General features: G+C 71.7%; 56 protein-coding genes and 3 tRNA genes (1 of these 59 cut by a window edge). 31 read left to right on the top strand and 28 right to left on the bottom strand.

The annotated features are described in order from the left end of the window. The coding region (locus C569_RS33280) for a transposase (RefSeq protein ID WP_018786358.1) at positions 1–150 on the top strand (150 nt) is incomplete at its 5' end. Positions 151–309: 159 nt separating this feature from the next. On the opposite strand, the gene C569_RS0119155 is transcribed toward C569_RS33280, so the two are convergent. Further along, positions 310–987, bottom strand: a complete 678-nt coding sequence (locus C569_RS0119155) for an NADPH-dependent F420 reductase (RefSeq protein WP_196806747.1) — start codon at positions 985–987, stop codon at positions 310–312. 76 nt (positions 988–1,063) lie between these two features. Here C569_RS0119155 and C569_RS32460 point away from each other — a divergent pair, with 76 nt between their 5' ends. The 4 genes from C569_RS32460 to C569_RS0119170 all read left to right on the top strand — a co-directional run bounded on the left by C569_RS32460 (position 1,064) and on the right by C569_RS0119170 (position 3,789). Continuing rightward, on the top strand, positions 1,064–1,411 hold the full coding sequence (locus C569_RS32460) for a helix-turn-helix domain-containing protein (RefSeq protein ID WP_081635978.1): 348 nt from the start codon (positions 1,064–1,066) through the stop codon (positions 1,409–1,411). Positions 1,412–1,743: 332 nt separating this feature from the next. Further along, on the top strand, positions 1,744–2,049 hold the full coding sequence (locus tag C569_RS30595; protein WP_255327283.1) for a DNA cytosine methyltransferase: 306 nt from the start codon (positions 1,744–1,746) through the stop codon (positions 2,047–2,049). Between the two features lie 85 nt (positions 2,050–2,134). After that, entirely contained in the window at positions 2,135–2,761 is a 627-nt protein-coding gene (locus C569_RS0119165; RefSeq protein WP_231394836.1) for a hypothetical protein, read from the top strand. 506 nt (positions 2,762–3,267) lie between these two features. Continuing rightward, positions 3,268–3,789 (top strand): hypothetical protein, encoded by a 522-nt coding sequence (locus C569_RS0119170; RefSeq protein ID WP_018787389.1) that lies wholly within the window; start codon positions 3,268–3,270, stop codon positions 3,787–3,789. 343 nt (positions 3,790–4,132) lie between these two features. Here the strand turns inward: C569_RS0119170 and C569_RS0119175 are convergent. Together C569_RS0119175 and C569_RS0119180 are read right to left on the bottom strand one after the other, a co-directional pair. Further along, positions 4,133–4,205: transfer RNA gene (locus tag C569_RS0119175), tRNA-Arg, on the bottom strand. 36 nt (positions 4,206–4,241) lie between these two features. Then, a tRNA-Ser gene (locus C569_RS0119180) sits at positions 4,242–4,332 on the bottom strand. An 800-nt stretch (positions 4,333–5,132) separates the two neighbouring features. On the opposite strand from C569_RS0119180, the gene C569_RS0119185 reads away from it, so the two are divergent. Beyond that, positions 5,133–5,981 carry a hypothetical protein gene (locus tag C569_RS0119185; RefSeq protein ID WP_018787390.1) on the top strand — a complete coding sequence of 283 codons (849 nt, stop codon included), beginning with the start codon at positions 5,133–5,135 and terminating at the stop codon, positions 5,979–5,981. Between the two features lie 127 nt (positions 5,982–6,108). Here C569_RS0119185 and C569_RS0119190 read toward each other — a convergent pair whose 3' ends face one another. Next, a complete protein-coding gene (locus C569_RS0119190; protein WP_018787391.1) occupies positions 6,109–6,882 on the bottom strand; it encodes a CPBP family intramembrane glutamic endopeptidase in 774 nt (257 codons plus the stop codon). 123 nt (positions 6,883–7,005) lie between these two features. Between C569_RS0119190 and C569_RS0119195 the strand changes: the two genes are divergently transcribed. Beyond that, entirely contained in the window at positions 7,006–8,127 is a 1,122-nt protein-coding gene (locus C569_RS0119195) for a globin domain-containing protein (protein WP_018787392.1), read from the top strand. 68 nt (positions 8,128–8,195) lie between these two features. Here C569_RS0119195 and C569_RS0119200 read toward each other — a convergent pair whose 3' ends face one another. Beyond that, on the bottom strand, positions 8,196–9,728 hold the full coding sequence (locus tag C569_RS0119200) for a peptide deformylase (protein ID WP_018787393.1): 1,533 nt from the start codon (positions 9,726–9,728) through the stop codon (positions 8,196–8,198). A gap of 266 nt (positions 9,729–9,994) precedes the next feature. Here C569_RS0119200 and C569_RS0119205 point away from each other — a divergent pair, with 266 nt between their 5' ends. Further along, positions 9,995–10,777: a hypothetical protein gene (locus C569_RS0119205; RefSeq protein ID WP_018787394.1), complete on the top strand. Its 783-nt coding sequence runs from the start codon at positions 9,995–9,997 to the stop codon at positions 10,775–10,777. Positions 10,778–10,781: 4 nt separating this feature from the next. Here the strand turns inward: C569_RS0119205 and C569_RS0119210 are convergent, their stop codons facing one another. Next, complete coding sequence (locus tag C569_RS0119210; protein WP_026268360.1) at positions 10,782–12,560, bottom strand: hypothetical protein; 1,779 nt, start codon at positions 12,558–12,560, stop codon at positions 10,782–10,784. 206 nt (positions 12,561–12,766) lie between these two features. Here C569_RS0119210 and C569_RS0119215 point away from each other — a divergent pair, with 206 nt between their 5' ends. After that, positions 12,767–13,483 carry a bifunctional 2-polyprenyl-6-hydroxyphenol methylase/3-demethylubiquinol 3-O-methyltransferase UbiG gene (locus tag C569_RS0119215; RefSeq protein ID WP_026268361.1) on the top strand — a complete coding sequence of 239 codons (717 nt, stop codon included), beginning with the start codon at positions 12,767–12,769 and terminating at the stop codon, positions 13,481–13,483. A gap of 52 nt (positions 13,484–13,535) precedes the next feature. Here C569_RS0119215 and C569_RS0119220 read toward each other — a convergent pair whose 3' ends face one another. Both C569_RS0119220 and C569_RS0119225 read right to left on the bottom strand, forming a co-directional pair. Continuing rightward, positions 13,536–14,069, bottom strand: a complete 534-nt coding sequence (locus tag C569_RS0119220) for a YbhB/YbcL family Raf kinase inhibitor-like protein (RefSeq protein ID WP_018787397.1) — start codon at positions 14,067–14,069, stop codon at positions 13,536–13,538. A gap of 40 nt (positions 14,070–14,109) precedes the next feature. Beyond that, on the bottom strand, positions 14,110–14,799 hold the full coding sequence (locus C569_RS0119225) for a DNA alkylation repair protein (protein ID WP_026268362.1): 690 nt from the start codon (positions 14,797–14,799) through the stop codon (positions 14,110–14,112). A 592-nt stretch (positions 14,800–15,391) separates the two neighbouring features. On the opposite strand from C569_RS0119225, the gene C569_RS33285 reads away from it, so the two are divergent. Next, positions 15,392–16,798, top strand: coding sequence for a P-loop ATPase, Sll1717 family (locus C569_RS33285; protein WP_155945565.1), 1,407 nt, complete (start codon positions 15,392–15,394; stop codon positions 16,796–16,798). Between the two features lie 163 nt (positions 16,799–16,961). Continuing rightward, on the top strand, positions 16,962–17,513 hold the full coding sequence (locus C569_RS30600) for a tyrosine-type recombinase/integrase (RefSeq protein ID WP_081635979.1): 552 nt from the start codon (positions 16,962–16,964) through the stop codon (positions 17,511–17,513). Between the two features lie 134 nt (positions 17,514–17,647). On the opposite strand, the gene C569_RS0119235 is transcribed toward C569_RS30600, so the two are convergent. After that, positions 17,648–17,734: transfer RNA gene (locus C569_RS0119235), tRNA-Ser, on the bottom strand. Positions 17,735–18,041: 307 nt separating this feature from the next. Here C569_RS0119235 and C569_RS0119245 point away from each other — a divergent pair. Further along, a complete protein-coding gene (locus tag C569_RS0119245; RefSeq protein ID WP_018787401.1) occupies positions 18,042–19,016 on the top strand; it encodes an NAD(P)H-quinone oxidoreductase in 975 nt (324 codons plus the stop codon). Between the two features lie 3 nt (positions 19,017–19,019). Here the strand turns inward: C569_RS0119245 and soxR are convergent, their stop codons facing one another. Continuing rightward, positions 19,020–19,472, bottom strand: coding sequence for a redox-sensitive transcriptional activator SoxR (gene soxR / locus C569_RS0119250; protein ID WP_018787402.1), 453 nt, complete (start codon positions 19,470–19,472; stop codon positions 19,020–19,022). A gap of 46 nt (positions 19,473–19,518) precedes the next feature. Here soxR and C569_RS0119255 point away from each other — a divergent pair, with 46 nt between their 5' ends. Then, on the top strand, positions 19,519–20,202 hold the full coding sequence (locus C569_RS0119255) for a transketolase (RefSeq protein WP_018787403.1): 684 nt from the start codon (positions 19,519–19,521) through the stop codon (positions 20,200–20,202). Between the two features lie 14 nt (positions 20,203–20,216). Then, positions 20,217–20,948 (top strand): transketolase, encoded by a 732-nt coding sequence (locus C569_RS0119260; RefSeq protein ID WP_026268363.1) that lies wholly within the window; start codon positions 20,217–20,219, stop codon positions 20,946–20,948. Between the two features lie 69 nt (positions 20,949–21,017). Here C569_RS0119260 and C569_RS0119265 read toward each other — a convergent pair whose 3' ends face one another. The 6 genes from C569_RS0119265 to C569_RS0119290 all read right to left on the bottom strand — a co-directional run bounded on the left by C569_RS0119265 (position 21,018) and on the right by C569_RS0119290 (position 26,422). After that, a complete protein-coding gene (locus C569_RS0119265; RefSeq protein WP_018787405.1) occupies positions 21,018–21,728 on the bottom strand; it encodes a glycosyltransferase family 2 protein in 711 nt (236 codons plus the stop codon). A gap of 79 nt (positions 21,729–21,807) precedes the next feature. Beyond that, positions 21,808–22,395 (bottom strand): hypothetical protein, encoded by a 588-nt coding sequence (locus C569_RS0119270; RefSeq protein ID WP_018787406.1) that lies wholly within the window; start codon positions 22,393–22,395, stop codon positions 21,808–21,810. A gap of 58 nt (positions 22,396–22,453) precedes the next feature. Continuing rightward, positions 22,454–23,884 carry a HAMP domain-containing sensor histidine kinase gene (locus C569_RS0119275; protein ID WP_036346306.1) on the bottom strand — a complete coding sequence of 477 codons (1,431 nt, stop codon included), beginning with the start codon at positions 23,882–23,884 and terminating at the stop codon, positions 22,454–22,456. Beyond that, positions 23,877–24,560 carry a response regulator transcription factor gene (locus C569_RS0119280; protein ID WP_018787408.1) on the bottom strand — a complete coding sequence of 228 codons (684 nt, stop codon included), beginning with the start codon at positions 24,558–24,560 and terminating at the stop codon, positions 23,877–23,879. Before C569_RS0119280 ends, C569_RS0119275 begins: the two co-directional genes overlap by 8 nt. Positions 24,561–24,628: 68 nt before the next feature. Beyond that, positions 24,629–25,141, bottom strand: coding sequence for a hypothetical protein (locus C569_RS0119285; protein ID WP_018787409.1), 513 nt, complete (start codon positions 25,139–25,141; stop codon positions 24,629–24,631). A gap of 108 nt (positions 25,142–25,249) precedes the next feature. Continuing rightward, positions 25,250–26,422, bottom strand: a complete 1,173-nt coding sequence (locus C569_RS0119290) for an acetyl-CoA C-acyltransferase (protein ID WP_018787410.1) — start codon at positions 26,420–26,422, stop codon at positions 25,250–25,252. A gap of 99 nt (positions 26,423–26,521) precedes the next feature. Between C569_RS0119290 and C569_RS0119295 the strand changes: the two genes are divergently transcribed. Then, entirely contained in the window at positions 26,522–26,953 is a 432-nt protein-coding gene (locus C569_RS0119295) for a PH domain-containing protein (RefSeq protein ID WP_026268364.1), read from the top strand. Between the two features lie 16 nt (positions 26,954–26,969). Here the strand turns inward: C569_RS0119295 and C569_RS0119300 are convergent, their stop codons facing one another. Together C569_RS0119300 and C569_RS0119305 are read right to left on the bottom strand one after the other, a co-directional pair. Continuing rightward, positions 26,970–27,911 carry a rhomboid family intramembrane serine protease gene (locus tag C569_RS0119300; RefSeq protein WP_018787412.1) on the bottom strand — a complete coding sequence of 314 codons (942 nt, stop codon included), beginning with the start codon at positions 27,909–27,911 and terminating at the stop codon, positions 26,970–26,972. Between the two features lie 25 nt (positions 27,912–27,936). Next, a complete protein-coding gene (locus C569_RS0119305; RefSeq protein ID WP_018787413.1) occupies positions 27,937–28,467 on the bottom strand; it encodes a peptidylprolyl isomerase in 531 nt (176 codons plus the stop codon). Between the two features lie 84 nt (positions 28,468–28,551). Here C569_RS0119305 and C569_RS0119310 point away from each other — a divergent pair, with 84 nt between their 5' ends. Beyond that, positions 28,552–29,373, top strand: a complete 822-nt coding sequence (locus C569_RS0119310; protein ID WP_026268366.1) for a hypothetical protein — start codon at positions 28,552–28,554, stop codon at positions 29,371–29,373. Between the two features lie 72 nt (positions 29,374–29,445). On the opposite strand, the gene corA is transcribed toward C569_RS0119310, so the two are convergent. Further along, positions 29,446–30,594 (bottom strand): magnesium/cobalt transporter CorA, encoded by a 1,149-nt coding sequence (gene corA / locus C569_RS0119315; protein ID WP_018787415.1) that lies wholly within the window; start codon positions 30,592–30,594, stop codon positions 29,446–29,448. Positions 30,595–30,928: 334 nt separating this feature from the next. Continuing rightward, the gene (locus C569_RS0119320; protein ID WP_018787416.1) at positions 30,929–32,023 is read right to left on the bottom strand and encodes a PLP-dependent aminotransferase family protein; all 1,095 of its coding nucleotides are present in this window, start codon (positions 32,021–32,023) and stop codon (positions 30,929–30,931) included. 198 nt (positions 32,024–32,221) lie between these two features. On the opposite strand from C569_RS0119320, the gene C569_RS0119325 reads away from it, so the two are divergent. Beyond that, a complete protein-coding gene (locus C569_RS0119325) occupies positions 32,222–33,100 on the top strand; it encodes a 3'(2'),5'-bisphosphate nucleotidase CysQ (RefSeq protein WP_018787417.1) in 879 nt (292 codons plus the stop codon). Between the two features lie 101 nt (positions 33,101–33,201). Beyond that, positions 33,202–34,830: a hypothetical protein gene (locus C569_RS0119330; RefSeq protein ID WP_026268367.1), complete on the top strand. Its 1,629-nt coding sequence runs from the start codon at positions 33,202–33,204 to the stop codon at positions 34,828–34,830. Positions 34,831–34,888: 58 nt separating this feature from the next. On the opposite strand, the gene C569_RS0119335 is transcribed toward C569_RS0119330, so the two are convergent. From C569_RS0119335 to C569_RS0119350, 4 genes are read right to left on the bottom strand one after another with little or no spacing between them, the layout of a single operon-like run. Then, positions 34,889–35,803, bottom strand: a complete 915-nt coding sequence (locus C569_RS0119335; RefSeq protein ID WP_018787418.1) for a glycosyltransferase family 2 protein — start codon at positions 35,801–35,803, stop codon at positions 34,889–34,891. Continuing rightward, positions 35,800–36,801 (bottom strand): sulfotransferase, encoded by a 1,002-nt coding sequence (locus C569_RS0119340; RefSeq protein ID WP_018787419.1) that lies wholly within the window; start codon positions 36,799–36,801, stop codon positions 35,800–35,802. Before C569_RS0119340 ends, C569_RS0119335 begins: the two co-directional genes overlap by 4 nt. Then, positions 36,798–37,373 (bottom strand): glycosyltransferase, encoded by a 576-nt coding sequence (locus C569_RS0119345; protein ID WP_018787420.1) that lies wholly within the window; start codon positions 37,371–37,373, stop codon positions 36,798–36,800. Before C569_RS0119345 ends, C569_RS0119340 begins: the two co-directional genes overlap by 4 nt. Then, a complete protein-coding gene (locus tag C569_RS0119350; protein ID WP_018787421.1) occupies positions 37,370–37,846 on the bottom strand; it encodes a polysaccharide biosynthesis protein in 477 nt (158 codons plus the stop codon). The genes C569_RS0119345 and C569_RS0119350 overlap by 4 nt, the downstream gene beginning before the upstream one ends. 501 nt (positions 37,847–38,347) lie before the next feature. On the opposite strand from C569_RS0119350, the gene C569_RS0119355 reads away from it, so the two are divergent. The 9 genes from C569_RS0119355 to C569_RS0119395 all read left to right on the top strand — a co-directional run bounded on the left by C569_RS0119355 (position 38,348) and on the right by C569_RS0119395 (position 51,782). Beyond that, complete coding sequence (locus tag C569_RS0119355; protein ID WP_026268369.1) at positions 38,348–40,207, top strand: Wzz/FepE/Etk N-terminal domain-containing protein; 1,860 nt, start codon at positions 38,348–38,350, stop codon at positions 40,205–40,207. Next, positions 40,204–41,211: a DUF3048 domain-containing protein gene (locus C569_RS0119360; protein WP_018787423.1), complete on the top strand. Its 1,008-nt coding sequence runs from the start codon at positions 40,204–40,206 to the stop codon at positions 41,209–41,211. The genes C569_RS0119355 and C569_RS0119360 overlap by 4 nt, the downstream gene beginning before the upstream one ends. Next, the gene (locus C569_RS0119365; protein WP_018787424.1) at positions 41,208–42,692 is read left to right on the top strand and encodes an O-antigen ligase; all 1,485 of its coding nucleotides are present in this window, start codon (positions 41,208–41,210) and stop codon (positions 42,690–42,692) included. Before C569_RS0119360 ends, C569_RS0119365 begins: the two co-directional genes overlap by 4 nt. After that, positions 42,692–43,897 (top strand): hypothetical protein, encoded by a 1,206-nt coding sequence (locus C569_RS0119370; RefSeq protein WP_018787425.1) that lies wholly within the window; start codon positions 42,692–42,694, stop codon positions 43,895–43,897. Before C569_RS0119365 ends, C569_RS0119370 begins: the two co-directional genes overlap by 1 nt. Positions 43,898–43,914: 17 nt before the next feature. After that, complete coding sequence (locus C569_RS0119375) at positions 43,915–44,778, top strand: sulfotransferase (protein WP_018787426.1); 864 nt, start codon at positions 43,915–43,917, stop codon at positions 44,776–44,778. Further along, positions 44,745–46,358 (top strand): polysaccharide biosynthesis C-terminal domain-containing protein, encoded by a 1,614-nt coding sequence (locus C569_RS0119380; protein WP_018787427.1) that lies wholly within the window; start codon positions 44,745–44,747, stop codon positions 46,356–46,358. Before C569_RS0119375 ends, C569_RS0119380 begins: the two co-directional genes overlap by 34 nt. 28 nt (positions 46,359–46,386) lie before the next feature. Further along, the gene (locus C569_RS0119385; protein ID WP_018787428.1) at positions 46,387–47,319 is read left to right on the top strand and encodes a sulfotransferase; all 933 of its coding nucleotides are present in this window, start codon (positions 46,387–46,389) and stop codon (positions 47,317–47,319) included. 144 nt (positions 47,320–47,463) lie between these two features. Beyond that, the gene (locus C569_RS0119390) at positions 47,464–48,507 is read left to right on the top strand and encodes a glycoside hydrolase family 26 protein (RefSeq protein WP_026268370.1); all 1,044 of its coding nucleotides are present in this window, start codon (positions 47,464–47,466) and stop codon (positions 48,505–48,507) included. Between the two features lie 188 nt (positions 48,508–48,695). Beyond that, the gene (locus tag C569_RS0119395) at positions 48,696–51,782 is read left to right on the top strand and encodes a malectin domain-containing carbohydrate-binding protein (protein WP_026268371.1); all 3,087 of its coding nucleotides are present in this window, start codon (positions 48,696–48,698) and stop codon (positions 51,780–51,782) included. A 98-nt stretch (positions 51,783–51,880) separates the two neighbouring features. Here the strand turns inward: C569_RS0119395 and C569_RS0119400 are convergent, their stop codons facing one another. Continuing rightward, positions 51,881–52,273 (bottom strand): cyclic nucleotide-binding/CBS domain-containing protein, encoded by a 393-nt coding sequence (locus C569_RS0119400; protein WP_018787431.1) that lies wholly within the window; start codon positions 52,271–52,273, stop codon positions 51,881–51,883. A gap of 112 nt (positions 52,274–52,385) precedes the next feature. Between C569_RS0119400 and C569_RS0119405 the strand changes: the two genes are divergently transcribed. The 4 genes from C569_RS0119405 (at position 52,386) to C569_RS0119420 (ending at position 55,395) form a co-directional block, all read left to right on the top strand. After that, positions 52,386–52,841 (top strand): NUDIX domain-containing protein, encoded by a 456-nt coding sequence (locus tag C569_RS0119405; protein WP_018787432.1) that lies wholly within the window; start codon positions 52,386–52,388, stop codon positions 52,839–52,841. A gap of 70 nt (positions 52,842–52,911) precedes the next feature. Beyond that, positions 52,912–53,643, top strand: a complete 732-nt coding sequence (locus C569_RS0119410; RefSeq protein WP_018787433.1) for a sugar phosphate nucleotidyltransferase — start codon at positions 52,912–52,914, stop codon at positions 53,641–53,643. Continuing rightward, positions 53,631–54,698 (top strand): iron-containing alcohol dehydrogenase family protein, encoded by a 1,068-nt coding sequence (locus C569_RS0119415; protein ID WP_018787434.1) that lies wholly within the window; start codon positions 53,631–53,633, stop codon positions 54,696–54,698. Before C569_RS0119410 ends, C569_RS0119415 begins: the two co-directional genes overlap by 13 nt. After that, complete coding sequence (locus C569_RS0119420) at positions 54,673–55,395, top strand: CDP-alcohol phosphatidyltransferase family protein (protein WP_018787435.1); 723 nt, start codon at positions 54,673–54,675, stop codon at positions 55,393–55,395. Before C569_RS0119415 ends, C569_RS0119420 begins: the two co-directional genes overlap by 26 nt. Positions 55,396–55,407: 12 nt before the next feature. Here C569_RS0119420 and C569_RS0119425 read toward each other — a convergent pair whose 3' ends face one another. The 3 genes from C569_RS0119425 to C569_RS0119435 form a co-directional block, all read right to left on the bottom strand. Continuing rightward, positions 55,408–55,800: a type II toxin-antitoxin system VapC family toxin gene (locus C569_RS0119425; RefSeq protein WP_018787436.1), complete on the bottom strand. Its 393-nt coding sequence runs from the start codon at positions 55,798–55,800 to the stop codon at positions 55,408–55,410. Next, entirely contained in the window at positions 55,797–56,081 is a 285-nt protein-coding gene (locus tag C569_RS0119430) for a type II toxin-antitoxin system Phd/YefM family antitoxin (protein ID WP_026268372.1), read from the bottom strand. Before C569_RS0119430 ends, C569_RS0119425 begins: the two co-directional genes overlap by 4 nt. 65 nt (positions 56,082–56,146) lie before the next feature. Beyond that, positions 56,147–56,266: the 3' end of a glycosyltransferase family 4 protein gene (locus tag C569_RS0119435; protein WP_026268373.1), read on the bottom strand. 1,131 nt of this gene lie beyond the right edge of the window; the window shows 120 of its 1,251 coding nt (coding positions 1,132–1,251); the start codon falls outside the window, past its right edge; its stop codon occupies positions 56,147–56,149.

Here is a 56,266-nt window from a genome sequence, read left to right on the forward strand (position 1 = left end):
AAGCTGCGTTACCGGCTGCTACACGTCGCCGCCCGGATCACCCGCACCGCCCGCAGGACACGACTCGCCATCGCCGCCAACTGGCCCTGGGCCAACGCCCTGACCAGCGCATTCAACAAGCTCGCCGCACTACCCCGGCCCACCGGCTGACGTCAAGGCTCACGCTCCAACCCGCAACACGGAGGAACCCGGCCCAGCGCCGGGCCCTCAGCATGCCAACAAAGCGGCAAAACCAGCGCGAATCAACTTCATCGATAACAAGCTATGGATCCATGCTCAAGTGAAAGACCGAGGCTAAGCGTCGGTGGCTCAGTTGGTCGTCTGCGGGGCGCGCAGGAGTGCCGGATCCACGTTCGGGACGGCGAACCTGGGATTGTGACCGGACCCGACGATCCTCATGACGAATCCGGCTGCCTCCTCCAACTGCCGGGCGCTGGTCAGCCCACCGACCACCCCGGCGCGACCGCCGAGATCCCCGATCAGTGCCGTGGTGTGATCGAGGGCACTGGGCTCGTCGCCGCAGATGGCCACAACTGGAGCCTCGTCCTGCGGCCCTACGTATGGCCAGGAGCCTCCCGCGAACAGGTGCAGCGCCTTCACGACGTGCGCACCGGCAGCCGTGCGGGCCACAAGCTCAGCTGCCGAGCCAGACGCCGGCTTCAGCTCGCCGGTGGCGTAGTCGACCGGGTTCGTACAGTCGATGACGGTCTTGCCCGCCAACGCCCCCTCGCCGGCGCCGACGAGGGCCAGTGCCGCCTCCAGCCCGTCCCAGGCAACCGCTACCACCACCACGTCGACTTGAGATGTGAAGTCGGCGGGGTCGGCTGCGCCCGCGGCGCGACCGATCCGGTCAGCGGCCTCGATGGCACGCTGCGGGTTGCGCCCCGTTACCAACAGCGAGTGACCCGCGCTGGCCCAGGCTCGGCCCAACGTCTCGGCTAGGTTGCCGGTACCCACGATTCCTACATTCACAGCGGTCTCCTTCATCGCGAAGCGGTGGTGCCGGCAACGCTACGAAGACGGCTCCTACCAACTGGTAGGCGACCGATGCGACACTAGCTTCGTGATCGAGGAGAACTGCCAGACGTTCGTTTCGGACTGCCACGTGCGAGCGGCAGCCGAACTCATCAACCACGCTTGGGATCCTGTCGTGCTTTCCGCCCTGCGACTGGGACCGACGCGACGCAACGACCTGCTCGTACGGATCGGAGGCATCAGCGACAAGGTGCTGACTCAGTCACTGCGTCGCCTGCAAGCACGGGCCCTTCTCACGAGAGTTCCCGGTGCCGAGCCGCCGTCAGGGCGCGGGGGCGCGGTCTATCAGCTCTCCCCACTGGGCGAGTCGTTCGCGAACGGACCCATCGCGTACCTCGCTCAATGGGCTGCGGACCACCAAGCCGAGCTCACATAGCTGGACTCGACGAGGCCAGCTAAACGATCACGCTCCGTCGAGACCACGTACGCAGCAGGCATCCGCACCAGGTAGCCGCGATCCGGCACAGACCCTCTGCCGATAGCCCAGCTCCACGGAGGCCGCCGCCCCGGGCTTCCGTCTACCTGGAGCGCGTCCGGCTTCCTGATCTACGGGAAGGCTCTGCGTCGGAACCCGCGAACCGACACCGGCTCCGTTATCCCGACCTACACCGACCCCGACCCGAGGCAGTACGCACCCGGAGACCAAAGATCGGGATAACCGATCACTCGGGATAATCCTGATTACCCCGAGTTCGGGGTAATCAGGACATCTCGAATGCCGGCAAGCGCGCCGGCATCACCGGAGAGCACTCCAGCCTGTGGAGTGCTGTCGCCGACGCCGTTCGCGTCCTTCGACCGCCGCTCGTGTTCGTGGAGAACGTCGCCGCCCTCCTACGCCGGGAATTCGACGTCGTCGAAGCCGACCTGGCCGCGATCGGGTACGACACGAGCTGGACGTGCCTACGCGCGTCCGACATCGGCGCCGCCCACCGCCGCGACCGGCTGTTCCTGCTGGCCGCACCCGCCGAACGACTGGGAGGGGGTGCGGACGCTGCCGACCCCCTGCGCCCGTGACGGCAAAGGACCCGGCCACCAGCACGGGCTGCCCGACCTCATCGAACCGTCGGGCTCGACCCACGGCCTCCTATCCACCTCCACCGTGGGGCGCACCGTTGAGCACGGGCATACGCGGGCCAACAGCGCGCGGCTGCTGCCCACCCCCAGGGCGAGCGACACCGGCACGCCCGGACGACGTGCGGGGGCCGGGTTCCGGCCTCCGCTGTCGCAGGTGCTGCTGCCCACCCCACGGGCCACCGACGGCGAGAAAGGTTGCCCTGGGCAGCGCGGCTCGCACGGCGACCTGACTCTCCCTTCCGCGGCGGTGCGGGTCCCGGCCCGGATCCTGCCCACCCCGCGCGCGTCCGACGGGCGCGGTCCCGGGCGGCACGGCGACGGCGGCGCGGACCTGCGCACCACCATCGCCGGACTCGGGCAGCCCGACGAACAGCGGTGGGGCGGCTACGCCGACGCGGTGGCCCGCTGGGAGCTGCTGCTCGGCCGGCCCGCACCGGAACCCACGCAGACCGGCCGGCACGGCAAGCCCGTCCTCGCGCCGCCGTTCGTGGAGTGGCTCATGGGTCTCGCCCCAGGCCATGTCACCGGCGCTGACCTGGGGCTGCCGCGCACGCTCGCGCTGCGGGTCCTCGGCAACGGCGTCGTCCCCCAGCAGGCTGCCGCAGCGTTGCGGCTCCTGCTGTGCCCGCTTCGGTGGGAGGCGTCCGCATGACCAGCGGTCGCCGCAGGTGGAACAAGCTACGAAGGGTTCTCCGTCTTGCCTACCTGCTCGGAGCTGTTGTCAGATGGTGCGCCCAGCCAGGTGTGGACCGTCGCGATCTGTCCCCGGTGCCAGGGGTACGCCGGTGCTGGATAGCACCGCGGCACAGCGCAGATAAGGACCGCTGGTGTTCCTCCCAGGTTTCGATGTGGTCTCCACCAAACCCGGTGGCGGGACATCACCCCTCATCGACCCGAACACGGCACGACCGGCACGACGACGTGGTCGGCCCTCATCCTCCACGATGCCGTGCTCCTGAGCTGACCGGCCACCCAAGCCCAGCCGCTCAACCAGCCCACAGGTCAACGAGCCGTACAGCCGACACAACACCCCTACGGGCGCGTCTCACGTCGTGTGTCCGGGCTTGCTCTACGTACACTCTGTCCTGCGAGGAGCCGGATCACCTAGCCCGCGCATTGCTGTGGAATCGGTGCTGTCTGTCAGATCGGGGGAGCTGCGTGGGCGACGAGGGCGAAGAGGAAGTCGAGGTGGCCATCCCCGGTCCCGGCGCGGACACGTACGAGGGGAACGAACTGCTGCACATCGCGTCCACGATGCCTCACACGGACATCGACGTGGTGCGCCGACGCATCGGAAAGATGGACAATTTCCGGGAACTTGCCACTGACGCCCTCGACGTCCTAGAACGGCACCACCACGCCACGCTCGGCGCCAACAGCCAAAGTCAGGAGTGGTTCCACCGCGCCTGCCAGGACACCCGGGACATCTTCCGGGTCGTGCTCGCGCAAGACCTGGAATGGGAGCAGCAGCGGTACGTGCTCGACCTGCTGATGCGGCTTCTGCAGATGGAAGGTGCGAAGGACACCGAGAGCAGGAACCTTCTCAGCTCGCTCTCCGACAAGCTATCCAACAAGATGATGGTGATCGGCGGTGTCGCCATCACCGCGGCTGCTGTGGTCGTGACGGTCGGTGCTCCCAAGGCGGCACGGCAGATCGCACAGGCCCTACGCAGAGACTGACCTCGAACACGATCGGGTCAGCCAGCGGGCCGCGCCACATAACGAAACGTGCCCAGCCGTAGGTCCCCCTTTCCAACCCACGCTCGCCACGCGGACAACTCGGAAGGGTCGACCCCGCACCGCACGCCCGCCCACGGCCCCCAACCGAACAGCTCGCCCGGACCCGCCGCACACCAGCAGGCCGTTACTGACAGTTGTGGCATAGAACGGGAAACATCCCCGCCGAAACAGAGGAGCACCAGCGGAGCACCAGACGTCCACATCGCGGACGATCACGACACATGCTGAGAAGCGATCAAGGCCGCAACCAGCGTTTCCGCTGGTAACGGCCTTGATCGTGAAGTGCGCCCGAAGGGACTCGAACCCCTAACCTTCTGATCCGTAGTCAGATGCTCTATCCGTTGAGCTACGGGCGCTTGGTGCTCGGCCAGTCTACACAACCGGCTTTCGCGCGGAGACTCCGGGATTCGAACCCGGGAGGGGCTTTAAGACCCCAACCGCATTAGCAGTGCGGCGCCATAGACCAGACTAGGCGAAGTCTCCCTGGTGACCTCGAGGTCACCGCGCCCGAGGATACAGGCCCGCACCCGCCCGGGGCAAAGCGGATACCGGGACCCACCGCCCCGACCGCGTTTTCGTCGTGTGCCGGATCACGCCCACGGCTACGCTCCATCGATATGCAGGAGCAGCCGCCGAGCGATCCGCCCCGTCGCGAGCCCGCACCCAAGGCCCGGCGGAGCCGCTCCCCCCGTCCCACCTTCAGCCCACCGGCACCTGAGCCCGTCTCGGAGAAAGCGACGAGCGACACACCGCGGCCTCGGCGTCCGCGCCGGTCGGCGCCGACGGTCGTCTTCCAGCCGCCGACGCCGGACGCCGACGCACCGCCGGCGCCGCGCCCGCGTCCGGCCGCGGATTCCTCGGCAGCCGATTCCGGTACGCCGTCCGCAGAGCAAGCCACCCCGAGTTCCGCCACGACCGGTCCGGGTACGTCGGCCCCAGAGCGGAGCGCCGCTGCACGTGCCAGGCCCGGCACGCGGTCGGTCGGCCCGGGGACGGCTGAGCCGCTGCCGGCACCCGGAGCCGCACCGGAAGCCGGGGAGCCGCCGGTCACCGAGCGCTCGGCCGAGCCACAGGCACCACCGGCCGGCGAGGAGACCTCGAAGCGGACCCGCCGCGCGCCCGCGGCGAAGAACGCCGCCCCGGCCGTGAAGAACGCCGCTCCGGCGGTCAAGAGGACTGCTCGGAAGGCATCGGCCCCGAAGCCGGAGGCGCCAGCCGATTCCGAGCCCGTCGCGGCGGAGGAACGGGCCACCGCACCTCGAACCGGTCGGACCCGCCGGGCCGTGAAGGCCGCGCCTTCGGCGGGCGGGGCGAGTCCGGCGAAGCGCGCGGAACCGGCCGCCCCGCCGTCCTCCGAGACCACGACCGTGCCGGCGATCGGGCCGGCCGCGTCGAAGCGTGCCGCTTCCGGGTCCGAGCCCACCGCCGCCGGCCCGGCACCTCGGGAAGAGCCAGCCGTCGTCGAGCGGGCGCCCGCACGACCCGGCTTCGCGCGTACCCCCGCCGAGGGCTGGCGGGCGGTGGGGCCGCAGCTGCGCGACCACCCCGGGTTCGCGCCGGAGCTGCTGGCCCTGGCGGCGGTCGACGCGCTCGGGCCGCGGGCCGCGGCCTGGGTGGAGCAGGTGCGGCGGGCCTACCCGGAGGCGGACGCCGACGGGGTGGCCCGGCTGGCGACCCGGCGGTTCGTCCGGATGGCCGGTACGGGTGGGGCGCTCGCGGCGGGCGCCGGGCTGTTCGCGCCGGTCGCGGAGCTGGCCGCGGTGCTGTGGACGCAGGCGAACCTGGTGCTGCATCTGGCGGCGGTGTACGGGCGGGATCCGGCGCATCCGGATCGGGCGGCCGAGCTGCTGGTGCTCACCCTGGTGCACCCGGACGACGGCACCGCGCGGGCGGCGCTCGCGGCGGCTCGGGCGGCTGACGCTCCGGCGGACGGGCCGTGGGGGCGGGCGGCGGAGGCTGCCTGGCGGCTGGCCACGCCGGTGGCCGCGCAGGCGGGCGGCTGGCTCGGGCTGCGGTTGGCCGCCCGGTTGCTGCCGGGGGCGGCGGTGGTGGCGGCCGCGACCGGCGGTACGGCGACGGCCGAGCGGCTGGCCGCGCGGGCGGTCGCCCGGTACCGGCCCGGCCGCACCTGATCGACACGTGTTCGGCGAGGTGGCGGGATCCCTCGGGCCGCGATGCCGCCACCTCGCCGAACCGGGGCAAGCCGACGACCGTGCCGGGCCCACGGACCCACCAGGCCGGCAAAGCCGGCAGCCGCGGTCAGAGCCAGTCGAACCAGGACTTCGGCAGCATCGCGTAGCCGACGAACGCGACGATGTCGAGCAGTGTGTGGGCGACGATCAGCGGGGCCACCCGGCGGGTGCGCAGGTAGAACAGCCCGAAGATCACGCCCATCACGGCGTTGCCGACGAACGCGCCGAAGCCCTGGTAGAGGTGGTACGAGCCGCGCAGCAGCGCGCTCGTGGCGAGCACCGCGCCGATCCGCCAGTTGAGCTGCCGCAGCCGGGTGATCAGGTAGCCGACCACGATCACCTCCTCCAGGACAGCGTTCTGCACGGCGGCGAGGATCAGCACCGGCACCGTCCACCACAGGTCCGGCAGCGCGGCCGGGACCAGCGTGGCGTTGATGCCGAGCTGTGCCGCCGCCCAGAACAGCGCCAGCCCGGGCAGGCCGATGAGCGCGGTCAGGCCCGCACCGCGGGCCAGGTCGGAGGCGGGCCGGCGGAAGTCGACGCCGAGCGTCCGCGCCGGGTCGCCGGGGTCACGCGCCAGCAGGTGTACGGCGAGCAGCACCGGGAGCAGCGCGAAGACGATCCCGAGCAGCTGGTACGTGAGGTCGAGGTACGGCCGGGCCGACGCGGAGGTGTTCAGGGCGGCGGTCTGCTTGGACAGGCCACCGGTAGCGGTCAGTTTGGCTGTCAGCGACACGAGCGCGTACACGGCCGACTGGCCGAGGGACAGACCGAGCACGAGCAGCGTCTCGGTGCCCAGCATCCGGCGGGAGACCGGGCGGGCCAGCTCGTCAACCGTCACCGGACCATGAAAGCACTTCGGCGACCGGGCCGGACGATCGCACATTCTGTGCGACCGACGTACACGCTCCGTGGACATTCTATCGGGGCCGATCCGCCCGTCCGGAGAAGGAGCGTGCCCCCTGTGGAGAACTTCGCGCGGCTGCTGAAGGAGAGCTGGACCCTGGTCGAGGAGCACCGGGAGCGGCTCAGCGGTCACTTCTACGCCCGGTTGTTCCTCCTCGACCCGGAGTTGCGCAAGCTCTTCCCGGTGCAGATGAACGGGCAGGGTGACCGCATCCTGGAGGCCATCGTCACGGCCACCCAGGCGGTCGGCGACCCGGAGAGCTTCGACGAGTACCTGCGCGCGCTGGGCCGGGACCACCGCAAGTACCACGTGGCGGACGAGCACTACGCGACGATGGGTGTCGCGCTGCTCGACGCGCTGCGCAGCACCGCCGGGGACGGCTGGAACCTGGAGTACGACCAGGCGTGGCGGGAGGCGTACGCCGGCATCAGCGAGCGGATGCTGGCCGGCGCGGACGCGGACGAGAACCCGCCGTACTGGCACGCCGAGGTGCTGACGCACGAGCGGCACGGCCCGGACACGGCGGTGCTGACCGTACGCGCGCTCCAGGATCCGCTGCCGTGGCGGGCCGGTCAGTACGTGAGCGTCGAGGTGCCCCGCTACCACCCGCGGGTGTGGCGGACGTACTCGGTGGCGAACGCGCCGAACGAGGAGAACGTGCTGGAGTTCCACGTCCGGACGCCGCCCGGTGCGGCGGGCTGGGTGTCCGGCGCGCTGGTGCGCCGCACCAAGCCGGGTGACCTGCTGCGGGTGGCCGCACCGATGGGGTCGATGACCTTGGACCCGGAGTCCACCCGGGACGTGCTGTGCGTGGCCGGCGGCGTCGGCCTGGCGCCGATCAAGGCGCTGGTGGAGGAGCTGACCCGGGTCAACCGGACCCGCTGGGTGCACGTCTTCTACGGCGCCCGCCGCCCGGACGAGCTGTACGGGCTGCCCGGCCTGGAGGAACTCGTCGCGTCGCACCCGTGGTTGTCGGTGACCCCGGCGTGCAGTGCGGACCCGGACTTCGGCGGCGAACTCGGTGACGTCTCCGAGGTGGTCACCCGGTACGGCCCGTGGACCACGCACGACTGCTACGTCTCCGGCTCGGCCGCGATGGTCCGGGCCACGCTGCGGGCGCTCGCCGCCGACGACGTCCCACCCGATCACATCCGGTACGACACGTTCGGCAACCTCTGAACCTTGCTCCCCCCGAGCCGGGTCGCGTGCCCCCGCCCCCTGGGGCACGCGACCCGGCCCCCCGTCTCTCAGTAGCGCCAGGGAGTGCCGGTCTCGCGGTACTCCTCCACCGGGACCAGTGGCACGCCGGGTGCCATCCGGTCGAGGTAGAGCCGTCCCGCCAGGTGGTCGATCTCGTGCGCGACCAGCCGCGCCATCGCGTACTCGTAGGACGTGATCACCCGGCTGCCGTCCCACAGCGCGTGTTCCACGTCGATCCGCAGCGGCCGGGGCACCAGGCCGCGGTGGTCGAAGAAGGAGAGGCAGCCCTCGTACTGCTCGTCGGTCTCGGTCGCGGCGTCCACCACCCGAGGGTTGAGCAGCACCACCGGGTCCGCCGCCCGGTCGGCCGGACGCACGAGCGCCGCCGACCAGCCGATGCCGAGCTGGGGCGCGGCGAGGCCGACACCCTTGCTGAAAGGGTGCAGCTCGTCCAGCCGGACCAGCATCGCGGCGAGCCGGTCGATCACCTGCCGGGCGTGCTGTTCGTCTGCCGGCAGGTCGAACTGGCGGGCCCGCTGCCGCAGCAGGTCCTCGCCGCGCTGCACGATGCCCACGGCCCGCATCCGGTCGCTGGCCCGCAGCCGGGCGCCGCCGCTCGGCGCGCTGTCCGGTTCGGTGTCCGGCTCGGGGCTGCGGAACCGCCACTGCATCCGGTAACGGGCGTTCAGCGGCGGGTCGTCGGTCCCCCAGTCGAAGACGACCCGGCCGCCGTCCACCGAACGCTGGATCGGGGTACGCAGGGGCCCCTCCTCCGCCGACAGCGAGGTCTCCGCGCCCCACACCTTCGGGTCGAGGTCAGCGGGCAGGTCGAGCCGCACCGCGAGGTGCCGGGTGGGCAGGCGTACGGCCCGCTGGAACCAGGGGCCCCACTTGTCCCGGCCGACGCGGTACGCGTACTCGATGGTGACCCGGTCGCCGGGGTAGAGCGGGAAGCGTCCCTCGTCGTTCTCGAACAGCAGCCAGATCTCCTTGAACGCGTCCCGGTCGTGCTTGGCCCGCCAGTGCATCGGCTCGTGCCCGTTGCCGTCGTCCCGGTACGCGGTGAGTTGCAGCTCGGCGAAGGTGAGCGGGTGTTCCCGGTGGTGCCGGTTGGAGCGGCCCGGGTCGCTGGGGTAGCGGTCGACGGCGACCCGGACCAGGTAGCGGGTGACCGGTTCGGTGCCCGCGTTGTACAGCTCCCGCCGGATCGCGCAGTGGTAGCCGTCACCGGTGTGGGTGAGCGTGGCCATCTCCCGTTCCACCACCAGTCCGGTGCCGGGGGGCAGCCACTGGCCGGGCACGGGTGGGTCGCGGTGCGCCGTGCCGGTACGGCCGTGCCGCAGCTCGTCGTACTCCCGGAAGCGCTGCCAGATCGCGCCGCTGGCCTCCAGGACGGCCTCGGCCCGGCGGGCGAAGTCCTCGGTGGGCCGGTGCCGGCGCCCTTCGACGTGGCTGACGTAGGACGGGTCGAAGCCCATCAGTGTCGCCAGCTGCTTCTTGGACAGCCCTCGGCCGGTCCGGTGCCGGGCGAGTTCGGCCGCGAACGAGTCCGCGGCACGCTCGATCGGTGAGGTCGTCATCAGCTTCCTCGTACGCGGGAAGACCATTTTCACGTTGGGTGGCCGAACGTGTACGGAAACTGCCTCGTATTCGACACTCACCTTGACTTTTCAGCGGCTTACGTCGATCCTCGCGCCGTCCGCCGCCGGCTCGTCGGCGGCGTTTTCCGTCCCTGTCACACCACTTCCCTCCCGCCGAGCAGGTGGTTAGGCTAGCCTTAGCTTGGGTCGACGGCATGCGCCGACCGCACGGCGACAGGACAGGGGACGGCCAGGTGACTACGGTGATGCGGGGGCGCGACGCCGCCACCCCGCTCGCGCCGGTGACCGCGACCCTGCGCGCCATGTTCGGCACCGACGACCTGCCCGGGCTCGCACCCGGCCTGCTGGTCCACGACGAGCTGGACCACTGGTCCCCGGCCACCCGGCTGATCGACGGCACGCTGCTGTCCGAGTTCCTGACCGCCGCCGGGCGCCGGTGGGGCGGCACCCCGCACGCGTGCGCCGCGCTGGCGTGGAAGTCCTACAGCTACTGGACCGCGCTCCCAGCAGTGCTCGGCTGGGCGTCGGCCCGGCGGGTGCCGCTGCTCGACCCGGCCGACGTGCTCGTGCACTTCGAGGACCACCACCAGCTGCTCACGCTGGGGCTGCGCGCCTCGACCCCGGTGGCGGTGCTGCCCGGCGACCCGCTGGCGCTGGCCGGCGCTCCGGGCGTGCGGGTGATCCCGGACGAGGCGGCACTGCTCGGCGCGCTGCGCGCGTCCCTGCTCGACGCCCACTTCGCGCCGCTGATCGGCGCCATCCAGGGCGAGGTCCGGATCGGCACCCGTACGCTGCTCGGCTCGGTCGCCTCCGGCATCGCGCACGGCGTCCTGCGCGCGTCGGACGCGCTGCCCGGCTCGGCCACGGCGGCCGTCGGCACGCTGCTCGACGCGCTCGACCTGAGCGATCTGGTCGAGCTGGTGCCCGGTCCGGCCGGTGAGCCGACCGTGCAGCGGCGCACCTGCTGCCTGGCGTTCACGCTGCCCCGGCCCAAGGTGTGCCAGGGCTGCTGCGTCCGCCAGGGCTGACCGCTCAGTCGGCCAGCGGCCGGACGTCCCACAGCCAGACCCCGCCGGTACGCGTCGGCGTGATCCCGCTCAGCTCGGTCATCGCCCGGCGCAGCGCCTCGGCCTGCGGCAGCCGGGGGTCGAGGATCACCGCGCCGGCCCGCCAGTAGCGCAGGTCGTCGACGGCGGCCACCCGGTCCTGCGGGGTGATCGGCGGGACCGCATCGGTGCGCCGTACCGTCTCGAAGAACGTGCTGGTGGGGCGCGGCGGCGCGGTGAAGAGGGCGATCCGGCCCCCGCCGGGGCGGGTGTCCGGATAGAGGAAGTAGCCGCGGGCCAGCGGCATGTCCAGCCGGGTCTCGGCGGACCAGCGCAGCGGGACCGCGTACGTGGTGTCGGGCAGCGGCAGCGTGACGATGCTCCGCCCGTCGGCGACGTAGGGACGCCAGACGCCGGAGGTGACGAACGCCGGAGTCGGGTCGAGGCGCTTCGCGGGCAGCGGGGTGGGCAGGATCGGCACCAGCGCCATGGCGAGCACGGTGACCATGGCGAACCGGATCCCGTCGCGCGCGTCCGGGTGCCGTACGGCGAGCCGCCGGGCCCGGTCGGCGCCGAGCGCGAGCAGCACACCGATGATCGGGGTGAGCGCGAGCGACCAGCGGGTGGGTACCACCGAGTGCAGGATCGGCAGGTCCTCCAGCGCGGCCCAGGGGCCGGGGATGCCGGTTTCCTCTCCGTCAAAGCGGATCTGGCGGCCGAGCGAGAAGAGCGCGAACACGAGCCCGACCGCCGCCAGCCCGAGCACCACCGCGTTGCGGCGCAGCCACCAGACGAGCGCGACCACCAGGATCACCAGCGGCCAGCCGAAGAACGCGTTCTCCTCGGTGGCGTTCTTGACGAGCGGTTCGCTGCCCCGGGCATCACCCGCTACCGACTCCCGGGACCAGGCCACGTACGCGGCGAGGTCGGTGGAGTAGCCCCGGATCAGCGTGGAGAGCCCGCTGTAGGCGCCGGGGCCGAAGAACTGCACCCAGAGCGGGTACGCGAGCAGCGCCCCGGCGACCAGCGCGGCGACTGCGAGTCCGGCGGCGAACGGGCGGGCCGCCGACCGCAGCGCGGGCCGCCCGAGCGCCAGCGCGAGCACCACCACGCCGAGCCCCATGGCGGTCATCAGCAGGATCTCCAGGTTGAGGAACGCCTGCCAGACGATCACCAGGGCGAGCAGGACGCCGTTGCGCAGCCACCGGCCGGGTTCGGCCAGCCGTAGCGTCCGCCAGATGATCAGCGGCACGACGTACTGGCTGACGATGTTGGGGTGCGAGTTGGCGTGCGAGATCATCGCGGGCGCGAACGCGCAGAACGCGGCGCCGAGCCAGGCCGGACCGCGGGATCTGATGACGACTCGGGAGAGCAGGAAATACCAGGACACGCCGGTGGCAGCGAGTCCGAGAGTGAGGAAAATCAGAAAGGACCAGCGTGGGCCCGCCCAGAGCGTCACCGGGGTCAGCGGCAATGAAACGGATAATACGGACGTATTGGCCATGAGATTGACGACATCCGGCACATTCATCCGGTCCGAGGTGAACGGGTAGGCGAGATCCGTGACGACGCGCGCACCGTGGGCCATCATCCATTCGAATTGCGCCTGATCTGTCCGATTGTCGCGGACACCATTGCGCGGATCGGCCCAGAGCCGGGCGGTCACCCAGAGCGCGAGCAACACGAAGCTGAGCACGGCGAGCGCGTCGACCCGCCTACCCCGCCCCGATTTCGTGGTGCTCGCCTCGCTTTCCGGAGTAGTCATGACATTTCAGAGCGTAGTCAGGGCATGACCGGCAGGTGCAATGTTCCGTAGAATCACGTACTATGTGCCGAGTTCGCCGAGCACTGAACAGGCACCCCTCCGCATCACAATTCGGCCCCTCCGTCCCCCGATTTCCCCCTCAGCCATCCAGATGGTTGACTCTGACGGTCCAGGCGCGGGTCAGTCATATCGTGAGGAATCGACGCATGGCAGAAATCACTGGGGATCAGCGCGTCCAGTCCGAGGTGCTCGAAGGCCTCGCGACGGCTGTCAACCACCGGCAGTGGTTCGTCGAGCTGGCGGTGCCCTACCTCGGTGACAACCCGATCGAGATCGGCAGTGGCCTGGGCGACTACGCCTCCGCCTGGGCCGCCCACGCGCCCCGGATCACCGCCACCGAGGCCGACCCGGACCGGCTGATCCAGCTCAAGGAGCGGCTGTCCGACCACCCGGGCGTCGAGGTCCGGCAGATGCTGCTCCCGCACCACGAGCGCGGCGACTACAGCGCCGCCGTCTCCTACAACGTGCTGGAGCACATCGACGATCACGTGGGCGCGCTGCGCAGCATGCGGGATCTCGTCCGCCCCGGCGGCGCCGTGGTCATCATCGTGCCGGCGTTCCAGTTCGCCATGAGCCCCGCCGACATCGCCACCGGCCACGTCCGCCGCTACACGAAGAAGACGCTCGGCTCGGCGATGACCGAGGCGGGCCTCACCGTCGAGCGGATCCACTACGCCAACGCGCTCGGCCTGATCGGCTACTTCATGGCCACCAAGGTCTTCCGGCTGATGCCGAAGGAGGGCCCGATGGTGAAGGTCTACGACACTCTGGTCCTGCCCGTCACCAAGGCCGCCGAGCAGCGCGTCCGGCCGCCGTTCGGCCAGTCCGTCTTCGCCGTCGCCCGCGTCCCCGCTGAGATGTAAGGAAGGGCCCCTTGTTAACAGACGTCTGTTAACAAGGGGCCCTTCCTTACATTCACTCCTTGATCTGGTACGTGGGGCGGATGACCGCGCGGGCCAGGGTGTGGAACGCCAGGTTGAAGCCGACGAAGGCCGGGCTGGCCCCGGCGGGGATGTCGAGGCGGGCCACGTCCACCGCGTGCACCGCGAACACGTACCGGTGCGGCCGGTCCCCGGGCGGCGGCGCCGCACCGCCGTAGCCGGTGTCGCCGTAGTCGTTGCGGACGCTGAACGCGCCGCCCAGGTCGGCCTCCCGCACGCCGCCCGGCAGCTCGGTGACCGACGCGGGCAGGTTCACCAGCACCCAGTGCCAGAAGCCGCTGCCCGTCGGGGCGTCCGGGTCGAAGCACGTGACCACGAAGCTCTTGGTCTCGGCCGGGAAACCCGACCAGGACAGCTGCGGTGAGACGTTCCCGCCGCCGGTGCTGCCGTGCGCGTACCGCGCGTCCATCGGCTCGCCGTTGTGCACGTCGTCGCTGGTCAGGTCGAACGACGGCACCGTCGGCAGCAACTCGTACGGGTCCGGGGCGATCGGTCGTTCCAGGGTCATCGAAACGGTCCTTCCGGGTACGCGAATGTCCTGCGCCCCTTCATACCCCGTCGGCCGCCCCACCGTGCTGCCTGCGCACGATCTCGTTGATCCAGACCGGCGCGTACGGCGACGTGCAGCCCGGCGGCGTCGGATAGTCCTTGAGCACCCCGAGCCGCTCCCCGATCCCGATCGCGCGGTCCCGGTACGCGGCGTGCTCGATCCCGATCTGCGCCAGGCAGTGGTTCATCGCCCACTGGAGGCGGTCCGGCGCGGTCGCCATCTCCGCCTCGATCACGTCGAGCAGGCCGGCCAGGTCCAGCCCGTCCGGATTCCGCGCCACCCGGTCGACGGTCAGCGCCCAGCCGGCGCTCGCCACCACCGGATCCGGGTCGGTCGACCAGGCCAGGCGCAGCGGCTCGGCGTGCGGGCTCTTCTTCACCACGTAGTTCACGAGCCAGTCGTGCACCTTCGGTGTCCGCGCCTCGCGCAGCATGGCGTCCAGCTCGTCCCGCCCGTACGCCTTCGGCCGGCAGATCAGCAGCGCCAGCAGCCGGGCCGCGCTGTCACCGGTGGCCCACAGCTCGCGGGCCAACTCCTGCTGTGTCTTCAGGCGCTTGGCGATCACCCGCAGCCTGCCCAGGTTGACCCCGTGGTCGTCGCCGTGGCGCTCGTTGACCGCGCGGATCTTCGGGTCGTCGAGCGCGGCCAGCTCGGCCGTCACGCCGGACACCGTCGTCGTATCCGCCACCAGAGCCTCCCGCCGTCGCCGCCCGCAGCCTACAACCGGCCCGATGCTCCCGCTGTTCCGCCGACCCGCCGTTCCCCGCCCTGCCGTGCCGTCGCCCACATCGCGGCCCTCACGGCCGTCGCGCTGGTCGCTACGTTGGGCTGACGCACGGATCGCGGATGAACACCTGGTAGTCACCGGCTGACCGTTGGCCGGGGTGAGCGGCGATGGGCAGTCCCCCCACGCATGCCACACCAGCGGACCACTCTGGCACTGGCGCATGAGCTGAGCTGCGTCACGGGAGATCAACGACGGGCGGAGGGTGTGGGATTCGAACCCACGAAGACATCGCTGCCTTACCGGTTTTCAGACCATGCAGCTCAAGGCGCTGACCTGCCCAAATACGGTCCGCTGTCTAATCGCCGACAGAAATGCGACACGTGCACCGAGCCCGGGTAGGATGCATTGCGCTGATTCGCAAATCCTAGCCCGAGATCGCCCACCGGCCTTCGCCCGCCGCTGTCATGTTGAACATTGACAGGAGACGGAATTAACACGACGAGCCGGTCTGTCGATGAATCGCTTACTTGACTGCATGTGGCAGAATACACCAATGACACCTGAACAGCTTCAGAAGATCGATTTCGGCCGTCTGGATGCCGAGAGTGACCCCAGGCTTCAGGATTACTTCCTCGTCACGGGAACTGTCGACGTAGCCAAGCGGGGGGCCAAGCTGGTAATCGGCCGCAAGGGTTCAGGGAAAACAGCCCTATTTCTGTATCTCAAGCAGAATCTTGACACTGATGTCGTTGACCTCGACCTGAATGACTACGTGTTCGGGATGCATCAAGGGCTTGTTGAGGCGGGACTTAGCGCCGAAAGAGCATACGTAGCTTCCTGGAAACTACTCATCTACTCTGCGGTCTTCGGAAAGATACGCGAATCGATGAGCTCGTCCGACCGAGGGCGAGGTGACGACCTGCTCGCATCCTTGGGACAAGGCGACAATGGCGGAAGATTCAGGAAAATAGTTCGGTGGCTCAAGCGCCTTCGCCGAGTAGACCTTCCCTCGGTCCTGGGCACTGGTGGGGGTGGCATCGAAATCGGCGATAAGGCCACGCTTTCCATGGACACTATTGACCGTCTCGATGACCTAGAAGATTTGCTGTGCAAACAGGTCGAAAAAATCCCAGTGACGGTGCTCCTGGATCGCCTTGACGACGCATGGGATGGAACCCAAGAGAGCTTGAACCTGATCGGTGGTGCAATCCGAGCTACTCGTGATATCGCCATCGCTTGGCAGCAACCAACACCGGCACCGGTGATCACGTTCTTGCGAACGGACCTGTGGGAGCGCCTGTCATTCAACGACAAAAACAAAATGAGCCAGGACATCATCTATCTCGACTGGACGCGCGGACAGTTGGCCGATATTGTCGATCTGCGAATCAACAACAGCATTGGCATCCCAGTCGGCAAAGGATGGGAAACCGTATTCACCACCGGCGAGATGAGGCAGCGAGCTCAGGCTCAAACATATATCATCAAGCGCACTCTCGGACGACCCCGGGATGTCGTATCATTTGCAACCTACGCCCTAAAAGCGGCCACCACTAACGGGCACGCGCAGATTGAAGCAAGCGACATCTACGAAGCCGAGAAAGAATACAGCAAGCACATGCTCGGCGAACTTCGCGACGAGATTGAAAGACACGTTTCAGACTGGAACTCAGTTACGAATAGCTTGAAGGCGCTTGGAAAGCGAAATTTTACGACAGGCCACTGGCTTTCCTCCTGTGGCGACAATGGCATTGGACGAGACAATGCCCTGCGCGCTCTTGAGCAACTCTTCGAAGCATCTGCCGTCGGCATACATGGCGTTGGTGGCACGAGAGGAGGAACGCGAGGAGGAAGCGGAACCACGTATCGCTACCAGGATCGCCACCTGCAATCGCGTCCCGACGCCACCTTGCAAGTACATCTCGCTCTTGTACGGGAGTTGCGCCTAAAAGACGCCTAAGCTCGGGTCAGATAAGGGCGACAGGCCGTTCAACTCTCACTTGCATCGAGGGTTGAACGGCCTGCGCTGCGAGATCCACAGGCCGTCCCACATCAATGTTCGGCGAGTAGAGCGCGGGCAATCTCTTCCATGCTTCTGATCACCGCGTCTACGCCCATCGGAGGTGATCCATCTACGCGCCGACGAATGCGACCTTCCCGAGGATGGGTGGGGGTGGTTGCACCTCAGCGGGTCGACGCAGCAGGTTGGCGAGGATTGGAGCGACGGCGGCACGTCGCTCGAAGACCGGGAACTCAAGCACCGGGCGAAGAAGGCGACCCGCGACGTACCGGCCTGTCCCGAACTGGTCCGCATCCTGCGGCACCACCTACGGGAGCACTGCCGGAGCGCCAACGGCCGGATGTTCAACGCCGCTGGCGCACGGGTGGCCCCGGTGTCGAAGAGCACCTACCTGCGCGCCTGGCGGCAGGCCCGAGAGACAGCGTTGACGCCCGCGCAGTACCGGTCACCGCGGGCGCACCGGCCGTACGACCTGCGGCATGCCGCCGTGTCGCTCTGGCTCAACGCTGGCGTACCGGCGACGCAGGTAGCGCAGTGGGCCGGGCACAGCGTGCACGTGCTGTTGAAGGTCTACGCCTCGTGCATCGACGGCCAGGACGAAGCGGCCCGGAAGCGCATCGAGGGCGCGTTGGGCACCACCGAGGAAGCTGGGTAACGCCGACACGGATACGACACGACCAGTGAGACCCGACGGCCCCAGCGGGACGAAGTGAGACCGATTCGCAAATGACGGAACGCCCCCTGGCCGGCATATGCGCTGGCCAGGGGGCGTTTCTGCTGCTCGGGATGCGGAGGGTGTGGGATTCGAACCCACGAAGACATCGCTGCCTTACCGGTTTTCAAGACCAGCGCCATCGGCCACTAGGCGAACCCTCCCGGCACGCCCCCGAGGGGTGCGCGACCGGGGACCAGTCTGCCACGAACCCCGTGTCGGGCAAGCCGCCGTCCCACCTCCCTTGCCGGAATGTGTGCGTGTGGGAGGGCCCGGCAGTGGTGCTGATCAGCGAATCATGGCGGCCGGTAAGTCCACAGTGGCCGACGGGCCGGCGCGGCGGCTGCCCCGGGCGGTGCATCTGCGCGGCGACGTGTTCGGCCGCATGATCGTCAGCGGCAGGCCGACATGACGGTGGCGGAGATCCTCGCCCGCGCGTGGACCGACGGGCAGATCGGGTAAGACTGAACCATGCGCGCAGTCACGATCACGGAACCCGGCGGACCCGAGGCGCTCGTCTGGACCCACGTGCCGGATCCGGAGCCCGGCCCCGGTGAGGTCGTCGTGGAGGTGCGGGCCAGCGCGGTGAACCGGGCCGACCTGTTGCAGCGGCAGGGGCACTACCCGCCGCCGCCGGGCGCGTCAGCGTACCCCGGTCTGGAGTGTTCGGGGACGGTGCGTGCGCTCGGTCCCGGCGTGACCGGCTGGTGGGTGGGCCAGGAGGTCTGCGCGTTGCTGGCCGGCGGCGGCTACGCCGAGCAGGTCGCGGTGCCGGCCGGGCAGTTGCTGCCGGTGCCGGCCGGGGTCGACCTGGTGGACGCGGCGGCGCTGCCGGAGGTGGCCTGCACGGTCTGGTCGAACGTGGTGGACCTGGCCCGGCTGACCGAGGGAGACACGCTGCTGGTGCACGGCGGCGGCAGCGGGATCGGTACGTTCGCGATCCAGCTCGGCGTGGCGCTCGGCGCGACCGTGGTGGTGACCGCCCGCTCGGCCAAGCACGAGCGGCTGCGCGAGCTGGGCGCCGCGCACACGATCGACTACCGCGAGCAGGATTTCGTCGACGAGGTACGCCGGGTCACCGGCGGCCGGGGCGCGGACGTGATCCTGGACATCATGGGCGCGTCCTACCTGCCCCGGAACGTGGCGGCGCTGGCGACCGGCGGGCGGCTCGTGGTGATCGGCATGCAGGGCGGGCGCAAGGGCGAACTCGATCTGGGGATGTTGCTGGCGAAACGGGCGGCGGTGCATGCGACCGCGTTGCGGTCCCGCCCGGTCGAGCAGAAGACGGCGATCGCCAGGGGCGTACGCGAGCAGGTGTGGCCCCTGGTGGAGGCGGGCCGGATCCGGCCGGTGGTGCACGCCCGGGTGGACATGGCCGACGCCGCCGCCGCGCACCGCCTGGTGGAGACCAACGACCACCTGGGCAAGGTGCTGCTGGTCCGGTGAGGGTCAGCCCTGGCCGAGGCGCGGGAGCATGAGGCGCGGGCCGGCACCTTCGGCGGCGAGGGAGTCACCGGGGTTGTAGAGGGTGCAGCGCTGCAACGACAGGCAGCCGCAGCCGATGCAGCCGTCCAGGTCGTCGCGGAGCTTGCCGAGCAGCCGGATCCGCTCGTCCAGCCGGTCCCGCCAGGCGCGGGACAGCGCGGCCCAGTCGTCGGGCGTGGGGGTACGCCCTGACGGCAGCGAATCCAGCGCCGCCCGGATCTCGTCCAGCGAGACACCCACCTGCTGGGAGATCCGGATGAATGCCACCCGGCGCAGCTCGGTGCGGGCGTAGCGGCGCTGGTTACCGCCGGTACGGGCGGCGTGGATCAGGCCGAGCCGCTCGTAGTAGCGCAGCGTCGAGGGGGCGACGCCGCTACGGTCGGCGAGTTGCCCGATGGTCAGTGTTGCTTCGTGCATCACACGGCCTTGAGTTGAAGTTCGCTTCAAGTCCGAGGCTATCGGTATGACGACGACCACCGCCACCGACCTGGCCGCCTTCCTGAACCGGGTGCGCGCCGGCCGCGAGTTCGGCGCCAACGTGTACTCGACGCTCGACGTGCTCCAGGTGCTCTACGACCGGGTGCTCCGGATCACCCCGGCCACCCTGGACGACCCGGACCGCGACCGATTCCTGCTCTCCAAGGGGCACGCGGTCGCCGGGTACTACGCGCTGCTCGCCGCCCGCGGCTTCCTGCCGGCCGAGTGGCTGGACGACCAGGGCGGCCCGGCGAGCCGGCTCGGCGACCATCCGGACCGGACGCTGGTGCCGGGCGTGGAGATCGGTTCCGGTTCACTGGGCCACGGGCTCGGGCTCGGCGTCGGCACCGCGCTCGGGCTGCGGTCCCAGGGCCGCACCGGACCCCGGGTGTACGTGCTGCTCGGCGACGCCGAGCTGGACGAGGGCTCCAACCACGAGGCGATCGCGTACGCGGGCGCGACCGGACTGGGCAACCTCACCGCGATCCTTCTGGACAACCGCTCGGCCACGTACGGCTGGCCGGGCGGCGCGGCGAGCCGGTTCACGGTGAACGGGTGGAGCGCCGCCACCGTCGACGGGCGCGACCACGACGCCCTGCACGCCGCCCTCACCGGGCACGACGGCCACCGGCCCCACGCCGTCGTCGCGGTCGTCACGGACGGGGAATGACCATGAGCAGCACCATGCGGGACACGTTCGTGACCAGCACCGAGGAGGTGCTCGCCGATCCGCGTACGACAGTCGTGCTCGCCGACATCTCCGCCGCCGCGTTCGAACCGGCCGCCGCCCGGTACCCGGACCGGGTGATCAACGTGGGGATCCGGGAGCAGCTGATGATCGGGGTGGCCGGTGGGCTGGCGCTGACCGGGCAGCGGCCGATCGTGCACAGCTACGCCCCGTTCCTGGTCGAGCGGGCGTACGAGCAGATCAAACTGGACCTCGACCACCAGGACGTCGGCGCGGTGCTCGTCGGCATCGGCGGCTCGTACGACCGGGCGGCGGCGGGACGCACCCACCTCGGGCCGGCGGACGTGGCGCTGCTGGACACGCTCGACGGCTGGACCGTGCACGTGCCGGGGCACCCGGACGAGGTCCGGCCGCTGCTGCGCGACGCCGTGTGCGGGCAGGACTCGGCGTACCTGCGGTTGTCCGTCCAGGCCAACACGCAGGCTCACCCGCAGGCGGGTGACCTGCACGTGGTCCGGGACGCCGGGCCGGGAGCGCCGCTGCTGGTGGCTGTCGGTCCGGTGCTCGACGCGGCGGTGGAGGCGACGGCCGACCGGCCGCACCGGCTGCTCGCGCTCGGGGTGGGCCGCGGGGACCTGCGCCGGTACGGCAGCGCCGAGGACCACGAACGCTGGCACGGACTGGACGCCGCCGGGCTGCGCCGCTCGGTCGACGCGTTCCTCACCTGAGCGGCCCGGACACGGCGGAACCCCGCGACCTCGGCCGGTGCCGGGATCACGGGGTTCCGTCGTACGGGCTCAGTGCGCGGCGGCGGGACCGGCCGGGCGGCGGCGGGCCCGCTCGCGGGCCAGGATCCAGATCGCCTCGACGCCGTCCTTCCAGGTGATCTTCTTGCCCTCCTCGCGGCCCCGCGCACGGTAGCTGATCGGCACCTCGTAGGGCCGGATGCGGCGGCGCAGCAGCTTGCCGGTGACCTCCGCCTCCATGCCGAAGCCGCGGGAGCGGACCTGCAGCGAGCGGTACAGCTCCAGCGGCATCAGCTTGAAGCAGGTCTCCAGGTCGCCGATGTAGGAGTTGTAGAGCACGTTCGCAGCGAGCGTGACGCCCTTGTTGCCCATCACGTACCAGAAGCTGTACGAGCTGTGGCTGCCGAAGGTCCGGTTGCCGTAGACGACTCTCGCCCGGCCGTCGAGCACCGGCTCCAGCAGGCGCGGGATGTCCTGCGGGTCGTACTCCAGGTCGGCGTCGAGGATGACCATGTATTCGCCCTCGGCGCTGTCGACCGCCGTCTTGATGGCCGCGCCCTTACCGGCGTTGCGCTGGTGGGTGATCACCCGCAGGCGGGCGTCGTCCACGCGGCCGAGGATCTCACCGGTGCCGTCCCGGCTGCCGTCGTCCACGACGACGAGCTCGATCTCGCAGGGGTAGTCCACCGCCAACGCCTGCTTGAGGGCATCCGCGATACGTTCTTCCTCGTTGTAGACCGGCATGAGGATCGAGAGCTTCACGGAATCTCCACGGAGGCGATGGCAGGTCGGGGCATAGCGTAGCCTGGCACATTGCTCAGGTCACGACAGCCCGGGCACCCTATTCCTGGCGAAGTGGTACCACGACGAGCCGGGCCACGCTCTTGTCGCCCTCCTTGGCGCCGGCCACCCCGACCGTCGCACCGACCTTGATGTCGGCCGATCGGATCGTGGTCCGTCGCTCGACCACCCGCAGTTCCGCACCGAACGTCCACGTCACGGTGAAGCCGTCGGTGGACTTCACGGTCACCGACCGGTCGTCGATCGCGGTCACCTCGCCGCGCTGGACCGCGACGGTCTTCGTACCGCCGTCCTTGGTCCGCACCACCGCCTCGCCGTGCAGCGTGTTGCGCCGCAGCAGCACCCGGGCCCGGTGCCGCTTGTGCCCGTCCTTCGCCCGCTCGCCCTTGCCGTCCGGCCCGGCCTGCGGCGTACCGGAGGGTGCGGGCGCGGCGACCGGGTCCACGTCCAGTTCGTCGGCGTCGACGCCGAGCGCGGCGAGCGCCTGGCCGTCCACTCCCAGGGCGGCGCTCACCTCGATTGCGTCGTCCGGCGCCGCGCCGGAGCGGCCCACGCCGCACCCGGTGAGCGCGAGCGCCGCGGCGGCGAGCAGTGCGGTGGCGCCGGTGACGATTCGCTGACGTCTCATCTGTGGTCCTCTCCTCGCGGTGACGACCCGAGCGTTCCGCACCGACGCGAGCGGACGGTCAGGCCGATGTTCGAGCCGGGTAAGGATCCGGGGGCACCCGGACGGTGAAGGCGGCTCCACCCTCCGGGGCGTGCCCGGCGGCGATGTCCCCGCCGAGCCGGCGGACCAGCCCGGCGGCGAGCGCCAGGCCCAGTCCGCTGCCCACCTTGCGCACCCCCCGGTACCGCTCGTGCAGCGCGCCCCGCTCGAACGCCACCCGCAGGTCGTCGTCGGTGAAGCCGGGTCCGCCGTCGCGGACCTCCAGCACCCCGCCGCCCGCCGGGCCGTCGGCCCGGACCGCGAGCACCACCGGCGCCCCCGGCGGTACGACCCGCAGCGCGTTCTCCAGCAGCCCGTCCACCACCTGCCGGATCCGGCCCGGATCGGTGTACGCCGGCACCGGCACCCCGGGTGTCTCCAGCCGGAACGGCACCCCGAGCGCCGCGCACCGGCCCGACCAGGTGCGCTCCGCGTCGGCGGCGAGCCCGGCCAGGTCGACCGGCACCGGTTCCAGGGGGAAGTCGACCGCCTCCAACCGGGCCAGCGCCAGCAGGTCGCGGACCAGCCGGTCCAGGTGTTCGGCCTCGGCGAGCACGGTCCGGCCGGTCGTCGGCACCGCGTCGGCCTCGATCACACCGTCGGCCAGCGCCTCGGCGTAGCCGCGGATGGCGGTGAGCGGGGTCCGCAGCTCGTGCGAGACGGAGAGCAGGAACTCGCGCTGCCGCCCCTCGCTCGTGGCGAGCGCGGCGGCCAGGCCGTTGAGCGCGTGCGCCAGATCGGCCACCTCGTCGGGCGGCTCGACCGGCACCCGGACCGCCCGGTCTCCGGCGCGCAGCCGGGCGGCGGCGGTGGCGGCGGTACGGATCGGCCGCGCCAGCCGGCGGGCGAGCAGCAGTCCGGCGGCCGCCCCGGCGGCGAGTCCGGCGAGCAGCGGCAACCAGAGTCCGCGCAGCACCTGCCGCCAGGGCGCGGCGCTGCGGGCCCGGGTCAGCACCACCCCGTCGCCACCGGGCAGCGCCCGCGCCGCGACCAGCCGGCGTTCCCCCTCGATCAGCCGCCGGCCGGAGACGTTCTCGCCGCCGGCCACCCGCGTCACCAGCGGTCCGGGCAGGCCCGGCCGGTCGGCCCGCCCGTCCCGGATCACGTACACCTCGATCTGCTGCCGGCCCAGTTGCCGGATGAGCCGGTCGCCGGCGCTGTCGCGCTGGCGTACCGGCCGCACCCGGAGCACGTCGGCGGCGAGCCGGGCCTGGGCGGTGAGGGCCTCCTGGTCCCGGCGTTCCGCGCCGCGTACCGCCAGGGGCACCGCGACCAGCGCGGTGACGAGCACCGACACCAGCGCCACCGCGCAGGTGGCGAGCACGGCGCGGGCGGTGAGTGTCCGTCCGGGCCGGCGGCCGCCACGGGCCGGACCGGTGGGCGGCATCGGCACTGTCTGCGGCTCAGGCATCGGCGGCGTACCCGACGCCCCGATGGGTGCGGATCACGCTGTCCGGGCCGAGTTTGGCCCGGACCTGCGCCACGTGCACGTCGACGGTCCGGGTGCCGGCGTGCGCCGCGTACCCCCACACGCCCGCCAGCAGTTCCTCCCGGGTGAACACCCGGCCGGGACGCGCCATCAGGTGCGCGAGCAGGTCGAACTCGGTGGAGGTGAGCTGCACCGGCGTACCGCCGGCGGTCACCGTCCGGCGGGACGGGTCGAGTGTGACGGTGCCGAGCGTGCGGGGTTGCTCGGCGGGCGTACCGGCGGTGCGGCGCAGCACCGCCCGCAGCCGGGCGAGCAGCTCGCGCGGGCTGAACGGCTTGGTGACGTAGTCGTCGGCACCCAGTTCCAGGCCGACGACGCGGTCCACCTCGTCGTCGCGGGCGGTGAGGAAGATGACGGGAGTCCAGTCGCCGGTCGCGCGCAGCCGGCGGCAGATCTCGGTGCCGGTCAGGCCGGGCAGCGCGATGTCGAGCACGCAGGCCACCGGGCGCAGGCGCCGCGCGGCGGCCAGCCCGGCCTCGCCGTCACGTTCCAGGTGTACGCCGAAACCGTCCCGGGTCAGGTAGAGCCGGACCAGATCGGCGATGGCCGGCTCGTCCTCCACGACGAGGACGAGCCCGGGCGGTGCGGCTGTGGTCACCGGCTCATGATGACCGACCGGCGGCCGACCGGCCGGTCAGGGGTTGTTCGGATCAGGTAAGGAGCACGTCAGCGGGCCGGGGCGGGCCGCAGCTCCGGCTGGCGGGTTCCCGCCGGTGACTCGCCGATGGTCGCGACCACCCGCTCGGCCGGCGTACGCAGGCGGGTGCGGAAGGCGTGGTTGAGCAACGCGTCGAGCTGCCACACCTGCTTCGGGTGGTGGGTACGCAGGACGAAGCGCTCGCGTACCCCGTCGATCGCGGTGGCCGCCAGCTCCACCCGGTGCGCGCGGGGGTCGGGGCTCCACGTCACGTTGCTCAGCTCGCGCAGTTCGGTGTTGAGGTGCAGGCGCAGCCGGTGCAGCACCCGGGTCTGCCGGGTGACCACCAGCCGCCGGTGGGTGAGGAGCATCAGGTAGTCGCCGCCCACCGGGTCGTCCGGGCGGCTGCACCGGGTGACCAGGATGGTCGCGTCGCCGGAGCCGACGCACCGGCGGAACACCGGCATGTGCCGGGTGACGGTCTGGGTCGCCAGGCCGGTATCGGCGGCGGCCGGGAGGAACGTTCGCGAGAACACGTCCATGCCCGGTCCAACGAGCCGATGACCAGGGGTGATATGGGTCACGCCCGATTTTTGGAACTTCCACACGTGCAAGTCGCACCAGCGGTGCGACACCGGCGGCCGGTCGGATCAGAGCAACTCGACGATCGTGGCGTTGGCCATGCCGCCACCCTCGCACATGGTCTGGAGGCCGTAGCGGATGCCGTTGTCCCGCATGTGCTGGAGCATCGTGGTCATGATCCGTGCGCCGGACCCGCCGAGCGGGTGACCGAGCGCGATCGCCCCGCCCCGCGGGTTCAGCCGCTCCGGGTCCGCCTCGGTCTCGGCCAGCCACGCCAGCGGCACCGGGGCGAACGCCTCGTTCACCTCGTACACCCCGATCTCCTCGATGCCCAGCCCCGCGCGGCGCAGCGCCTTCGCGGTGGCCGGGATCGGCGCGGTGAGCATGGTGACCGGGTCGTCGGCGGCGACCACGGCGGTGTGCACCCGGGCCAGCGGGCGCAGGCCGTGCCGGCTGGCCCACTCGGCGGTGGTGACGGCGAGCGCGGCGGCGCCGTCGGAGATCTGCGACGCGGACCCGGCGGTGACCACACCGTCGGCGCGGAACGGGGTGGCCAGCTCGCCCAGCTTCGCCAGCGAGGTGTCGCGGCGGATGCCCTCGTCGGCGGAGAACTTACCGCCGTCGGCGAGCGCCACCGGCGCCAGCTCGGCCTCGAACGCGCCCGCGTCCTGCGCGGCGGCGGCCTTCTCGTGGCTGGCGAGCGCGAACTCGTCGAGCTGGGTACGCGAGAAGCGCCACCGCTGCGCGATCAGCTCGGCTCCGACGCCCTGGTTGAACGGCAGCGGCGAGTCCTCCGCGACGCCCTCGACACCGCGGTAGCGCTCCAGGACGGCCGCGCTGAACGGCATGCCGCCGGCGACGCTGGAACCCATCGGCACCCGGGTCATCGACTCGACGCCACCGGCCACGACCAGGTCGGCCTGGCCGGAGAGGACCGTCGCGGCGGCGAAGTGCAGCGCCTGCTGGCTCGACCCGCACTGGCGGTCGAGCGTGGTGCCGGGAACCGACTCCGGCCAGCCGGCCGCGAGCACGGCGTTGCGGGCCACGTTCCAGGACTGTTCGCCGACCTGCGACACGCAGCCCCACACGACGTCGTCGACCTGGCCCGGGTCGATGCCGGTGCGCTCGGCGAGCGCGCGCAGCACGTGCGCCGAGAGGTCGACCGGGTGCACTCCGGCGAGGCTGCCCTTGCGCCGCCCCACCGGGGTCCGTACCGCGCCGACGATGACCGCGTCACTCATGTCTACTCCCCGGTAACCTCGCTTGCCCCGATCCTACGTGCTGACCGGAGCGGCCGTCCTCCCCCGGCGTGCGGCAGGTGCGACTGGCATGCTGGGCGGATGGATCCACAGTCGCCGCCGGTCCGGCAGTGGCGGGTGCCGCGGGAGGTGCCGGTGCTCAAGGCGGTCGGCGCGCTCGCGCTCGTCGCCCTGGGGCTGGTCCTCGCCGGCGGCGACCCGGTCCGTCCGGCGCTCGCCGGGCTGGCCGCCGCAGCTCTGCTCGGCTGGGCGCTGCGCGACGTGGTCGCGCCGGTCCGCCTCGCGGTCGGCCCGGACGGGCTCACCGTGCTGCGGGGCTTCGCCGGGCGGCGCCGGCTGCCGTGGGACGCGGTGGAGGCGATCCGCCTGGAGCGGCGCAGCCGCCGCGGGGTCACCGCCGAGACGCTGGAGATCGACGCGGGGGAGACGCTGCACCTGTTCGGCCGCCGAGACCTGGACGCCCCGCTGGACGAGGTGGCCGCGGCGCTGGACGAGGCCCGCCCGGCGCGCTGAGGCAGCGGGCCTCAGCTCAGCCGAGCAGCGCGGCGGTCCGGACCAGCGTCAGGCCGATCAGCGCGACCAGCACGATCGTGGCGCCGGCCACCTGGAACAGCGTCCGCCGCGAGCGTGGGGCGTACGCCAGGACCAGCGCCACCAGCGCGCCGGCGACCAGCCCGCCGAGGTGCCCGGCCACCGAGATGCTCGGCACGGTGAACGTGAAGATCAGGTTGATCACCAGGATCGGCACGATCGCCGAGGTGTCCCGGCCGAGCCGCCGCATGATCACGAAGATGGCGGCGAACAGTCCGAAGACGGCGGTCGAGGCGCCGGCCGTGAACCGGTTCGGCTCGGTGAAGACGTACGCCGCGACGTTGCCGCCCAGCCCGGCGAGCAGATAGAGCGCCAGGAAGCGCAGCGGCCCGAGCACCGCCTCCAGCGTCCGGCCGAGCACCCAGAGCGCCCACATGTTCAGCAGCAGGTGCAGCACGCCGTAGTGCAGGAACATGGCCGTGACCAGCCGGTACCACTCGCCGTCGGCCACCCCGCCGACCTGCCCGTCGGGGAGGCGCGCCAGGCCGAGCACCGCCCCCCACTCGGTCAGCGGCGTCCCGTTGCCCATCAGACCGCCCAGGCCACCGCCGGCCACCGCGGTCCCGCTGCGGGCCGAGAGGACGGACAGCAGCATCATCACCACGTTCAGCGCGATCAGCGCCTTCGTGACGTTGCCCTGGCGGCCGGCGGCACCGCCACCGAAGGCGGTACGCGCCGGCCGCACGCTGCGGCGGCCCTCGGCAACGCACTCCGGGCACTGGTGGCCCACGGAGGCGTCCCGCATGCACTCGGTGCAGATCGACCGGTCACACCGGGTGCACCGGATGTACGTCTCCCGGCCGGGGTGCCGGTAGCAGACCGGGGTGGTCGGCACCGGACCCCCGGTGGCGTCGCCTGGCTGGCCGGAGCGCTCAGTCATGCGAGCAAAGGTACCCGCGTACCGCTCAGGACTGCTTGTGCTCGATCTCGACCCGCTCGATCACCACGTCCTGGACCGGCCGGTCGCTCGGGCCGGTCGGGGTGTTGGCGATCGAGTCGACCACCTTCGCGGACTGCTCGTCGGCCACCTGGCCGAAGATGGTGTGCCGGTTGTTCAGGTGTGGCGTGGGCGACACCGTGATGAAGAACTGCGAGCCGTTGGTGCCCGGCCCGGCGTTCGCCATCGCCAGCAGGTACGGCCGGTCGAAGCGCAGCTCGGGGTGGAACTCGTCGGCGAACTTGTAGCCCGGACCACCGCGGCCGGTGCCGGTCGGATCGCCCATCTGAATCATGAAACCGCTGATCACGCGGTGCGAGACGGTGCCGTCGAAGTACGGCCCGTTGCCCGGCTGACCGGTACGGGGGTCGATGTACTCCCGGGTGCCCTCAGCCAGCTCCACGAAGTTGCGGACGGTCTTCGGCGCGTGGTTCGGGAAGAGCTCCAGCCGGATCGGGCCGGCGTTGGTGTGCAAGGTGGCGTAGACAGCCTCGGCCACGGGTACTCCTCACTCGTAGTTCAGTTCCTTGCGGATCCTCCCATGTGCCCGATCCGGCCATGCGGAGGCATTCGAAGGTGGAGGATGGCGAAGGAACAACTCCCAGGAGGTGGGACCGTGTTTGGAATCGGACGGCGCAAGACCCAGGGCCAGCTCGCGAAGGTCGAGCTGAACCAGGGCATCGGTCACCTGAGGCAGGCCGCCACGCACGCGGCGAAGGGTGCCGGCGCCACTGTCGGCCCGCGGGTCCAGGCAGCCCGGGTCGCCGTCGCGCCGACTGCGGTCCTGGTCCGGGACCGGGCGTCCAGCGGGCTCGCGTCGACCGCCGCGGCGCTCACGCCGGTGCTGCTGGCCGTGCGCAACGCCCGGGACGAGGCCGCCGGCAAGGCGTCGAGCGGCCGCAAGGTGATGGCCGCGAAGCAGTCCGCGATGACGAAGAAGGCGAAGAACATGAAGGCCGGAAAGAAGAAGCAGCGCAGGTCGCGGGGCATGACCGCGGGCCTGCTGGTGGCCGGCACCGTCGCCGGCCTGGCCGGTGCGATGGCCGTGCGCCGTCGCCGCGAGCAGCAGGAGTGGGCCGAGTACGACCCGACCGGCACGCTCGGCGCGACCGGTCACGACAAGCTGGAGCCGATGCGGGAGGACGTGGACACGATCGTGGTGGAGACCCCGGACGCGAGCGCGAAGGTGACGCAGGCCGGCCCGACGGGTGCCGGCTCCTCGACGGTGGCCAAGGGCAGCAGCGCGTCGACCGCCGCCTCCGGCAGCCAGCCGGTGATCCACCCGAACGACCAGGTCCCCTCCGTCGCCGAGGGTGCCCGGGACGTCTCCGGCCGCCCGGCCGACGACATCACCGAGGCCGTGCAGGCCGGCAAGAACGCCGCGAAGGCCGGCGGTCGCCGCTGACCTCGTACCGTCGGATCAGCGCCGGCACGCGGGACTACCCGCGTGGCCGGCGCTTCCGCGTGTACGAGGCGGCTACAGCCAGCCGTTACGGCGGAACAGGCGGTAGAGCGTGAAAGATGCCGCGAGCATCAGCGCCCAGACGCCCGGATAGCCGTACGTCCACTTCAGCTCGGGCATGTTGTCGAAGTTCATGCCGTAGATGCCGGCGATCGCCGTCCACACCGCCCCGATCGCGGCCCAGGCGGCGATCTTGCGCATGTCGTTGTTCTGGTCGACGGTGACCTGGGCCAAGCGCGCCTGGAGGATCGAGTTCAGCAGGTCGTCGTAGGAGTTCACCTGTTCGACCGTCCGGCTGAGGTGGTCCTGCACGTCACGGAAGTAGCGCCGAACCTCCTGCGGCACCGCGCGGTTGACCTGTGCGGTGAGAGTCATCAGCGGGCGCTGCAACGGCACCACCGCCCGCTTGAACTCGACCAGCTCCCGCTTCATCTGGTAGATCCGCTGGATCCGGCCGCTGCTCTGCCGGTCGAAGACGTCGGCCTCCAGCACGTCGAGGTCGTCCTCCAGCCGGTCGGCCACCTCCAGGTAGAGGTCCACCACGCGGTCGGTGATCGCGTAGGCGACCGCCCACGGGCCGTGCCGCAGCAGCTCCCGCTTGGCCTCCAGGTCGGCACGGACCGGCGCCAGCCGGCAGGCGTCACCGTGCCGCACGCTGATCACGAAGTGCGGCCCGATGAAGAGCATCACCTGACCGGTCTCCACCACCTCGGAGTTCTCGGTCAGCTCGGCGTGCTCGCAGTAGCGGGCGGTACGCAGCACCAGGAAGACGATCTCGCCGAAGTGCTCCAGCTTCGGGCGCTGCTGGGCCTTGACCGCGTCCTCCACGGCGAGCTCGTGCAGGCCGAACGTGGCGGCGATCTCGGTCATCTCGGCCAGGTCCGGCTCGTGCAGGCCGAGCCAGACGAAGCCGTCCCGCTCCTGCCGGGCGGCGGCCAGGGCCTCGGCGTACCGGGGGTGGCCGGGGCGGCGCTCGCCGTCGACGTACAACCCGCAGTCGACGATCCCGCTGCGCTCCGGGCCGGCCGGCTGGGCCGTCCGCGGGGAACCGTCGGCGTTGAGGATGCGGGACATCGCGCGTACCGGTGCCGACCAGGCGCGGGGGCGTAGTGCCCGACTGCCGTCGGTGCCGGCGGTTCGGTCGCGTGCCACCCGGTCCGTCATCCCTCGCCCCTTCCCCTAGAGCTGCGGCTTGCAGGTTACGCCGACCGGCGGGAAGCGCAGCGCGAGCGCGGGGGCGTGCGGCTGCGACGGGCGTCACGCGGCGGCGCCGGGCGGGCCGGGCCGCGTCAGGGGGTGAGGGGCGACTCGGCCCACCCGGCACCCCTTGGGGGCGGGGGTGATGCTGGGCGTGCCGCCGGCCCGGCCGGTCTTCCGGCGTGCGGGCCGGTCACCGGGCGAAGGTGAGCGGCACTCGCAGCATTGTGGGCTGCCGGCCGGTCCAGCGGGAGAGCCGAACCGGCCAGCGGGGCATTTTTGTCAGAAACCCGACAGAAAATCAGCCGCGCACGGCGGCCATCGCCTCGGCGAGACGCCGCACACCCTCGTCGATCCGGTCCGCGGTGACCGCCGAGTACGCCAGGCGCAGCGCGTGTCGGCCGCCGTCGACCATGAAGTCGCTGCCCTTCACCACCGCCACGCCACGCTCGGCGGCAGCCGGGGCGAGCCGGTCGACATCGACGTCCTCCGGCAGCTCCACCCAGAGGAAGTAGCCGCCGTCCGGTTCCACGAAGCGGGCCTCCGGGATGTGCCGGCGCAGCGACTCGGCCAGCACCGCCGACCGCTCGCCGAGCGCCGAACGGACCGTCCGGATCGACTCCTCGATCGCGCCGGAGACGCAGAACTGGTGCACGATCGCCTGCGCCACCATGCCGGGCGAGATGTAGAGGTTGGTGGCCCGCTTCGCGATCGCCGCGATCAGCTCGGCCGGGCCGATCAGATAGCCGACCCGTACACCCGGGCAGACCGTCTTGGTGAAGCTGGAGGCGTGCACCACCACGCCACGGGAGTCCATCGACAGCATCGACGGCAGCGGCTCGCCCCGGAACCGGATGTCCGCGTACGGGTCGTCCTCGAAGATCGTGAACTCGTACTCGGCGGCCAGGTCCAGCAGCTCACGGCGCTTCTCCAGAGAGAGGGTCACGCCGGCCGGGTTCTGGTAGTTGGGGATCACGTGGGCCAGCCGCGGCCGGACCCCGGACTCCAGCAGCTTGCGCAGCTCGGCGGTGTCCAGGCCGTCCGGCTGGATCGTCACGCCGTGCACCTCGCCGCCCATCTGCTTGAGGTTGAGCAGCGTGCGGTCGTACGTCGGGCGCTCGACCACCACCGCGTCGCCCCGGCGGACCAGGTGGTCGAAGAGGAACGCGTCGGCCTGCAACGAGCCGTTGGTGACCAGCACCTGGTCGGCCTCGACACCGTGCTTCTCGGCGATCCACTTCCGCAAGGGCGGGTAGCCGACGGAGGTGCCGTACGCGGTGACCCCGGCGGGGTCGGCGTCGAAGGCGCGGACGGCGGCGGCCTTGAGCCCCTCGACATCGACGATGTCCAGCGAAGGCGCGCCACGGGCGAACGAGATCAGCTGCTCGGCGGTCATGCGCAGAGCCTAGGGCCTGGCCCGGCGGGTCCGACCGCGATACACGCGAAGTTCAACATGCGGGCGGCCGGCCGCGTCACCGGTGCGCCCGGGGGATCCGAGACCGCCTCGCGACTGTCTACGATCCGACGGACGCTGGCGCCGGTCCGACCGGACGCCGAAGGATGACGGGTCGCGGCAGACCCGGGAGAACAAGGGATGGGGCTCGTGACCGAGGACGAGGCGGGACGGCTCGACGACCAGCGGTTCGCGCAGTGGCTGGCGACCGAGGCCGGCAGGGCGCTCACCGCGCTGCGGGACCGGCAGGGCTTCGCCGACCCGAAGGCGCTCAAGGACGCCGGCGACCGCGCGTCGCACGAGCTGATGACGGCGGCGCTGGCCCGGCTGCGGCCGGCCGACGCGGTGCTCTCCGAGGAGGAGACCGACGCGCGACGCGCGTGGGCGGAGGGCGAGCGCGCGCCGCGGCACGAGGCGGACCGGGTCTGGATCATCGACCCGCTGGACGGCACGCGCGAGTTCTCCGAGGAGGGGCGGGACGACTGGGCGGTGCACGTGGCGCTCTGGCAGCGCTCCGCCGCCCCCGACGGCGCCCTGGTCGCCGGTGCGGTGGGCATGCCGGCCCGGACCTCAGTGGACGGTGCGCCGCTCGTGCTCGGCACCACCTGCCCGCAGCCGAAGGCGTCCGACGGGCCGATCCGGATCGCGGTGAGCCGCAGCCGCCCGCCGGCGTTCGTGGGCGAGCTGGTCGAGATGCTCGGCGCCACCGCCGTACCGATGGGGTCGGCCGGTGTGAAGGTCTGCGCGGTGGTGACCGGCGAGGTCGACGCGTACGTCCACGCGGGCGGTCAGTACGAGTGGGACAGTGCCGCCCCGGTCGCGGTGGCGCTCGGTGCGGGCATGCACGCGTCCCGGATCGACGGTTCGCCGCTGCGCTACAACCGCGCCGATCCGCGACTGCCCGATCTGCTGGTCTGCCGGCCGGAACTGGCCGACCAGTTGCTCGACGCGATCGCCCGGACCGGGGTCGAGATGCCCGCTTCGACCGTCACCGGCAATCAGGGTGGGGCGTTCGGCTGAGTGTCACGGTACGTACGGCCAGGTGGATGAGGGTTATCGTCGGGCAGGTATGCGTGGCGATCTGAGCCCCGACCACGGGCCGCCGACAGCCAGGGAGGGTCATGCCGGCCGACCGAGAGCCGCACAATGCCTTCGGGCAGCCGACCGGGCTGTGGCCGGGTCAGGACATTCCGCGCCAGGCCAGCCCTTCGCTGCCCTGGCCGGAGGTCGAGAGCACGTCACCACCGCCGGCCCGGCCGGGCGGTGACCTGCCCTGGCCCGAGCGCGACCGGCACGACGCCGGTCACCACGACGGGCCGGGGCACGACCCGGCCGGCTGGGACGCCGTACCCGGCACGGCGAACGGCTGGGCGCCGCAGCAGGACGGCGTCCGGCCGCAGCACGGGCCGACGGGCCACGGCGACGCCGCCCGGCCGCAGGGTGGGCCGTCCGACGACGCCTGGGCCACGCAGTCCGGGCCGGCGGACGGCCACACCGGCTGGACGACGCACGACGAGCCCGGCGGGCCCGGGCCCGCGGGCGAGGCGGGCTGGGCCGCGGGCACCGCGGCGACAGCCACCCTGACCGGCCCGCCCCCGGTGGATGTTCCACACGGACCGGCCACCGCCGGACCGGGCCGGCCGCCCGCGCCGCCACTCGCCCCGGCGCCCGCGCCGTCGTCCGGCGGCTCCCGGCGGCGCTGGCGCGTCGCCGTCGCGGCAGCGGTGGTCCTGGCCGTGACCGGCAGCGGAGTCGCGGTGGCCACGCTGCGGCCCGACTCGACGGACCGGCAGGCGGGCGGAACGCCGGGCTCGGTCGGGCCGGCGACCTCGATGGGACCGGGCAAGCCGGCCGGCCCCGGCGCGTCCCCGGGCGCCGACCAGGGCCTCGGCAGCAAGCCCTCGGCTCGCCCGTCGGCCTCCGCGGACGCCGCCGGGCCGAGCTTCACCGGTACGCGACTGACGCTGCCCGGCGCCTCGATCGGGGTGCAGAACGGGGAGACGTTCGGCCAGGCGCTGACCCGGTCCGACCGGACCTTCGGCAAGCTGCGGATGGCCCGGATCTTCTTCCCCGGCCTGCCGCCGGCCTGGTCCGGCAGCCGGGCCGACGTGGTGGACCGGACCGTGGTGGTGTCCTTCAAGGCGTCGCCGCAAGAGGTCAACACCGGCAAGTTCGACTCCCACCTGACCTCCTGGTTCGCCTCGATCCCGCGCGAGCACAACGTCTACTGGTCGTACTTCCACGAGCCGGAGGACGACGTCGAGCGCGGCGCGTTCACCACGACGGCGTACCGGACGGCATGGAAGCGGATCGCCGGCCTGGCCGACCGGACCGGCAACCCCAAACTGATCAACACGCTGATCCTGATGTGCTGGACGCTCGACCCGAAGTCCGGGCGCAGCTTCGACGCGTTCTACCCGGGCGGCGACGTGATCGAGGCGCTCGGCTGGGACTGCTACAACTGGGGCGTCAAGTGGAAGCGGTACGCCCCGCCGCAGGAGATCTACGGCGCGATGATCAGCAAGTCCAAGGCACTCGGCAAGCCGTGGGGCGTCGCGGAGACCGGCAGCGACCTGGTCCCGGGTGACTCCGGCTCCGGCCGGGCGGCCTGGATCCGGTCGATGACCGGCTTCCTCAACGGCCAGCGGCCGGAGTTCGTGGCGTACTACAACCAGACGGTCCACCAGGGCGACTTCCGGCTGCTCGACCAGCCGAGCATCCAGGCGTGGAAGTCCTTCTGCACGGCCTGACCGCAGCGCAACGACGACGGGCGGGCGACCTCGGTCGCCCGCCCGTCACGCGTACGGCTCAGATGCCCCGGCCGCGCTTGTGCAGCGTGCGCAGCACCCGGTCGGCCTGCACCGCCCGGCTCGCCACCGCCAGCGCCAGGTAGGCGCGCGGCTCCTTCGGGTTGCGGGCCAGCGTGCGCCGGGCCCAGCGGACCGCGTCGCGCCGGTTGCCCATGGCCGCCTGCGCGAAGGCGATCTGCCCGGCGACCCGCGCCTCGCCGTGCGGCACCGTGGCGAACTCCGGGTAGCGGCGCAGCAGCCACTGCAACGCGGTCGAGATGGTCTCCCAGCGCTGCGCGAAGTAGGACCGCTTGTGCCAGCGGACCAGCACGTACGGGCTCTCCACATTTACCAGCGGGGCGTAGCGGGCGGCCCGGAGCAGGAACTCGTAGTCCTCCGCGTAGCTGCCCGGGATCTGCTCGTCCACCAGCCCGATCGCGTCCAGCAGCGCGGCCCGGCGGATCAGGAACGTGGACGGGTGCAGCTCGGTGAGCCGGTCCCGCAGCAGCGCCTCCAGCGAGATCCGGGCCCGGTCCAGCGAGCGGTCCACCGTACGGTCGTCGTAGCTGACCCGGATGCCGCAGCTCACCAGCGCGCCGTCCGGATGCACGTCGAGCGCCCCGAACTGGGCAGCCAGCTTGCCCGGCAGCCACTCGTCGTCGTCGTCGCAGAACGCCACCCAGTCGCCGGTGGCGGCCTCGATGCCGGTGTTGCGCGCGCCGGCCAGCCCGGCGGTACGGGTGTTGGTGACCACCCGAATCCGGCGGTCACCCCGGTCGGTCTCCAGCGACCGGTCCGGCTCGGACTGGTCGTAGACCACGATCGCCTCGATCAGGCCCGGGTGCGCCTGGCTGAGGATCGCGTCGAGCGCCGCACGCAGCAGCTCCGGACGGTCCCGCGTCGGTACGACGACGGAGATGCTCGGACCACTCATGCTCTCTCCACGGACTCGTCGGATCCCCGCTGGCCCAGATAGCCGTAGCGGACCCGCAGGGGAAGCGTGGCCAGGCTGACCACGGCACGGCTACGGCGCGGCAGGCGGTCCCGCCACGCCTCGTCCCGGCGTACCGTCAACGGCCCGCCGCTGAACCGCAGCGGGTTGCCGGCGACGCTGTGCGCGCGGAACGGCGCGGCCGGTGCGGGCGCCGCGCCGGTGTCGTCAGCTCCGGACAGGATGCGCAGCGCCGCCGGGTCGTCCGGCAGGCCGGCGAAGTCCCGCACCCGGCCGACGGTGCCGGCCGGGTCCGCGGTGAAGTCCTCGTACCGCAGCCGCAGCACCTTCGCCCGGGAGGCGAGCAGGTGGAACGCCGCGTTCTGCGCGGTCCACAGCTTGCTCACCTCGAACGGCGAGAAGGTGGGCATGAAGTCCTCGCCGTCGACCACCTCGGGGCGGCGCACCTGCTTGCCCCACGAGTACGCCACCGCCCGGCTGTCCCGGACCAGGTGCAGCACCCGCAGGTCCAGCCCTTCGGCCCAGCGCAACGCGAAGGCGAGCGAGGCGTGCTTGCTGGAGTCCACCACCACCCGGGCGCCGGTCACCGACAGCGCGGCCCGGTAGATCCGGGTGTACAGGTCGGCGTAGCGGCGGACGTCGGCCAGCTGCTCCGGCGGGAGCGCCTCCTTGGCGAGCCGGGGGATGTGCCGGGTCCGGTCGACGCGGTCCTTGAGCGCCAGCACGTCGTCCCGGTCGACCGCGGCCCAGCCGCCGAACGCCTGGTCGCCGACTTGCCGCCAGAACGGGCAGGCGGTGAACCGCTCACCGCAGCCGCACCGCTCGTCGGCGCCGAGCGCCCGCTCCCACAGGTGCACCACCTCACCCACGGCGCACACGTCGGCGCTCTGCGCCAACAGCAGTTCCAGCAGCGTGGAACCGCTGCGGCCGAGGCCGCCGACGAAGAGGACCCGCGGCGGTGCCGGATCCGCGGCGCTCATCCGCGACGCCCGACGGCTCGCTGCCGTACCCGGCGGGCCACCAGATCGTCGATCACCGCGCCGACGCGGGCGACCGCCTCGGCGCGCGGGTCCGGGCGGCCCGGGTCGGCGGCCAGGACGAACCGGCTCGGGTCGGCCAGCCCTTCGTCCAGCGCGGCGAGCAGCTCGGCCTCGGACTCGCACAGCCGGACCATGCCGGCCGCGCCGAGACGGCGGGAGAACAGCTGCTGGTGGTTGTCGACGTGCTCGTCGTGCGACGGGTCGCGGGGCACCACGATCGGCAGGTGGCCGTTGCGCCGGGCCTCGGTGATGGTGGCCGGGCCGCCGTGGCTGACCACGAGCGTCGCCTCCGCCATCGCCCGCTGGAGTTCCTCGTGGCCGAGGAAGGGGGTGGCCTCGGGCAGGGCCGGGGTGCGGCTGTGGCCGTACTGGAGGACCAGCCGGACCTCGGGCCGGGCCGCGTGCCAGCGCTCCAGCCAGCCGACCAGCCGGTCGAAGCGGTGCACGTCGGTGCCGACCACGACCAGCACGTACGGCGCCGCGGAACGCCGGTCCCGCTGCCGGGGGATCACAGGAGGTTCCCCACGACGGTGGCCTCCGGGTACATCCGGCGCTGCTCGTCCCACTGCACGAGCATCGCGGAGAGGAAGGGACGGCAGAGCCGGGCGGTGAGCGTCGCGCTGTCGATCCGGTCGTATACCTCGATGTAGACCGTCGGGATCTTGCGCATGCGGGCCGCCACCACGAACGGCAGGGCGACTCCGGCGCCGGTCGTGACCACCGCGTCGACCTGACGCCGGCGGATCACCTTCAGCGCGAGGAACGCGTTGCGTACCAGGTTCTTGATGTTGCGCGTGGTGGGATGGTGCGCCCAGACCACGTCCTCACCGGTGAGCAGCGAGCGCGCGTCGGGGGTGTCGAACGTTACCCATGCGCGGCGCCGATCCCGGTACCACGGTTCCAGGGCCAGGAGCTGGGCCAGGTGCCCGCCACTGGAACCCACCAGCAGGACCTGCCCCGAGTCCTCGGTTGACCCGCTCACCACAAACTTCCTCCCGTACGCGGATGACGCGTCCGGATTTTTGTGAAAGCCCCTCGGACGCGCCCTGACAACCTACTGGCGCGCCCCTGGGCAACTGAAGGGGCCATTGGACGGATCCTGACGCGCCGGTCGGCTCGCCTCCTGATTCCCGTCACTGGGATGTGCATCGACCGGCCGCCGTCCAGGTCAGCCCGATGTGCGCCGGGCCCGCCGGGGCGGGCCACCAGAAGAAAGTGAGATGTGTCAGGATTCCGTCACCGCTCCGCACGAGAGCCGTCGGCGACGCCGGCTTGTCCGGGGGCAGGTCGGGCCCGACGCCGGGAAACCCGCCGAATGGTCAGCGCCGATCGGCCATTTCCACGCGGGCTGCCCACACCCGGGCAGGCTTACCGGAACGTGAGCAGACTTTCCCTCGTCGTTCGGATCGGGGACACTCAAGGCCACGGTCAGGTCCAGCTGTGCCGTGGACTGCCCGGCTCGGTCGAAAGGGAGCGACAGACTCTGATGCCCTCACCCCATTTGGCCGAGAGCGATGCCGACGGTCTTGCCCTGATGGCCTACCTGGGCTGGCTGCGCCGCCGCTGGTGGATCCTGCTGCTCGCCGCGGCCCTCGGCCTGGGCGGCGGACTGGCGCTGAGCCAGATCCAGGAGGCCCGCTACACCTCGACCACGTCGCTGCTGGTGCGCCCGCTCGGCTCGGGCGCGGAGAGCAACCCCAACGCCAAGGTCAACCTCGACACCGAGGCCCAGGTGGTCCGCTCCCTGGTGGTGGCCGAGCGTGCCAAGGCGCTGATGAAGGTCGACACCGGGGCCGACCAGCTCGTCAAGTCGGTGACCGTCAAGGTTCCGCCGAACAGCCAGATCCTCCAGGTGGCGTACGAGGCGAACAGCCCCGAGGGCGCCCAGTCGGGCTCGCACGCGTTCGCCCAGGCGTACCTGGACCTGCGCAAGGCCACCGCGCAGAAGACGCTGGAGAACGAGACCAACGCGCTCAAGCAGCAGATCGCCGACCTGAACAAGGAGCTCAGCGCGGTCGCCGGCCGGATCGCGGCGGCGCCGTCGAACTCGCCCGAGCGGGAGCGGGCCGAGGCCGAGCGGAACGTCCTGACCAGCCAGATCACCAGCCTGAACAACCGGCTCAGCCCGCTGGTGTCGGCCGGCTCCGACCCCGGCGAGATCATCTCCGACGCCCGGCTGCCCGACTCGCCCAGCTCGCCGAACCGCACGCTCAACCTCGCCAGCGGCATGGGCGCGGGCCTGTTGCTCGGCATCGTGCTCGCGCTGGTGCTGGACCGGCTCGACACCCGGATCCGGCGCGGCCGTGACATCGCCGACCGGGTCGGCCTGCCGCTGCTGCTGGAGCTGCCGGTCCGCACGCCATCGCTCGCCGTCCTGCCGGCCACGCACCGGGTCTCCCGCGAGCTGGGCCGGCTGCGCAACGTGCTGCTGTCCGCCGTGCCCGAACCGGCACAGGGCGGACGCGGCCGCCAGCTGCTGATCTGCGACGCCTCGGCCGGCACCGCCGCCGGGTTCGTCGCCGCCAACCTCGCCGCCGCGTACGCCCGCACCGGCCAGCAGGTCGCGCTGATCACCACCAAGCCCGACTCGACGGTGGGCACCATCACCGGCGTGGCCGAGGGGCGGCACAACCTGGCCTCGGTGCTGCGCCGCGACGTGCCGCCGCTCAAGGCGCTCGCGCCGGTGCCGGGGCTGGGCCAGCTCCGGGTGCTGGTGCCCGGCGACCTGGACGCGGAGGTCGAGCTGCCGGTCGCCGGGCTGCTGGAGATCCTGCACGAGCTGTCCGCGCGCTTCGACCACGTGATCATCGAGACCGCGCAGCCCACGTTCGCCGTGGAGGCCCAGGCCCTGGGCCGGTACGTCGACGCCGTGATCATGGTGGCCGAGGCGGGCAAGACCCGTAGCGGCGAGATCACCGCCGCATTGCAGCAGTTCGAGCAGGTCAATGCCCCGGTGATCGGTGCCGTGCTGGCCCCGCGCCTGCCCGCACCGGCGGCCGGCGCCGCGCGCCCGGCGTCCTCAGGCAGCTCGGGTGCCGCGGGCACAGCGGGCGCGGCGAGCGCCCCGGCGGCACCGGCCAACCGGCCCAAGCCCCGGCCGAGCCCCGGCCCGTCCGCCGAGTCGACGATGGTGCTGCCGCGTATGCAGTCGTCCCGTCCCGGCCCGGCCAAGCCGGCCCCGGGCAAGGCCACCCCACCGGCCAACCCCGGCACCCCGGGCACGCCGGGCAACCAGGGCACGCCGGGCAAGCCCGTGCCGCTCAACGGCACCGGCGGCACCTACCGCTCCCGGGGTGACGGCGACGGCCGTAGCTACGCCCTCGACTCCGGCGAGGATCTGGGGTGAACCGCCGGCAGATGCTCCGCGCCGCCATCGCCCCCGCCGTCGTCCTCGGCGTCGGGACCGGGTGCAGCGAGCCCGAGCCCGAGCCGGGCAACATCAAGGTGGTGGACCCGGGCGACGCCACCGCCTCGCCGTCCGCGGCCAGTGCCTCGCCGACCCTGCCCACCGGCCCGCTCACCGGTGCGCCGGTGAGCACCCCGGCCGCTGCCACCCGCCAGGCGGTCGCGGTGCCGCTGCGGGTGAGCCCCGCGACCACCCCGGCCGGCCTGGACGCGGCCGACCTGGTCTACGCCGAGTTCGCCGAGTCCGACACGCTGCACCTGACCGCCGTGTTCCACTCCAGGGACGCCACCAAGATCGGCCCGGTCACCGAGATCCGGCCGGTCGACATCCGGTCGCTCGCGGTGCTGCGTCCGTTCGTCGGCTACGACGGCGGCCCCACCGGCTTCCTCACCCAGTTCGAGAACTCCGATCTCGGCGGCGTCACGCCCGACGACGACAGCAAGGTCTTCTCCGGCGACTACACGTCGACCGCCGCGCTGCTCAAAGCCGCCCCGAAGGGCGGCCAGCCGCCCACCCCGCCGCTCGACCACGCCGACGAGGGCGACGCGCTCGCCGTCCGTGACCTCGTGCCGGCCGCCGAACTCACCGTCACCGTCTCCGGCGGCCCGCCGATGGTCTGGCGGTACGACCAGGCGAAGTCCGTCTGGGTCGGCAAGGTCGGCAAGGTCACCGTGACCGCCGCCTCCGTCATCGTGCTGACGATGGAATACCGCACGCTGGACGTCCGCAATCCGTCCCCGCGCTCGCTGCCCTCGGCGAACGTCTTCGGTGAGGGCGCGGCGCTTGCGGTGTCCGGGCCGAACAGCGCGAAGGGCCGGTGGCGCAAGCCCGGCCTGGGCATGATCTGCACGATCGCCGACAACGGCGGTGACCTCCTGCGCCCCCAGCCCGGCAACGCGTGGGTGATCTACGCGCCGACCACCGCCAAGGTCTCCGTGAAATGAGCACCGCCACCCCGCCCCGCACCGCGCGCGGGACGGTCCCGGTCGGGGCGGTCTCGCCGCCGAACGGGAACCGCCTGCGGCCGGTGCCGGTACGGCCGGAGAGCTGGTCGTGGCGGCTGCCGACGGCATGGCCGCTGATCTCGGTCTTCCTGCTGTACCCGTTGTGGTGGGTGCTCGGCGTGTCGAGCTTCGTCTTCGTCATCTTCGCGGTCCCGATGGTGGCGCAGATGCGCAAGCGGGGCCCGGTCCGGGTGCCGCCCGGCTTCGGGATCTGGATGATCCTGCTGCTGTGGGTGTTCCTGTCCGTGCTCACCCTCGACCTGACCGCGCCGAACACGCTGCCACCCGGCGGCAGCGGCAAGTACATCGGCTGGGGCATCCGGCTCGCCAACTACGTCGCCATGACCGTGACCATGCTCTACGTCTACAACCTGCGGGAGCGGGAGCTGTCCCAGCGCCGGATGGTCCGGCTGTTCGGGTTCATGGGCGTGGTGGTGGTGCTCGGCGGCTGGATCGGCTCGCTGTTCCCGAACCTCACGTTCGTCGCGCCGCTGCGTGCCGTCCTGCCCCAGTCGATCGCCGGTCACCCGTACGTCACCTCGCTCATGGAGATCAAGTTCGCCCAGGTGCAGCAGGTGATCGAGGGGGAGGCCAGCTCGCCCCGCCCGTCCGCGCCGTTCACCTACACGAACTCCTGGGGCCAGAACACAGCGATCCTGCTGGTCTGGCTGATCGTCGGCTGGGTCGTACTGGGCAAGCCGCTGCGCCGCACCGCGGGCGTGGCGATCGCCCTGGCCGCGATCTTCCCGATCGTCTACTCGCTGAACCGCGGCCTGTGGATCGGCCTCGGCATCGCCGCCGCGTACGTCGCGCTGCGGCTCGCGCTGCGCGGCCGGATGGTGGTGCTCGGCGGGCTCGCCCTGGCGGTCGGGCTGATCGGGGTGCTGATCGTCGCCACACCGCTCGGCCGCACCTTCGACGAACGCCTCGCGAACGGGCACAGCGACGACATCCGGACCACGCTGTCCCAGGGCGCGGTGACCGCGGCCAACCACTCGCCGGTCCTCGGGTACGGCGGCAACCGGGCGTTGATCGGCAGCAACCGGTCCATCGCCATCGGCAAGTCCGAGGACTGCAAGCAGTGCGGCAACCGGGAACTGGGCAGCAACGGCCAGGTCTGGGCGCTGCTCGTCGGGCAGGGCTGGGTCGGCGCCATCTGCTACAACGCCTTCTTCCTCTACTGCATCTGGCGCTACCGACGCGACCACAGCGCGATCGGGATCGCCGGCACCCTCGTGCTCATCCTCATGCTGTTCTTCCAGTTCACCTACGGTGCGATGGAAGCGACACTCGCCTACGCCCTGATCACGGTCGCCCTGCTGGCCCGCAACGACCGGATACGCCGGTCGATCGCGCCGGAGGCACCCCGGGGCACGATCGCCGGGCTACGGGCCCGCCTGGAAAAGAGCGGTGACCACTGATGGTGTTCCGCGTTCCCCCGGACGGCGACGGCCGTGCCGCGTACCTCGGTGAACTGGCCGGGCTGATCTGGCCCGCGCCGGCCGAGCCCAGCCTGCGCCGCGGCGGCGCCGGCTGGGTGGTGGTGCCGTCGGCGTCCCGCCCCCGGCTGCTCGTGCCGACCGGCTCGGGCCGGGCGGCGGCGAGCGCGGTCCGGCACTCCACCGAGGCGGTCGGCCGCAAGGCCAAGCTGGTCCGGCAGGGGCTGGCCACCGCGTTCCGGCTCGGGCTGGGCCCGCTGGTGTTCCGCGACCGGCTCGTGGTCGACGGCGGCGGACTGGACGCGTACCTGGCCGAGGTGCTGGGTGAGCCGGCGCTCGTGAGCCTGCACATCGGGCCGGCCCGGGCGAACCGCAAGCCGGTGCTGCAACTGCTCGCCCCGGACGGCCGGGCCCTCGGGTACGCCAAGCTCGGCGTCGACCCGCTGACCCGCGCGCTGGTGCACGCGGAGGCGGAGGCGTTGCGCCGCCTCGCCGACGTGCCGCTCGGGCCGGTGGTGCCGGCCGGGGTACGCCATCACGGCGACTGGCACGGCCACGCGCTGCTCGTGCAGGAGGCGCTTCCGGTGCGGCTGCCCCGGGCCGCCCCGGCCGCCGCGGCGGCGGCCGAACGCGCGGCCATGGTGGCGGTCGCCGGGTGTCTCGGCGTACGCCGGCAGTCGTGGGCGGGCAGCGGGCACGCGGCCCGGCTCACCGCGGCGGTGGACGCGCTCGGACCCCGGCCGGAGGCCGGGCGGCTGCGCGCGGCGCTGAAGTCCGTCGCGGACGCCGACCCGGTGGTGGCCTTCGGCGCGTGGCACGGGGACTGGAACGGCGGCAACAGCGCGGTCCTGGCCGACGGCCGGGTGCTGGTCTGGGACTGGGAGCGGTTCGAGCCGGACGTGCCGGCCGGGTACGACGCGCTGCACCTGGCGGTGCAGGGCGCGATGAGCCACGACGGGGTGGAGCCGGTCGAGGCGGCCCGGGCGCTGATCGCCGGCGCCGGGGCCACCCTGGCGCCGTTCGACCAGACCGGCGGGGGCGCCGATCTGGTCGCCGTGCTCTATCTGGTGGAGCTGGCGGCGCGCTACCTGCGGGACCGGCAGGCGGAGGCGGGTGCGCGACTGGGGCACGTCGACACCTGGCTGCTGCCCGCCGTCGAGGAACATCTGGCCCGCCGGGCCGGGTGAGAGTGAGGAGTGGGGACGTGACGGTGGCCAAGGAGCAGGCGCTCCGCGCGGTGAAGTCGGTGAGCCGGACGGTCGGCCGGTTGACCGCCGGTTCGCGGTTGGTGCCGGGATTCCTGATCGTGGGGGCGCAGCGCTGCGGCACCACCTCGCTGTTCAAGACGCTCTCGCAGCATCCCGGTGTGCTGCCGCCCGCCTACCACAAGGGCGTGCACTACTTCGACATGGACTACCACCGGGGGATGAGCTGGTACCTCGGGCACTTCCCCACCACCGGCAAGGCCGAGGCGGTGAAGGCCCAGATCGGGGTACGCGGGATCACCGGCGAGTCCAGCCCCTACTACATGTTCCACCCGCTGGCCGGGCAGCGGATCGCCCGGGACCTGCCCTCGGTGAAGCTGCTGGTGCTGCTGCGTGACCCGGTGGAGCGCGCCTACTCCGCGCACTCGCACGAGCTGGCTCGCGGCTACGAGACCGAGACGGACTTCGAGCGGGCGCTGGCGCTGGAGGAGTCCCGTACGGCCGGTGAGCGGGAGCGGATGATCAGCTCCGCGTCGTACGCGAGCGAGCACCTCCAGCACAACGCGTACCTGGCCCGGGGCCGCTACATCGAGCAGCTGGAGCGCCTCGAGGCGCTCGTCGGCCGGGACCGCATGCACGTCATCGACAGCGACGACTTCTTCGCCGACCCGCGTCCCTCCTTCGACGCGGTCTGCGACTTCCTCGGACTGCCCCGCTGGGCGGACATCGCGTTCGGCAAGCACAACTCGCGCTCCCGTTCGCCCATGTCGGCGGAGCTGCGCACCCGGCTGGAGGACCACTTCGCGCCGTACGACGATCGGCTGGCGGCGTGGTGGGGACGCGTGCCGTCGTGGCGGCGGTGACCCGGGCGGACGCCGGCGGCACCCCGACGCTCACCGCACCGCCCCCCGGGCCGGGCGCGGGGCTGGGCGGCGCGGCCCGGCAGGGCTTCGCCAACCTGGTCGGGGTCGGGCTGGCCGCGGTGGCCGGCTTCGGCCTGAACATCGTCATCGCCCGCGGCTGGTCGGTCCGCGAGGCGGGCATGTTCTTCGCGGCCACCAGCGCGTTCATGATCGCCGCGTCGGCGGCCCGGCTCGGCACCGACGTCGGCACCGTCTACTTCGTCAGCCGCCAGCGCACGCTCGACCGCCGCGACCAGATCCGGGGCACCGTCCTGGTCGGATTGCTGCCGGTGCTCGTGGTCGGCACGCTGCTCGGGGTGGCCGGCTGGCTGGCCGCACCGGCGCTGGCCCGGGCCACCATGCCGGAGGCCGGGCCGGAGGCGGTGACCGCGCTGCGCATCCTGCTGGCGTTCGTGCCGCTGGCCGCGCTGAACGACTACGCGCTCGCCGCCTGCCGCGGCTTCGGCCAGATGCGCCCGCTGCTGACAGTGGAGCGGCTCGGCCGCACCCTCGTGCAGTTCCTGGGTGTGGCGGTCGCCGCCTGGCTCGGCCTGTCCGCCACCGCCGCGCTGCCGCTGGCCTGGGCGGTGCCGTACCTGATCGCCGCGGCGGTCGCGCTGCTCTGGCTGAGTCGGCTGGTCGGCCGCGCCGGGCGGCAGGTGACCCGGCCGGTGCCGGCACGCGAGCTGGCCGGGCCGTTCTGGCGGTTCACCGGGCCCCGCGCGATCAGCAGCCTGGCCGCGATCGTCGTGCAGCGGCTGGACATCGTGCTGCTCAGCGCGTTGCGAGGGCCGGCGGACGCGGCGGTCTACACGGCCGCGACCCGGTTCCTGGCGCTGGGTCAGCTTTCCAGCGTCGCGCTCTCCAGCTCGGTGCAGCACCGGCTGGCCGCCGCGTTCGCCCGCGACGACCGGGCCGAGGCGCGCCAGCTCTACCAGGCCGCCACCGGCTGGCTCGTGCTGCTCTCCTGGCCCGCGTACCTGATCTTCGCGGCGTTCGCCACGCCGATGCTGGCGCTGTTCGGACCCGGGTACGGCGACGGCCGCCGGGTCGTGGTGCTGCTGGCGCTGACCATGCTCCTGGCGACCGGCTGCGGCATGGTCGACATGGTGCTCAACATGGCCGGGCGCACCGCGTGGACGTTCTACAACGCGATGGCCGGCACCGTGCTCAACGTGGTCGGGAACCTGGTGCTCATCCCGCGTCACGGCATCCTCGGCGCGGCCCTGGCCTGGACCGTCTCCATCCTGGTCACCAACCTGGTACCGCTGACCCAGCTCTGGTGGTCGATGCGGCTGCACCCGTTCGGTGCCGGCACCCGGGCCGCGATGGCGCTGGCATTGGTCGCGCTGGCCCTGCCGCTGGGCGTGGCGACGCTGCTCGGGGCCGGTCCGCCGGTGCTCGCGCTGGTGACGGTCGCCGGGCTGGCCGCGTACCTGGCGGGTGCCTGGCGCTGGCGGCGCGCCCTGCACCTCGACGCCCTGCGGGCCCTGCGCCGTGGCCGCAACCGGGCCGGGGCGGACCCGGCAGCCCAGTCCTGACCGATCCTGCGCACCGATGGGACCTTCGATGACAAGCGACTCCCCCCTCGCCCCGCACTCCGGCCTGTCCACCGTGAAGGCCGCGAAGCTCGCCGCGGTCGGACTGCTGGCGGACCGCAAGGAACGCCGCGAGCTGGAACGGCCGGTGGAGGGGGGCGGTCGCCGGCTCACCCTGAAGGTGGAGCGGCCGATCTTCATCCTGGGCGCCCCGCGCTCCGGCACCACGTTCCTCGGCAGTTGCGTCGGCGCGCTGCCGGACGTGTCGTACCACTTCGAACCGCGCCTGACCAAGGCGGTCGCCCGCTGTGTCTACGAGGGAAGCTGGACGCCGCAGCGGGCCGCCCGCTACTTCCGCGGCTACTACGGGGCACTGCTCGCCGCGTCCGGGCACGGCGGGCTGCGCTTCGCCGAGAAGGATCCGGAGAACTGCTTCATCGTGCCGTTCCTGACCGAGGTCTTCCCGGACGCGGTCTTCCTGCACGTCTACCGGGACGGCCGGGACGTGGCGGTGTCGCACGCCGAGCAGCCCTGGCTGAACGCCGCGTCCACCGGTACCGGGCGCAGCGGCCGGGGCGGTACGCCGTGGGGCGCCGCGCCCCGGTTCTGGGTGGAGCCGGAGCGGCGCGACGAGTTCACGCAGGTCTCCGACCTGGGCCGGTCGGCCTGGATGTGGCGGCGGTTCACCGGCAGTGCGCTCACGCAGCTCGCCGAGCTGCCCGCGGAGCGGGTGCGGCACCTGCGGTACGAGGACGTCGTCACCCGTCCGGCCGAGGCGGCCGAGGTCGTGGCCGACTTCCTGGAGGTCCGTGACCCGGCCGGACGGGAGGCGCTGCACGCCCGCTTCGCCAAGGCACGGCCGGGCTCGGTGAGCCGCTGGCGGCAGCGACTGACCGAAAAGGATCTGGCCGATGTGATGGCTCAGGCCGAGCCGCTGCTGACGCGACTCGGCTACCCCGCCTGAACGCCGCGTCACGGGTAGAGTGCCAGGAGTCGCCCGCCCGGCCCGGCGAGCCTCTCCGCCCCCGCGGATCCGTCAGGGCCCTCATACCGTGGCCGGCGACCATCCTGGGGAGAGGTTGCGGTGGTACGACGGTTACGACTGACGATGGCTGCCGTGCTGGGCCTGGCTTTCCTGGCGCCGGCGGTGGCGGCCTGTGACATCGACTCGGAGCGATCCGACGAGACGACCGCTGCGGCTTTGCCGCCGCCGACTGTGACACCGCGGACCGCCCCGGTCCGCACCACCGGGCGCGGGCCGGAGCCACCCGAGAAGGGTGCCTGGCTCGGCACCTGGGTCAAGCCGCAGTACCACAACGCCAGCGGGCGGGTCGCGGCGTTCGACGACTTCAACCGGGCGGCTGGCGGCAAGCTCGCCATCGCGCACATGTTCCACGAGTGGAACGAGCCGTTCCCGAGCGCCACCGAGAAGTTGTTCCAGGGCCGGGGCAAGCTTCAGATGATCTCGTGGCAGGGCACCGACACCCGGTCCACCGTCAGCGGCGTCTACGACGCGCTGATCCGGGAGCGGGCGAAGGACGTCAAGGAGTTCGGCGTTCCGGTGCTGCTGCGCTACCGGTGGGAGATGGACCGGCCGAACCTGGCCGCGAGCATGCACTCGCCGGAGGACTACGTCGCCGCCTGGAAGCACGTCCGCGGCATCTTCACCGAGATGGGCGTCACAAACGCCGGGTGGGTGTGGTGCCCGCACGCGGACGGCTTCGCCGAGCCGCAGCGCCGGGCCGCCGCCTACTACCCCGGCGACGACCAGGTCGACTGGCTCTGCGCGGACGTCTACCCCAGTCCGGAGTGGAACAGCTTCTCCAATCGCATGGACCACTTCATGGCCTTCGCCAAGAAGCACCCGCGGCCGGTCATCATCGGCGAGTACGGCCTGACCCAGGACGGGCGGCCGGGCCAGCGGGCCGACTGGATGCGCGAAGTCGGTCCGTACCTGAAGAAGCACCCGCAGATCAAGGCTGCGGTCTACTTCGCGGCCCGGCAGACGGAGAAGCCCATCTACGACAGCACGTTCGGCGACGACCCGGAGAGCGAGCAGGTCTTCCGGGAGATGGCGACCGATCCGTACTTCCAGCCACCGCTGCCCGACCTGAGCGTTTCCTCAGGAACACCCTCCGTGTCCGGGGGCTGACCGTCGCTCGTCTTTTCGTGTAACCCGGTGCGTTTCCTCGGTCAAAAAGGGTCGACCCGGGTGGACGGGCGACGGCCGAATGCGAGAAGGTATTGCTCTCACGTCTGCGGTCGGTCGAGTGACGCCCCGCCTCATGTCGGCACCGACCACGATCGCAGCGCCTCCGACGTTTCCCCCCGGAGTAGCCTGTGGCTTCCTCGATCCTGAGACACCGCTCGGTGTCCGCCTTCGGCGCTGCCGTGCTCGGCATCGCCACCTTGTTCACACCGGTGCCGGCGCTCGCCGCGCCGGCCACGGTGCCCGCGCCCGACCACAACACGATGGTCGGCGAGGTGCCCTCGGACAAGACGCCGAACATCAACGACGGCAACGTCGTGGCCATCCACGACGCCGGCAGCAAGGTGATCGTCGGCGGTTCGTTCACCAAGGCACAGAACCGGGGTTCCTCACCCACCCCGGTCGAGCGCCGCGGACTCCTCGCCTTCGACAAGGCGACCGGCAAGATCGACAACGCGTTCGCGCCGGTGCTCGACGGTGACGTCACCGCCGTCGTCGCCGGCCCGACCCCGGGCACGGTCTACGTCGCCGGCAAGTTCAACAAGGTCGGTGACAAGAACTTCCGCAAGCTGGCCCTGCTGAACGTCGCGGACGGCACCCCCGTCGACGGGTTCAAGGGTCCGGCGTTCAACGGCACCGTCAACGACATCGCGCTCGTCGACGGCCACCTGCTGGTCGGCGGCATCTTCACCACGGTGACCGCGACGACCACCCGCAACGGGCTGGCCTCGCTCAACCCGACCACCGGCGCGGTGGACGACTACCTCACCGTGTCGCTGACCGAGAACCACAACTGGACCCCGACCAACAACGGCGCCTCGGCCGGTGTCGGCGTGGAGAAGTTCACCGTCTCCCCCGACGGCAAGCACCTCGTGGCGATCGGCAACTTCAAGAAGGCCGATGGCGTCGTGCACGACCAGATCGTGCGGATCAACCTGGGCGGAAGCTCGGCGACCGTCGCCGACTGGAACACCGACGGCTACTCCGCGGCCTGCAAGTACTCCGCGTTCGACTCCTGGGTGCGCGACATCCAGTTCTCCCCGGACAGCAAGTACTTCGTCGTGGTCACCACCGGCGCGTCGTACCCGGGCACGCTCTGCGACTCCGCGGCCCGCTGGGAGACCGCCGCCACCGGCGACGGCCAGAAGCCGACCTGGACGAACTTCAGCGGCGGCGACACCTTCCTCTCCGTCGGCATCAGCGAGAAGGCCGTCTACGTCGGCGGTCACTTCCGCTGGTCGAACAACCCGCTCGCCCGCGACAAGGCCGGACCGGGCGCGGTGCCGCGGGCCAGCATCGCGGCGCTCGACCCGGTGAGCGGCCTGCCGCTGTCCTGGAACCCGGGCCGCCATCCGCGCGGTTACGGCGTCACCGAGATGCTGGTGACCCAGGAGGGTCTCTGGCTCGGCAGCGACCAGGAGTACATCGGCGACTTCGAGTACCAGCGCAAGCGGCTCGCCTTCTTCCCGCTGGACGGCGGCAACACCCCGCACTCGACCAGCACCAAGGGTCTGCCGGGCGACGTCTACCAGGCCGGTCGCGCGGCGCAGACCGAGGTGCTCTACCGGGTCAACGCCGGTGGTCCGGCCATCCCGGCCACCGACGGCGGGCCGGACTGGGCCGCCGACAGCACCACCGAGCCCAGCCCGTACCACAACACGGGCAACCAGGCCAGCAGCTACCCCACTAACGCGACGTTCGACCCGACCGTGCCGGCGAGCACGCCGGCCACGCTGTTCAACACGGAGCGGTGGGACGAGTCGACCGCGCCGGACATGCAGTGGGACATCCCGGTCGCCGCCGGCACCCGGGTCGACGTCCGGATCTACATGGCCAACCGCTGGTCCGGCACCAGCAAGCCGGGCGCCCGCAAGTTCGACGTGAGCGTCGACGGCGTGCTCAAGCTGAACGACTTCGACCCGGTCGCCGCCGCCGGCGGGACCGACCGCGGCACCATGCAGTCCATCTCGGTGGTCAGCGACGGCGTGGTCGACATCGACTTCGGCCGGGTGCTCCAGAACCCGCTGCTGCACGGCATTGAGATCGTCAAGACCGCGCCCACGCCGGACGCCTCCGACGTGCTCTACCGGGTCAACGCGGGCGGCGACCAGCTGGCCGCGCCGAGCGGCCCGGCCTGGGCCGCGGACACCGCCACCGCGCCGAGCACCCACCACAACGCCGGCAACCAGGCGTCCACCTACCCGACGAACGTCTCGCTCGACGGCACGGTGCCGTCGGGCACGCCGGTCGAGCTGTTCAACGCGGAGCGGTGGGACGAGTCGACCGCGCCGGACATGCAGTGGGACTTCCCGGTCCCGGCCGGCACGCCGGTGCAGGTGCGTCTCTACCTGGCGAACCGCTGGGCCGGCACCGCCACCGCCGGCAAGCGTAAGTTCAACGTGACGGTCGACGGCGTGGTGAGGCTCAGCAACTTCGACCCGATCGCCGCGACCGGCGCCACCGACCGGGGCACCATGCGCGCGTTCCCGATCACCAGCGACGGCAACATCGACATCGACTTCGGTCGCGTCCTGGAGAACCCGCTGGTGCAGGGCATCGAGATCGTCAAGCTGCCCCCGGTGCCGCCGGCCACCACTGTCGACAGCATCATCAAGCGCTCGTACGACGGTGCGACCGCGGTCGGCAGCGCGATGTCGGTGCCGAACGCGGACAACACCCGCTGGTCGGGCGTCAAGGGCGCGTTCTGGGTCGGCGGTGACCTGTTCTACGGCGTCGGCGGCGACCTCTACAAGCGCTCGTTCGACGGCACCGAGTTCGGCACCCCGAAGAAGCTGGATCCGTACCACGACGCCAAGTGGGACCTGGTCGTCACCGGCTCCGCGCCGGAGGGCTCCACCTACGCCGGCATGACCAGCAACTTTACCGCGGAACTGCCGAACGTGACCGCGATGTTCTACAAGGCCGGACGGATCTACTACTCGCTGGCCGGTCAGAGCACGCTGTTCTGGCGCGGGTTCACGCCGGACACGGGCACCGTCGGCGCCGAGCGCAACACGGTCACCGGCACCACCGCCTTCGCCGACGCGGGCGGCCTGTTCCTGGACGGCGACACGCTCTACGTCGTCTCCCGGAGCACCGGCAACCTGTCCTCGATGGCGTGGTCCGACGGTGTGCCGACCGGCTCCGCCACGGTGCGCAGCGGTCCGGGCGTCGACGACGTGGACTGGCGCGGCACCTCGGTCTTCGTCGGCCCCTGACGGGCGGGCACGACCGAAACGGAACAGAACGACGATGGCCCGGCCGACATCGGCCGGGCCATCGCCCTTTCTCCGGCGCCGCTCGCGCCGCTGAGGAATCAGGTACGGGTCGGCGCGTGCTCACCCGCCCAGACCCGCATCAGGTCCCGTACCGAGATCACTCCCGCCGCCTCCCGGCCGTCGAGCACGACAAGATGACGGAACCCGCCGCGGGCCATCGCCGCGGCTGCCTCCTCGACCGTCCAGTCCGGGCCGGCGTAGACGACGTCCCAGGTCAGATGGGCGCCGGTGCGCTCGACATCCGGGTCGAGCCCGGCGCCGATCGCCTTCAGCACATCGCGTTCGGTAATGATCCCGATCCCCTCGGAGTCCGGGTCGATCACGACCGCCGACCCGACACCGCGGGCCGACATCATCCGGGCCGCCTGCCGGAGCGTGTGCTCCGGCCCGACCACGAGTACCTCGCTGGACATCGCTTCCCGTACCTGCATCACACATCACCCCTGTGGGACGGCGACTGAGTACGGACATGGTGGGCCCTCGATGCGTACCGGGACAAGAACGGGCATCGCCGGATACGGCCCGGATGGCTACTGTCGGAGGGTGCCCACCGAGCCCCTCCGCTGCGCCGGCGCGCTGATCGTCGACGACGACGGCCGCATCTTCATCCAACGCCGATCCCCCGATCGGCGCCTCTTCCCGAACTGCTGGGACATCGTCGGCGGCCACCTGGAACCGGGCGAGGAGATCGACGACGCGCTGCGCCGGGAGGTCAGCGAGGAGACCGGCTGGGCCGTGTCGCACGTGCTCGGCCTGGTCGGCGAGTACCGGTACACCGCCGACGACGGCCTGACCCGGGTGGAGACCGACTTCCTGGTCCGGGTCGACGGCGACCTGAGCCGCCCCCGGCTGGAGACCGGCAAGCACACCGAGTTCCGCTGGCTGGCGGAGTCGGAGATCGCGCTGCTCGACGAGCACCGGAACGTCAACGACGGGCTGATCCGGCGGATCGCCGAGGACGGCTTCGCCGCGCTGCGCTCGATCGGGCTGACGGGCTGAACCACTGCGGGTCCGTGCCCGGCGATATCCTCGCCGGGTGGAAACGGGTCGAGTAAAGGAGCGTGTCGGCATGATCGGGATGGTGCTCGCCGCAGGTGCGGGGCGCCGGCTGCGGCCGTACACCGACACCCTGCCCAAGGCCCTGGTGCCGGTCGACGGGGAAACCACCATCCTCGACATCGCGCTGCGCAACCTCGCCGAGGTGGGGCTGAACGAGGTCGTGATCGTGGTCGGCTACGCGGCTGACGCGGTCCGGCAACGCCAGGCCGCACTGGAGGAGAAGTACGGCGTCACGATCACCCTGGTCCACAACGACAAGGCCGAGGAGTGGAACAACGCGTACTCGCTCTGGCTGGCGCGGGAGCACTTCTCCCGTGGGGTGCTGCTCGTCAACGGCGACACCGTGCACCCGGTGAGTGTGGAGAAGACGCTGCTGGCCGCGCGCGGCCCAGGCATCCTGCTCGCCGTGGACACGCTCAAGCCGCTGGCCGAGGAGGAGATGAAGACCACCTTCGACGCCGCCGGCCAGCTCACCCGCATCACCAAGCTGATGGACCCGGGCGAGGCATACGGCGAGTACATCGGTGCGACGCTCATCGAGCCGCAGGTGGCCGCGCCGCTCGCCGACGCGCTGGAGGCGACCTGGCGGCGTGACCCGAACCTCTACTACGAGGACGGCTACCAGGAGTTCGCCGAGCGCGGGGGCGAGGTGCGGGCGGCCCCGATCGGTGACGTCTCCTGGGTCGAGGTCGACAACCACGCCGATCTGGCCCGGGCGCGGGAGATCGCGTGCCGCTACTAGCCCGCAGCGTCCTCACCCCGCTGCACATCGACGTGCGGCGGGGCGCGGTGGCCGACCTGGCGGCGATCCTCTCCGACGGGCGGATCTCCGCCGGTGGCGACGTCGCAGTGGTGGTCGGGCCGGGGCAGGGCGAACGGATCGCCGAGCTGATCCGGCCGTCGCTGCGCTCGGCGGACGTGTTCACGGTGGCCGGGGGCACGCTCGACGCCGCCGACGACCTGGGGGCGAAGCTGCGCTCCCGGTCGTACGACGCGGTGGTCGGCATCGGCGGCGGCAAGACGATCGACGTGGCCAAGTACGCGGCGACCCGGCGCGGCCTGCCGATGGTGTCGGTGGCGACCGCGCTGGCGAACGACGGCATCGCCTCGCCGGTGGCGAGTTTGATCACCGAGGGCCTGAAGGGCTCCTACGGCGTGCACATCCCGATCGCCGTGATCGTGGACCTGGACTTCGTGGAGGCCGGGCCGGAACGGCATAACCGGGCCGGCATCGGCGACGTGATCAGCAACATCAGCGCGCTGGCGGACTGGGAACTGGCCCGGCGGGTCCGCGGTGAGCGGGTCGACGGGCTGGCCGCCTCGCTGTCGCGGGCCGGCGCCGAGGCGGTGCTCAACCACCCGGGCGACATGAGCGACGACGGCTTCGTCACGGTGCTCGCCGACGCGCTGATCTCCAGTGGCCTGGCGATGGCGATCGAGGGCACCAGCCGGCCGTGCAGCGGCGGCTGCCACGAGGTCATGCACGCGGTCGACGCGCTGTTCCCCGGCACCGCCTCGCACGGCGAACTGGCCGGGCTCGGCGCGTTGTTCTGCACGTTCCTGCGCGGCGACGAGCGCCGGTTCGCCGAGATGGCGGCCTGCCTGACCCGGCACGGGCTGCCCCGCCTGCCGGCCGAGGTCGAGCTGACCGACGACCAGTTCGTGGAGGCGGTGCAGTTCGCGCCGGCCACCCGGCCGGACCGCTACACCATCCTCGAACACCTCGCGATGTCGGCTACCGAGACGCGGGAGCGGCTGGCAGACTACGCCGGTGCCCTCCGCGACCACGTTGGCTGAGCCCCGTCCCACCGTCGCCGACTTCCACCGGGTCAACCGGGGAGGCGGCCTGTTCAGCGAGTCGATCAGCCAGTGGATCGGGGCGGCCTTCGCGCTGGCCGCCCAGCGCCTGGGGCTGCGCCCGACCGCGCTGACGCTGGCCAATCTGGTGCTGGGGCTGGCCGCCTCGATCACCGTGGTGGCGCTCGCCGACGACGTCGCAGCCGGCACCGTACCGGCCTGGGTGGTCGGGCTGGTCGCGCTTGTGGCCTGGCAGATCGCGTACGCGCTGGACTGCGCCGACGGGCAGCTCGCCCGGGTGACCGGTCAGGGCAGCGCGGCCGGCGCCCGGATCGACGTGCTCTGCGACGTGGCCGCCCAGATCGCACTGGTGGCCGCCATCGGTGCGACAGCGGTGGCGCAGCGCCCGTCCACGCCGGTATGGCTGGTGGCGGTGTTCGCCGGCACCTGGATGGTCAACCTGGTGACGTCGGTGATGCAGTCCGGGCCGAACGCGGCGAGCATGGTCACCTCGACCTCGCTCCCGGTGCGCCTGGTCAAGCTGGTCCGCGACTACGGCGCGGTGATCTTCGTGGCCGGCCTGGTGCTGGCCTTCGCGCCCGCGCTGGCGTTCTGGCTGATGGCCGCGTTCACCGTGGTCAACGGCGGTTTCCTGCTGGCCAGCATCGCCTTCTCCGCCCGCGCCTCCCTGCGCTGAGGTGCGGGAGACCTAGTCGGTGCCGGGTGCCGCGACCGGCAAGCCCACCGAGACTGCGATGTCCGACATCCGCTTGTCGTATGTGACGAGCGTGTCGAGCGCATCACCGAGGGCCTGCGCACTCGCCACGTGTAGCGCGTCCAACGTCCGGATGCCGGCGGGCAGGGCAGCCGCCGAATCACGGACCTCCTCGGTCACCAGGATCTCGGTGAAGTTCCGTACCAGCATTTGCATGGCGTCCGGGTAGTCGCCGATCCGGTCGAGTGTGCGTACCGTCTCGACGAATCCGACTGAGCTGGTTCCCATCGGCATGCCGGCCCGGCTCGCCAGGAATTCCTGAAGGTCCGTGACGTAGGTACGGCCGGCGATCAGAGTGATCAGGGCGGACGAGTCGAGGTAGATCACCGCTCGTCGTCCTCGCGGTCGGCCAACAGCAGCTCAAGGGGCGACGCGTCGGGCGGCACGTCGTAGCGGGGAAGCCGGTCGAGGTCGCTCGTGGTGGTCGCCTTGAGGCGGATCACCCCTTTCGCCACCAGCGTCGCGTACCTGCCCAGCGTCCCCGAACCCGGCAGCAGCACGGCGATCACGCTGCCGTGCCGCGTGACCTCGATCGTCTCGCCCTGTTCCACGCGGGCGAACATGGCGCTGGGGTTGTAGGAGAACTCGCGCACGGACACGGTGCTCACCACGCACCTCCCTTGTGCCGACAACAGTCCGATTGTACTTACAAGCAGGCCTCGCCGACTGACACTCAGGTGAGCGAGGCGTAGATGTCGATCAGGCGCTTGGTGATCACGTCGGGGTGGAAGGTGCGCTCGTAGCGGGACCGGGCCGCACCGGCGAGCATCCCCGCCTCGGCCGCGGCCAGCGG

Source organism: Micromonospora sp. CNB394 (assembly GCF_000374985.1).
Lineage (GTDB): Bacteria > Actinomycetota > Actinomycetes > Mycobacteriales > Micromonosporaceae > Micromonospora > Micromonospora marina.

Coding starts and splice junctions, on each gene's coding strand:
- C569_RS0119300 (WP_018787412.1), bottom strand. CDS start 27,911: ATGACTGAGCGCTCCGGCCAGCCAGGCGACGCCACCGGGGGTCCGGTG.
- C569_RS0119215 (WP_026268361.1), top strand. CDS start 12,767: ATGGCAGAAATCACTGGGGATCAGCGCGTCCAGTCCGAGGTGCTCGAA.
- C569_RS0119245 (WP_018787401.1), top strand. CDS start 18,042: ATGCGCGCAGTCACGATCACGGAACCCGGCGGACCCGAGGCGCTCGTC.
- C569_RS0119155 (WP_196806747.1), bottom strand. CDS start 987: ATGAAGGAGACCGCTGTGAATGTAGGAATCGTGGGTACCGGCAACCTA.
- C569_RS0119205 (WP_018787394.1), top strand. CDS start 9,995: ATGCGGGGGCGCGACGCCGCCACCCCGCTCGCGCCGGTGACCGCGACC.
- corA (WP_018787415.1), bottom strand. CDS start 30,594: ATGACGGACCGGGTGGCACGCGACCGAACCGCCGGCACCGACGGCAGT.
- C569_RS0119365 (WP_018787424.1), top strand. CDS start 41,208: ATGAGCACCGCCACCCCGCCCCGCACCGCGCGCGGGACGGTCCCGGTC.
- C569_RS0119260 (WP_026268363.1), top strand. CDS start 20,217: ATGCGGGACACGTTCGTGACCAGCACCGAGGAGGTGCTCGCCGATCCG.
- C569_RS0119320 (WP_018787416.1), bottom strand. CDS start 32,023: ATGACCGCCGAGCAGCTGATCTCGTTCGCCCGTGGCGCGCCTTCGCTG.
- C569_RS0119325 (WP_018787417.1), top strand. CDS start 32,222: ATGGGGCTCGTGACCGAGGACGAGGCGGGACGGCTCGACGACCAGCGG.
- C569_RS0119400 (WP_018787431.1), bottom strand. CDS start 52,273: ATGCAGGTACGGGAAGCGATGTCCAGCGAGGTACTCGTGGTCGGGCCG.
- C569_RS0119340 (WP_018787419.1), bottom strand. CDS start 36,801: ATGAGCGCCGCGGATCCGGCACCGCCGCGGGTCCTCTTCGTCGGCGGC.
- C569_RS0119285 (WP_018787409.1), bottom strand. CDS start 25,141: ATGGACGTGTTCTCGCGAACGTTCCTCCCGGCCGCCGCCGATACCGGC.
- C569_RS0119335 (WP_018787418.1), bottom strand. CDS start 35,803: ATGAGTGGTCCGAGCATCTCCGTCGTCGTACCGACGCGGGACCGTCCG.
- C569_RS0119255 (WP_018787403.1), top strand. CDS start 19,519: ATGACGACGACCACCGCCACCGACCTGGCCGCCTTCCTGAACCGGGTG.
- C569_RS0119330 (WP_026268367.1), top strand. CDS start 33,202: ATGCCGGCCGACCGAGAGCCGCACAATGCCTTCGGGCAGCCGACCGGG.
- C569_RS0119270 (WP_018787406.1), bottom strand. CDS start 22,395: ATGAGACGTCAGCGAATCGTCACCGGCGCCACCGCACTGCTCGCCGCC.
- C569_RS0119410 (WP_018787433.1), top strand. CDS start 52,912: ATGATCGGGATGGTGCTCGCCGCAGGTGCGGGGCGCCGGCTGCGGCCG.
- C569_RS0119290 (WP_018787410.1), bottom strand. CDS start 26,422: ATGAGTGACGCGGTCATCGTCGGCGCGGTACGGACCCCGGTGGGGCGG.
- C569_RS0119210 (WP_026268360.1), bottom strand. CDS start 12,560: ATGACTACTCCGGAAAGCGAGGCGAGCACCACGAAATCGGGGCGGGGT.
- C569_RS0119355 (WP_026268369.1), top strand. CDS start 38,348: ATGCCCTCACCCCATTTGGCCGAGAGCGATGCCGACGGTCTTGCCCTG.
- C569_RS0119275 (WP_036346306.1), bottom strand. CDS start 23,884: ATGCCTGAGCCGCAGACAGTGCCGATGCCGCCCACCGGTCCGGCCCGT.
- C569_RS0119220 (WP_018787397.1), bottom strand. CDS start 14,069: ATGACCCTGGAACGACCGATCGCCCCGGACCCGTACGAGTTGCTGCCG.
- C569_RS0119390 (WP_026268370.1), top strand. CDS start 47,464: ATGGCTGCCGTGCTGGGCCTGGCTTTCCTGGCGCCGGCGGTGGCGGCC.
- C569_RS33285 (WP_155945565.1), top strand. CDS start 15,392: ATGACACCTGAACAGCTTCAGAAGATCGATTTCGGCCGTCTGGATGCC.
- C569_RS0119310 (WP_026268366.1), top strand. CDS start 28,552: ATGGCGAAGGAACAACTCCCAGGAGGTGGGACCGTGTTTGGAATCGGA.
- C569_RS0119295 (WP_026268364.1), top strand. CDS start 26,522: ATGGATCCACAGTCGCCGCCGGTCCGGCAGTGGCGGGTGCCGCGGGAG.
- soxR (WP_018787402.1), bottom strand. CDS start 19,472: ATGCACGAAGCAACACTGACCATCGGGCAACTCGCCGACCGTAGCGGC.
- C569_RS0119200 (WP_018787393.1), bottom strand. CDS start 9,728: ATGACGACCTCACCGATCGAGCGTGCCGCGGACTCGTTCGCGGCCGAA.
- C569_RS0119370 (WP_018787425.1), top strand. CDS start 42,692: ATGGTGTTCCGCGTTCCCCCGGACGGCGACGGCCGTGCCGCGTACCTC.
- C569_RS0119385 (WP_018787428.1), top strand. CDS start 46,387: ATGACAAGCGACTCCCCCCTCGCCCCGCACTCCGGCCTGTCCACCGTG.